This is a genomic window from Kitasatospora sp. NPDC043949 (assembly GCF_056435365.1).
On sequence record NZ_JBWKEQ010000001.1, the window covers coordinates 330966 to 387493 of the forward strand.

A 56528-nucleotide genomic window follows, 5' to 3' on the forward strand; every position below is an offset into this window, starting at 1 on the left:
AAAGAGAGGGGAAGGAAAAAAAAAAAAAACGCGGAGACCACTCCCCCCCCCCCCCCCCCCCCCCCCCCCCCCCCCCCCCCCCCCCCCCCCCCCCCCCCGCCGCCGTACCGCGTCAGCGCTGGGTGGGCAGGTCCAGCGGCTCGGGCACCTCGTTCGGGATCGCCCCGCCGAAGCGGCGGTCGCGCCTCGCGTACTGCTCGCAGGCACGCCACAGGTCGCGGCGGTCGAAGTCCGGCCAGAGCACGTCCTGGAACACGAACTCGGCGTACGCGGACTGCCAGAGCAGGAAGTTGGAGGTGCGCTGCTCGCCGCTGGGGCGCAGGAACAGGTCCACGTCCGGCATGTCCGGGTGGTACATGTACTTGGCGAGGGTCTTCTCGTTGACCTTCTTCGGGTCCAGCTTCCCGGCGGCGACGTCGGCCGCGAGGGCCGCCGCGGCGTCCGCGAGCTCGGCCCGGCCACCGTAGTTGACGCACATGTAGAGCGTGACGGCGTCGTTGTCCTTGGTCTGCTCCTCGGCGACCTGGAGCTCCTGGACGACGCTCTTCCACAGCTTCGGCATCCGGCCCGCCCAGCGGACCCGCACGCCCATCGCGTCCATCTCGTCGCGGCGGCGGTGGATGACGTCCCGGTTGAAGTTCATCAGGAACTTCACCTCGTCGGGCGAGCGCTTCCAGTTCTCGGTGGAGAACGCGTACAGCGAGATGTTCTTCACGCCGAGCTCGATCGCGCCCTTGAGGACGTCCAGCACGACCGACTCGCCGACCTTGTGGCCCTCGGTGCGGGGCAGCCCGCGCTCCTTGGCCCAGCGGCCGTTGCCGTCCATCACGATGGCGACGTGGCCGGGGACCAGCTCGCCGGGAATCTTCGGGGGCTGTGCGCCACTGGGGTGCGGGGTCGGGGGGAGGTACTCCCTCTGTTTGCCGCCGCCGAAGAGCCGTCGCGCTGCCATGTGCTCACTTCTCCACGTATCTCATCGAGCGGATGCCCCGCTCCAAATGCCACTGCAGATAGGCCGCGACCAGGCCGCTGCCCTCCCGCCAGTACCTCGGCTCGCAGGAATCGGCCGTCTGCCAGTCCCCTGACAGCAGCGCCCCGAGCAGTACCAGTGTCTCAGGGGAGGGTACGGCACATCCGGGCACTCGGCAGTCCGGGCAGAGGACCCCGCCCGCGGGAAGGGAGAAGAAACGGTTCGGCCCCTCCAGCCCGCATTTGGCGCAGTCCGTGAAGCTCGCGCCGTACCCGTTCACCGCGAGCGAGCGCAGCAGGAATGCGTCCATCACCAGGTGCGACTCGTGCAGCCCGGCCGCCAGCGTGCGCAGGGCGCCCACCAGCAGCAGGTACTGCTGGACGGCCGGTTCGCCCTCGTTCTCGGCGAACCGCTCGGCCGTCTCCAGCATCGCCGTCCCGGCGGTGTAGCGGCCGTAGTCGGTGACGATCGAACCGCCGTACGGCGCGATCGTCTCCACCTGGGTGCACAGCGGCAACCCGCGGCCGATCAGCTCACTCCCCCGGCTGAAGAACTGCACGTCCACGTGCGAGAACGGCTCCAGACGGGCGCCGAACTTGGACTTGGTCTTGCGCACCCCGCGCGCCACCGCCCGCACCTTGCCGTGGTGCCGGGTCAACAGGGTGATGATCCGATCGGCCTCGCCGAGCTTCTGCGCCCGCAGCACGACGCCGTCGTCCCGGAAAAGACTCATGGGAGCCATTCTCCCCCACGGCACGCCCCGGCCGCCGACAGCCGTGTTGCCCGCACCGAGTCCGTGGGGGAGGACCGAGCGGTGCGGGTCACGGCGGGCCCGGAGGGGGATTTCGGGCCCGTTTTGTGGGGGATCGGAGATGGCTCGGGGGTTGCGCGGCGGGCCCGGCACTGCGGAGCGGGCCCGGTACTGCGGAGGACGTCCCGTCCTGCGGAGGACGTCCGGGTTACTGCGGAGAAGGTCTAGTACGGAGCCCGGGTCGCCGCCTCCAGCAGCGCCCCGACCCGCGACTGCGGTAGATCCAGACAGCGCCCGACCGCGGCCAGCGCCTCGCGCTCCTGCGGCAGGTAGCGCCCGTCGGACAGGGCGATCGCCGCGCCCTGCAGCAGCAGCCGCTCCCGGCCCTGGTGGGCCAGGTGCGGGGCGAGCGGTTCGAGCACCGCGTGCAGTTCCACGGCCAGGCCGCCGGCCATCCCGTGGGCGTCGTAGAGTTCGCCGCCGAGCCCGGACAGCGCGGCGAGCGCGGCCAGCACCTGGGCCTCGCCGCAGTCCTCGAACCCGGCCTCGCGCACCGCCGTGCAGGCCGCCTCGCGGGCCGCGCGGTGCGCGGTGCCGCCGGCCGCGAGCAGGGCGAGCGCGATGGTGTACTGCGCGTCCCGCAGCATCGCGCCGAGCCGTACGGAGGTGGGCTGTTCCAGGCTCTCGACGCCGTAGCGACCGTGGCAGCTGGTGCACTGCACGCTGCCGATCACCGGGCCGAGCGGGGCCACCGGGGTCCCCAGCAACCGCAGCCACCGCCGACCGTGCTGCCGGCGGTAGTTGCGGTCCCCGCCACAGCCCGGACAGAAGAAGTCACCGAGAACGTCAGTCCGCCACCGCGGGCGAACACCCCACAACCTGGTCACGGCGCCACTCCCCAGACATGGCAGACGGCCTGCACAACAATGGGCAGGTCACGCGACCGGACACCGAGGCCGTCCCACCGACCCGGCTTTCCGGTGGATCGATGTTGCCATGGTTACCGGCACGTGTCAGTACCTCGAACGGCTTCCGACCCGAAAAAATGTGGCGCAGGACACAACTGGCCCCAGGCGCGGCGAAGGGCCGCCCCGGAGGACGGCCCCGCCACATCTCACTCGTACGAACTACCCGCGCTGCGCCCGGTTGACGGCGCTGATGATCGCCTTCAGCGAGGCCAGCACGGTGTTGCCGTCGATGCCGACGCCCCACAGCACCTTGCCGTCCACCGCGCACTCGACGTACGCGGCGGCCTGGGCGTCGCCGCCCTCGCTCAGCGCGTGCTCGGCGTAGTCCAGGACGCGGACGTCCAGGCCGATCCGGGCCAGCGCGTCCGTGAAGGCGGAGACCGGGCCGTTGCCGACACCGGTCAGGGTCACCGGTACCGAGTCCACCAGCGCGCCGGCGATCAGCGCGTCCCGGCCGTCCTCGGTGGTCAGGGTGCGCGAACCGCTCAGCGAGATCCGGCCCCACGGGTTGTCCGGGGTCGGCAGGTACTCGTCCTCGAAGACCCGCCAGATCTCGGCCGGGGTGACCTCGCCGCCCTCGGCGTCGGTCTTGGCCTGGATGATCCGGGAGAACTCGATCTGCATCCGGCGCGGCAGGTCCAGCTTGTGGTCGTTCTTCAGGACGTACGCCACACCGCCCTTGCCGGACTGGCTGTTGACCCGGATGACCGCCTCGTAGGTGCGGCCGACGTCCTTCGGGTCGATCGGCAGGTACGGCACGCCCCAGGTGTGCTCCCCCACCGGGACGCCCGCCGCCGCGGCGTCCGCCTCCAGGGCGTCGAAGCCCTTCTTGATGGCGTCCTGGTGCGAGCCGGAGAAGGAGGTGTACACCAGGTCGCCGGCGTACGGGTGGCGCGGGTGCACCTCCATCTGGTTGCAGTACTCGGCGGTGCGGCGCACCTCGTCGATGTCGGAGAAGTCGATCTGCGGGTCGATGCCCTGCGAGAACAGGTTCATGCCCAGGGTCACCAGGTCGACGTTGCCCGTCCGCTCGCCCTGGCCGAACAGGCAGCCCTCGATGCGGTCCGCGCCCGCCATGTAGGCCAGTTCGGCGGAGGCGACGGCGGTGCCGCGGTCGTTGTGCGGGTGCACCGACAGGCAGACGAACTCGCGGCGCGACAGGTTGCGCGACATCCACTCGAACTGGTCGGCCTGCACGTTCGGGGTGGCCCGCTCGATGGTGGCCGGCAGGTTCAGGATGATCTCGCGGCCCTCGCCCGGCTGCCAGACGTCCATGACCGCCTCGCAGACCTCCAGCGCGAAGTCCAGCTCGGTGTCCACGAAGATCTCCGGCGAGTACTGGTAGCCGAAGACGGTCTCCTCGCCCAGCAGCTTCTCGGCGTACTCCATCACCAGCCGGGTGCCGTCGGTGGCGATCGCCTTGGTCGCGGCCCGGTCGTTGCGGAACACCACCCGGCGGAACAGCGGCGCCGTCGCGTTGTACAGGTGGACCGTCGCGCGCGGGGCGCCGACCAGCGACTCGACGGTCTTCTCGATCAGCTCCTCGCGGGCCTGCGTCAGCACCGAGATGGTGACGTCCTCGGGGATCGCCCCCTCCTCGATCAGCGACCGCACGAAGGCGTGGTCGGTGGCGCCGGAGGACGGGAAGCCGACCTCGATCTCCTTGTAGCCCATCGCGACCAGCAGGTCGAACATCTTGCGCTTGCGGGCCGGGGACATCGGGTCGATCAGCGCCTGGTTGCCGTCCCGCAGGTCGGTGGAGAGCCAGCGCGGCGCCTTGGTGATCACCTTGCTCGGCCAGGTGCGGTCCGGCAGGTCGACGGTGTCGAACGGCAGGTAGCGCCCGTACCGCATGCCGGAGGGCAGCTGGCGCACGGACGCGGCGGTGATCGGGGTGGGGCGGTCGACGAAGGCGCGACCGGCGGGGATGGGCGCGGCGGAGCTCTGCTCGGTCATGGAATGACTCTCGGCTTCCTGTGATGCGTGGTGCGGGGGCGGGTCGGGGTGGTCAACACCGACTGGCCGGCAGCTGCCGCTCGCGACCCTCCGTTGGATCGCCGGATGACGCGCACAGCTCGATCCCCGCGGCGAGGGAGCCGGCCCTGTGGACTACAGGCCCTCGACGCGGCAGCTAAGAAGAAGCAGCCCGTTGCGCATGATGGCCCCAGCGTAACCCAGGGCCGCGCGCCCCCGAAGTGATCCGGGCCACCGTTCCACCCCTTGAGACACCGACCGGTCACGCCAAGAGTGGTGACAACCGGTCATCGAGGCCTCACCCTGGGCCACATGACTGCAGCAGTTCCGATCTGCGCGATCGTCCCGCCGTACGTCCTGGACCGCCTCGCCGAGGCCGGTCACGAGCCCGCCGTCCGCTCCCTCCTGCTCGACACCGCGCACCGCGCGGCCCGCCTCGCCCCTCCCCCGCCCGTCAGCACCGGCCCGACCCCCAGCCGGCTGATCGCCGACACCGCCCACAGCCAGCGGCTGCCCGGCCGGACCGTCCGCACCGAGGGCCAGGCCCCGGTCGCCGACCAGTCCGTCAACCACGCCTACGACGGCCTCGGCGACACCTTCGCCCTGTACGCCACCGTCTTCGGCCGCCGCTCGATCGACAACCGGGGGCTGCGCCTGGACGCCACCGTGCACTACGGCCAGGACTACGACAACGCCTTCTGGAACGGCCACCAGATGGTCTTCGGCGACGGCGACGGCGAGATCTTCGGCGACTTCACCGCCTGCGTCGACGTCATCGGCCACGAACTCACCCACGGCGTCACCCAGTTCACCGCCGGCCTGCAGTACCAGGACCAGCCCGGCGCGCTCAACGAGTCGGTCTCCGACGTCTTCGGCTCGCTGGTCAAGCAGCACTCGCTGGGCCAGGACGCCGCCCACGCCGACTGGCTGATCGGCGCCGGCCTGCTCGCCCCCGGCATCCAGGGCGTGGCGCTGCGCTCGATGAAGGCCCCCGGCACCGCCTACGACGACCCCCGGCTCGGCAAGGACCCGCAGCCCGCGCACATGCGGGACTACGTGGACACCACCGACGACAACGGCGGCGTGCACATCAACTCCGGCATCCCCAACCACGCGTTCTACCTGCTGGCCACCGCCCTCGGCGGCCAGGCCTGGGACCGCGCCGGGCGGATCTGGTACGACGCCCTGACCGGCGGCCGGTTGGCCGCCGACGCCGACTTCACCGCCTTCGCCCGGGCCACCGTGGCCGCCGCCAAGGCCCGCTACCCCGGCCAGTCCTCGGTGGCGGACACCGTGACGGCCTCCTGGGCGCAGGTGGGCGTCAGCCCCGGCTGAACCCCTCAGTCGGCCCCGGCCGAACCCCTCAGGCCTCGGCGGCGGCCCCGACGACGGCCCCGACCGAGGACCGGTTGAGACCGGGTTGAGCCGCGCTTAAGGTCACGGTCCGGGAAAAGACCGGCAAACTCCCTCCCCTGGTAGCACCATGGACACCATGCGTATCCAGGTGACCCGGACCGGCGGCTTCGCGGGGATCGTCCGCCATGCGGAACTCGACACCGTCGACCGCACGGACGCCCCGCACGTCCACGCGCTCGCCCGCGAGGCCGTCGCGGGCGGGCTGCGGGCGCCCTCGTACGGGGTGCCGGACGGCTTCCACTACGAGATCACCGTCGACGGCCGGACGGTCTACTGCGCCGACCCGAAGCTCACCGACTCGCAGCGCGAGCTGGTGTCGCTGGTCCTGCGCGAGGGCGCGTAGCCCCACCGGCCCCCGGACCCGCCGAAGGCCCGCCCGATCGACGGATCCGGGCGGGCCTTCGCTGGGAACCGGGGCTCAGAAGCCGAGCTTGCGCAGCTGCTTCGGGTCGCGCTGCCAGTCCTTGGCCACCTTGACGTGCAGGTCCAGGTAGACCGGCGTGCCGAGCAGCGCCTCGATGTGCTTGCGGGCGGTGGTGCCGACGTGCTTGAGCCGCGCGCCCTTGGCGCCGATGACGATCGCCTTCTGGCTCTGCCGCTCGATGTAGACGTTGGCGTGGATGTCCAGCAGCGGGCGGTCCGCCGGGCGGCCCTCGCGCGGGAGCATCTCCTCGACCACGACGGCCAGCGAGTGCGGCAGCTCGTCCCGGACGCCCTCCAGGGCGGCCTCGCGGATCAGCTCCGCGACCATGATCTGCTCGGGCTCGTCGGTGAGGTCGCCGTCCGGGTAGAGCGGCATGCCCTCCGGCAGCAGCTTGGTGATCAGGTCGCCGACCAGTTCCACCTGCTTGTCGCCGACGGCCGAGACCGGGATGATCTCGGCCCACTCGATGCCCAGTTCCTCACCGAGCTGGTGGATGGCGATCAGCTGCTCGGCGAGCCTCTTGGAGTCGACCAGGTCGGTCTTGGTGACGATGGCGACCTTGGGGGTCTTCTTGACCTCGGCGAGTTCCTTGGCGATGAACTTGTCGCCGGGGCCGAGCTTCTGGTCGGCGGGCAGGCAGAAGCCGATCACGTCGACCTCGGCCCAGGTGCTGCGGACCAGGTCGTTGAGGCGCTCGCCGAGCAGGGTGCGCGGCTTGTGCAGGCCGGGGGTGTCGACCAGGACGAGCTGGGAGTCCGGGCGGTGCACGATGCCGCGCACGGTGTGCCGGGTGGTCTGCGGGCGGTCGGAGGTGATCGCGACCTTCGTCCCCACCAGAGCGTTGGTCAGGGTCGACTTGCCCGCGTTGGGTCGGCCGACGAAGCACGCGAAGCCGGAGCGGTACGAGGAGGAAGGGGCACTCATGTGCTCCATTCTCCCTGATCACCGGAGTCGCGCTGTCCGGGCCCGCCCGCACCGCCCGATCAGCCCTTGCGGCCACCCCGCGAGACCACCGACATCACCACCAGCAGCACCAGGAAGGCGACCGAACCCCAGAGCCAGTACGGCGAGCCGGTCTCCTGCCACTTGCCCATCCCCATCACGAACAGCAGCAGCCCGGCGAAGAACGCCACCGCCCCCATGTGCCCAGCCCCCTCACCGAGTTCACTCCCCCGGTGAGACTATCGGCTCGGTTCGGGCAGGTGTTCGCCAGGCCGCCGCCATCGCCCGCCACAGCGGGCCCCAGCAGCCCTCAGCGGGCCGCGGCATCAGGCCGGCGGGCCCCAGCAGCCCTCAGCGGGCCTCGGCCGCCACCCGCAGCGTCCCGTCCACACCGGCCAGCAGCACGGGCGTCCCGGCCCCGCCGAGGTCCCGGACGGCCGCCAGGTCGGCCTCGGCCGGCTGCTCCGCCTCGCTCACCACGGCCGCCGCCTCCAGCGACTTCGCACCGCTGGCCACCGCCATCGCCACCGCCGTCTGCAGCGCGCTCAGCCGGAGCGACTCCAGCGCGACCGTCCCGGCCACGTACGTCCGGCCGGTCTCGTCACGCACCGCGGCCCCCTCGGCGACGCCGTTGCGGGCGCGGGCCGAGCGGGCCAGGGTGATGATCTTCTTGTCTTCGGGGTCGAGCTCGACGATGTCACTCATGCCGCCGAGCATAGGCGGCCCCCGCGGGCACTCAGTGGCCGACCGGGTGGGTCGGACCGGGGTTCGGATTGAGGACCTTGACGAAGGTCTTCGGCCCGGACGGCCTCGCCGTCTCGTGCTCCGCGCGCTCGCGCCAGAACGGGTTGTCGTGCGGCAGGTGGCTGCTCACCCGGCCGTACATCCCGAAGGTCGTCAGGATCACCCCGAAGATGAAGGCGAACAGCACGTTCGACATCCGGAAGTTCAGGATGTTGGCGTCCGGCCGCCCGAGCACCGCCAGGCCGTAGAAGCCGGACAGGACGAACAGCACGCCGACCACCATGTTCAGGTTGGACGCGAAGTTGCCGCCGATCACCGCCCCCGCCACCAGGATCGCGCCCGCCACGATGGACAGGATGCTCAGCGCCCCGTTGGTCGACAGCCCGGCGATCCGGTCACCGTGGGTGGCGAGGAAGCCCGGGTGATCGGCCAGCCCCAGGCACCCGAACACGATCAGGAAGATCCCCCCGAGCCCCGCCCCGATCCGCCACACCGTGGCGAGCCGGCTGTTCACGGGCAGTTCGTCTTGCAGCTTCATGGTGACCTCCACCATGGCCTGGCCGGCCTGCCGGCCACGCCGGCCTAGCTGTAGGGATGGCTCCCCTGCATGTGCGGCACCTCGTGCATGTAGAGCGAACCGCACTGCTGGCAGCAGCGCAGCCCGGTGCCCCACTCCTGCTCGGGCCGCGTCTCGGCGTCGTCGGCCAGGCTACGGCCGCAGAGCGCCGTCGCGGGGTCACCGTCGCGCACCACGTGCCAGACCTTGACCCCGCCGGTCGCACCCTGCGGGCCGTACTCCGCGCGAAGTTGATGCGTCATGCTGTCCATGGTCGCTCCGCCGGGGCGCGACCGCTACTCGCCGGGCTCCGCCCCGGCCTCCGCGGCCTTGCGGACCGGGGTCGCGACCATCGAGCCGATCCGGTTGCGGCGCCCGGCCGAGGACTCGGCGGTCAGCAGGATGCCGGTCAGCCCGGTGCCGGCGGGCTCGGGCAGCGGGATCTCGCAGGCCGAGCCGGGGATCGGCACCCGGCCGAGGTGCTTGGCCAGCAGGCCGCCGACGGTCTCGACGTCCTCGTCCTCCAGCTCGATGCCGAAGAGCTCGCCCAGGTCCTCCACCAGCAGCCGGGCGGTGATCCGGTACGAGCCGTCGCCGAGGTCCTCCACCGGCGCGATCTCCCGGTCGTACTCGTCGGTGATCTCGCCGACGATCTCCTCCAGGACGTCCTCGATGGTGACCAGGCCGGCCGTGCCGCCGTACTCGTCGATCACGATCGCCACGTGCGAGCGGCGCTGCTGCATCTCGCGCAGCAGGTCGCCGGCCGGCTTGGAGTCCGGTACGAAGACGGCCGGGCGCATCACCGCGCCGACCTCCTCGGACTCCGCCTCCCGGTTGATGTGGGTACGCCGGACCAGGTCCTTCAGGTAGACGATGCCGACCACGTCGTCCTCGCTGTCCCCGACCACGGGGATCCGCGAGAAGCCCGAGCGCAGCGCCAGGGTGAGCGCCTGCCGGACGGTCTTGTGCCGCTCGATCATCACCAGGTCGGTGCGCGGCACCATCACCTCGCGAACGATGGTGTCGCCCAGCTCGAAGACGGAGTGCACCATCCGGCGCTCCTCGTCCTCGATCAGGTCGTCCTTCTCGGCGAGGTCGACCAGCGCCCGCAGCTCGGCCTCGGAGGCGAACGGCCCCTCCCGGTAGCCCTTGCCCGGGGTCAGCGCGTTGCCGAGCAGGATCAGCAGCCGCGGGATCGGGCCGAGCACCGCGGCCAGCGGCAGCAGCACGAAGGAGGCGGCGGTCGCGGTGGTGAGCGGGTGCTGGCGCCCGATCGTGCGCGGCGAGACCCCCACCGCGACGAAGGACACCAGCACCATCACGCCGAACGCCAGCAGCACGGCCTGCCAGATCGGCTCCACGTTGCGCACGCACACCACGGTGACCAGGACGGCCGCCGCCATCTCGCTGGCCACCCGGATCAGGGTCGCCAGGTTGAGGTAGCGGATCGGGTCGGAGGCGACGGTCAGCAGCCGGGCCGAGCCGCGCCGCCCGGCCCGCACGGCCTCCTCCGCGCGGAACCGGGAGACCCGGGAGATGCCCGCCTCGGCGCACGCGGCCAGCCAGCCGAGGACGACGAGGAGCACGGCACCGAGGATGAAGCTCGTACTTTCACCACTCACAGGGGTTCGGGCTCCGCGCTCAGTGGGTGGTGGGGGCCGGGGAGAGACCACCGAGGCCCCGGCCCGCCCGCCAGTCGTCCAGGATGCGCTTCTGGAGGGCGAACATCTCCTCCTCCTCCTCGGGCTCCTCGTGGTCGTACCCGAGGACGTGCAGCACCCCGTGGACGGTGAGCAGTTGGAGCTCCTCGTCCATCGAGTGCTTGGAGGGGGCCGCCTTGCCCTGCTGCTCGGCGACCTCCGGGCAGAGCACGATGTCGCCGAGCAGGCCCTGCGGCAGTTCCTCGCCCTCCTTGCCGGGGCGAAGCTCGTCCATCGGGAAGGACATCACGTCGGTGGGGCCGGGGAGGTCCATCCACTGGATGTGCAGCTCCTCCATCGCCGCTCCGTCCACCAGGATCACGGACAGTTCGGACTGCGGGTGGATCCGCATCTTGTCCAGGGCGAAGCGGGCGACGTCGAGGATGGCTTCCTCATCGGCGTCCCAACCGGACTCGTTGGCGATGTCGATCGACATGACGGGCTGCGTACTCAGCTTTCGGTGCGATGGGACTGACGGGGTGCGCGGGAGCCGCGCCGCTGGGCCGGCTTGCGGGCGGGCGAGGAGTTCTCCTCGGCCTCCTGCTTGGCGTCCCAGCGTTCGTAGGCGTCCACGATCCGGCCGACCAGCTTGTGGCGGACCACGTCGGTGCTGGTGAGGACGGAGAAGTGGATGTCGGGCACGTCGGCCAGGATGTCCTGGACGACCTTGAGGCCGCTGCGGGTGCCGCCCGGGAGGTCGATCTGGCTGGTGTCGCCGGTGACCACCACCCGGGAGTTGAAACCGAGGCGGGTGAGGAACATCTTCATCTGCTCGGGCGAGGTGTTCTGGGCCTCGTCCAGGATGATGAAGGCGTCGTTGAGGGTGCGGCCGCGCATGTACGCCAGCGGCGCGACCTCGATGGTGCCGGCCGCCATCAGGCGCGGGATGGAGTCCGGGTCCATCATGTCGTGCAGCGCGTCGTACAGCGGGCGCAGGTACGGGTCGATCTTCTCGTAGAGGGTGCCGGGCAGGAAGCCCAGCCGCTCCCCCGCCTCGACGGCCGGGCGGGTCAGGATGATCCGGTTGACCTCCTTGGCCTGGAGGGCCTGGACGGCCTTGGCCATCGCGAGGTAGGTCTTGCCGGTGCCGGCCGGGCCGAGGCCGAAGACGATCGTGTGCTTGTCGATCGCGTCGACGTAGCGCTGCTGGTTGAGGGTCTTGGGGCGGATCGTGCGGCCCCGGTTGGACAGGATGTTCGCGGTGAACACCTGGGACGGCGCCGGGCTGTCCGGGTCCTCCGCGGCACCGCGGAGCATGGCGATGGAGCGCTCCACGGAATCCTCCGTCAAGGGCTGGCCGGTGCGCAGCACCAGCATCATCTCGGTGAAGAGCCGCTGCACGAGGGCGACCTCGGCGCGCGCTCCGGTGGCGGTCACCTCGTTGCCGCGGACGTGGATGTCGGCGGCGGGGAAGCCCTGCTCGATCACGCGCAGCAGCGAGTCCGCCGTGCCGAGCAGGGTGACCATCGGGTGCTTCTCGGGGATGACGATCCGGGCGCTGACGCGACCGTCGTCGGCCGGTTCGGGGCGCGACTGTCCGTTCGTACGGGTCTGCGATGTGTCACTCATAGGTCGGCGCTGGGCCTGCCTCATCCCATCCGTGGTGTCGTGTGCCGATCGGTCTCTCCGGGGCACCAGGGTACGCCGCGCACGTGGTCGCCGCGGCGGGCGGCGGGGCCGCACCCGACGATGCTGCGGCAGATCGGGGGGCGGCGCGAGCACTTTTCACGGGGTGCGGGCCGGGTTCACGGCTGGCGCCGGACGGGGACGGGCACCCGGGTGAGGTCGGCGGCGATCACCAGCTCGCCGTCGAAGTGCTTGCGGGCGTCGGCCAGGTGCTGGCCGAGGTCCGGGTAGCGCTGGGAGAAGTGGGTCAGCACCAGGGTGCGCACACCGGCCTCGGCGGCGGCCTTGGCGGCCTGCCCGGCGGTGAGGTGGCCGTGTTCCTCGGCGAGCCGGGCGTCGGCGTCGGCGAAGGTCGACTCGGCGACCAACAGGTCGGCGCCCTCGGCGAGTTCGTACACGCCGTCGCAGAGCCGGGTGTCCATCACGAAGGCGAAGCGCTGGCCCGGCCGGGGCTCGCTGACCTCCTCCAGGGTGACCCGCCGGCCGTCCGCCTCGATCGCCCCCTCGTGCTGGAGGCGGCCGACCGCGGGGCCGAAGACGCCCAGCGCGGCGAGGCGTTCGGGCACCAGGCGGCGGCCGTCCGGCTCGGACAGCCGGTAGCCGAAGGACTCCACGGGGTGCGACAGCCGCACGGCGTCCAGCGCGAAGCGGGCACCGGGCGCGGGCAGCGGGCCCGGCTCGTCGATCGGCCGGGGCCGCAGGACGGCCGTCTCGTGGTAGGCGGTGGCGTGCCGCAGCCGCTCGAAGTAGACCTCGCCGGAGGCCGGGAAGTAGACGTCCACCGGGTGGGGGACGCGGTCCAGGTTGATCCGCTGGATCACCCCGGCGAGGCCCAGGCAGTGGTCGCCGTGGAAGTGCGTCACGGCGATCCGGGTGATCTGGGTGGCCGAGACGCCGGCCAGCAGCATCTGCCGCTGGGTGCCCTCGCCGGGGTCGAACAGCAGGCCCTCGCCGTCCCAGCGGAGCAGGTAGCCGTTGTGGTTGCGGTGCCGGGTGGGCACCTGGCTGGCGGTGCCGAGGACGACGAGTTCGCGCTGTGACACGTAGGTCAGACCATGTTCTCGGTCATCGGCTTGCCGCCGAGCACGTGGACGTGGGCGTGGAAGATCGTCTGGCCGGCGCCGGCGCCGGTGTTGAAGATCAGCCGGTAGTCCTCGACGCCCTCATCCCTGGCCACCGCGCCCGCCTCGGCGAGGAGTTCACCGGCGATCTCCGGCTCGGCGGCGGCCAGCGCGGCGGCGTTCGGGTAGTGGACGTGCGGGATGACCAGGACGTGCAGCGGCGCCTTGGGGGCGATGTCGCGGAAGGCGAGGACGCGCTCGGTCTTGCGCACCACGGTCGCCGGGATCTCGCCCGCAACGATCTTGCAGAACAGGCAGTCGGGTTGCGGCTCGCCGGCCATCGGCTTCTCCTCGGTTCGTGTCTGGTCTGGGGCCGTACGGGCGCAGCCTAGCGGGAAGTCGGCCGGGCCGACCTCCCGTTCGGCTGCTCTCCCGCCCGCCGGGGCGGCGGGGGCGCGCCCTACGCCCAGGGCATCGGCGGGGCCGTGCGGGGCGGGGCCGCGGCGAGCGCGGCGAGGGCGATCCGGACGCCCTCGGCCAGCTGCGGGTCCTCGCCGGCGGCCCACTGGTGCGGGGCCATCGGCACCTCGACGTCCGGGTCGACGCCGTGGTTCTCCACGCCCCAGCCGTAGTTCTCCAGCCAGTACGCGTACTTGGGCTGGGTGACCAGGGTGCCGTCGACCAGGTGGTAGCGGCTGTCGATGCCGATCACCCCGCCCCAGGTGCGGGTGCCGACCACCGGGCCGATGCCGAGCGTCTGGATGACGGCGTTGACGACGTCGCCGTCCGAGCCGGAGAACTCGTTGGCGAGCGCGACGACCGGCCCGCGCGGGGCGTCGAGGGGGTAGGGCACCGGGTGGTCGGTGTCCCGGATGGCGTTCCAGCCGACGATCCGGCGGGCGAGCTTCTCGATCACCAGCTGCGAGGTGTGGCCGCCGCGGTTCTCCCGGACGTCGACGATCACGCCGTCCCTGGCCAGTTCCACGGCCAGGTCGCGGTGGATCTGGGCCCAGCCGGCCGACTGCATGTCGGGGATGTGCAGGTAGCCGAGCCGGCCGCCGGACAGCTCGCGCACCGCGGCCCGCCGCCCGGCCACCCAGTCGTGGTAGCGCAGCGGCTCCTCGTCGGCGATCGGGACGACCACCGGGTGGCGCCGGTCGGTGCCGTCCTTGCCGGCCACGGTCAGCTCGACCGGCTGCCCGGCGGTGCCGGCCAGCAGCGGGGCCGGGCCGGTGACCGGGTCCACCGGGCGGCCGTTGACGGCGAGGACCGCGTCGCCCGGGCGGATCGCGGCGCCGGGCGCGGCCAGCGGCGAGCGGGCCCGGGGATCGGAGGACTCGCCGGGCAGGATGCGGGCGATCCGCCACCGGTCGCCGTCCTTGGCGAGGTCCGCGCCGAGCAGGCCCTGGCGCCGGGCCGGCTCGGTGTACCGGCCGTACGGGATGACGTAGGCGTGCGAGGTGCCGAGTTCGCCGTGCACCTCCCAGAGCAGGTCGACCAGGTCGTCGTGCGAGCCGAGGCGTTCCACGAGCGGCCGGTAGCGGTCCAGCACGCCGGCCCAGTCGACGCCGCCGAGGTCGGGGCGCCAGAAGTTGTCGCGCATCAGGCGGCCGTTCTCGGCGTACATCTGCCGCCACTCGGCGGCCGGGTCGACGGTGACCCGCAGCCGGGCCAGGTCGACGCCCACCTCGTCGTCCTCACCACCCGCCTTGTGCTCGGCCGGGACGATCCGCAGCTCGCCCCCGTCCAGCACGGCCACCCGGGTGCCGTCCCCGCTGACCGCGAAGCCGTCCACGCCGTGCACCAGTTGCTCGACGCGGCGCTTCTTCAGGTCGAAGCGCTCCAGCACCGGCCGGGGCCGCTCGTCCTCGGGCGAGGCCGCCTCGTCGCCGAGTTCGCCGAGCAGCGGGGCGCGGGTCCACAGCACGCCGTCCTTGGCCGCCCTGAGCGCGTCGAACCGGCCGCCCTCGACCGGGAACGGGACGATCCGGTCCGCGATGCCGTCCAGGTCGACCCTGGTCACCGGCGCGGCGTCGCCGGCGGCCTCCTCGCCGTCCGCCCTCCTGCCGCGCGGCTCGTCCTCCTCCCCGCCGAGCGGGCGCCCGGCCCGCTGCGGCCCGAACGGGGACGGCGTGTCGGCGGCCAGCGTGATCAGGTACGGGCGGCAGCCGTTGGGGAACGACAGGTCGAAGACGTGCGAGTCGTAGACCGGGTCGAGGTTGCGCACCGACAGGAACGCCAGGTAGCGGCCGTCCGCGGTGAAGGCCGGCGAGGTGTCGATGAAGCGCTCCTGGGTGACCTCGCCGACCGTCCGGGCCACCAGGTCGGCCAGCACGATCTGGCGCAGCGAGTACGGGCCCAGCCGGTGCACCGGCCGCGACCAGGCCAGCCAGGCCGAGTCCGGGCTGAAGGCCAGCCCGCTGACCTCGCCGTCGGCGCTGCGGTCCAGCTCGTGCACGGTGCCGTCGGCGAGCGCGACCAGCAGGACCCGGCCGTCGTGCACGCCGAGCGCGGCCTGCTTGCCGTCCGGGGACACCGCCAGGGAGTTGACCCGGCCGATCCGCCCGGCGGCCAGCCGGCGGCGCTCGGCGCCCTGCGCGTCGGGGGCGAACTCCAGGGCGTCCTCGCCCTCGGCGTCGGACACCCACAGCACGCCCTGGGCGCCGTCCTCGCCCGGCACCACCCGGGCCAGCCGCCCGCGCACCCCCGGGGTCTCGTCCAGCACCCGGGCCGGGCCCTCGCGGTGGGTCAGCCAGTGCACGTCGCCGCGCACCACCACGGCGCCGGCCCGGCCGGTGCGGTCGGGGGCGGCGGACTCCAGCCAGTGCGCGGCGTGCACCGGGCGGGGGCGACGGCCGCTGCGCGGGCCGGCCAGCCGGATGTCGAGGCGGCGGGGCGCGGCTCCCGCCAGGTCGTCCAGCAGCCAGACGTCGCCGGCCCGGTGGAACACCGTCCGGGTGCCGTCGGTGCCGGCGTTGCGGGCGTAGAAGCCGTCCGGGTCGGTGGTGTGGCGGCGCAGGTCGGAGCCGTCCGGGAGGCTGGAGTAGAGCTCGCCGACGCCCTCGTGGTCGGAGAGGAAGGCGATCCGGTCCCCCACCCACAGCGGCGAGTCGAGCTGGCCGTCCAACTCCTCGTGGACGCGGACGAATGCGTCCCGCCCGATCCACAACTTGCCCGCCCGGCCGCCCCGGTAGCGCTTCCACCAGGCCGGCTCGCGGTTGTTGACGGTGCCCAGCAGCACGCGGTCGCCGCCCGGCTCGAAGGCGAGCCCGCCGACCGGCCCGTACGGCAGCCGCACCGACTCGCCGCCGTCCAGCGGCACGGCGTGCGCCCAGCTGCGGCGCAGGGTCGCCTCGCCGGCGGTGGTGAGGGCGATCGGGCGCCCGTCGGCCGTCCAGCCCCGCACCTCGGTCTGCTCGCTGCCCCAGTGGGTGAGCCGCCGGGACGGCCCGCCGTCCACCGGCACCACGTGCACCTCGGGCGCGCCGTCCCGGGTGGAGGTGAAGGCGATGTGCCGCCCGTCGGGGGCGAACCGGGGGTGCCGGACGGGCACGTGATCGGCCGTCAGCCGCCAGGCCCGGCCACCGTCCAGCGGGGCCAGCCAGACGTCGTCCTCGGCGACGAAGGTGACCAGGTCACCGTGCAGATGGGGGTGGCGCAGGTAGGCGCCCGCGGAGGTGCTCAGGGGTTCCGTCACGCGGTCAGCGTAGGCACGTGCGCGCACGGCGCGGGCCGGTTCGGGCAGACTCCGACCGCACGGGCGGGCCGGCTACGACCAGCGGCCGGTGCGCCCCAGCAGCAGGGCGCCGGCGGCCACCCCGGCGGTGGAGGTGCGCAGCACCGAGGGGCCCAGCCGGTACGGCCCGGCGCCCGCCTCGGCGAACGCGGCCAGCTCCTCCGGGGAGACCCCGCCCTCCGGGCCGACCACCAGCACCACGTCCCCGGCCGCGGGCAGCGCGGCCAGCGCCAGCGGCTCGGCGCCCTCCTCGTGCAGCACGGCGGCGAACGCGGCCCCGGCCAGCAGCGGCGCCAGCTGCCGGGTGGTCGCCGGCTCGCGCACCTCGGGGAAGCGCAGCCGGCGGGACTGCTTGCCGGCCTCCCGGGCGGTGGCCCGCCACTTGGCGAGTGCCTTGGCGCCCCGGTCGCCCTTCCACTGCGTGATGCAGCGCGAGGCGGCCCACGGGACGATCACGTCCACGCCGACCTCGGTCATGGTCTCCACCGCGAGCTCGCCGCGGTCGCCCTTGGGCAGCGCCTGGACGACGACGATCCGCGGCGCCGGCTCGGGCTCCCGGCGGACGGCGGCCACCGTGACGTCGATCGCGTCCTTGCCGAGCACCGCGGCGACCGTCCCGTCCACCCCGAGGCCCAGCCCGTCGGCGAGGGTCACCGCCTCGCCCGCCGCCAGCCGCCTCACCGCGGCCGCGTGCCGCCCCTCCGGCCCGTCGAGGCGCACCACGGAGCCGGGCGCGGCGGCGGCGATCCGCTCGGTCTCGACGACGAAGACGGGGGCGGTCATGCGGGGAACCTCCGGGGGGTGGGGCGGATCGGGAACGCGAAAGGGGCGCCGGGCAGAACCCGGCACCCCCGCGCGGACGGCCAGGGCCCAGTAGCGGCCCCGGCCTAGGGCCTAGCGGCCGTTGAACGCGTCCTTGAGGCGCGAGAACAGGCCCTGCTGGCCCGGCGCGAACTGGCCGGACGGCCGCTCCTCGCCGCGCAGCACCGCGAGCCGGCGCAGCAGCTCCTCCTGCTCGGGGTCGAGCTTGGTGGGCGTCTGCACCTCGACATGCACTATCAGGTCGCCCCGGCCGCCGCCGCGCAGGTGCGTGATGCCGCGGCCGTGCAGCGGGATCGACTGGCCGGACTGGGTGCCGGGCCGGATGTCGACCTCCTCCAGCCCGTCCAGGGTCTGCAGCGGCACCTGGGTGCCGAGGGACGCGGCCGTCATCGGGATGGTGACGGTGCAGTGCAGGTCGTCCCCGCGCCGCTGGAAGACGGTGTGGGTGGTCTCGGCGATCTCGACGTACAGGTCGCCGGCCGGGCCGCCGCCGGGGCCGACCTCGCCCTCGCCGGCCAGCTGGATCCGGGTGCCGTTGTCGACACCGGCCGGGATCTTGACGGTCAGGGTGCGCCGGGCGCGGACCCTGCCGTCGCCGGCGCACTCCGGGCACGGGGTCGGCACGACGGTGCCGAAGCCCTGGCACTGCGGGCAGGGACGGGAGGTCATGACCTGGCCCAGGAACGACCGGGTGACCTGGGAGACCTCGCCCCTGCCGCGACACATGTCGCAGGTCTGCGCGGAGGTGCCGGGGGCCGCGCCCTCGCCGCTGCACGTGGTGCAGGTGACGGCGGTGTCGACCTGGAGTTCCTTGGTGGTGCCGAAGGCGGCCTCCTCCAGGGTGATCTCCAGCCGGATCATGGCGTCCTGGCCGCGGCGGGTGCGCGAGCGCGGGCCGCGCTGGCCGGCCGCGGCGCCGAAGAAGGCGTCCATGATGTCGGAGAAGCCGAAGCCGGCCGCCCCCGCGCCGAAGCCGCCCGCGCCCCCGCCGCCCGGCGAGAGCGGGTCACCTCCGAGGTCGTAGACCTGGCGCTTCTGCGGGTCGGAGAGCACCTCGTAAGCGGCGTTGATCTCCTTGAACCGCTCCTGCGTCTTCGGGTCCGGGTTGACGTCCGGGTGCAGTTCGCGTGCCAGGCGCCGGAAGGCCTTCTTGATCTCGTCCTGCCCCGCATCCCGTCGGACGCCGAGTACCGCGTAGTAGTCCGTGGCCACCAAATGCTCCGCTTGTTCCGCCTGTAGTAGTGCTGCGACTGGACACCGCCGTCAGAGGTTCCGACGGCGGCCTGTGCTACGACTCGGCCAGGATCTGGCCCACGTACCGCGCCACCGCACGCACCGCCCCCATTGTGCCCGGATAGTCCATCCGGGTCGGACCGATCACACCCAGTTTGGCCACGCTCTCGTCGCCCGAACCGTAGCCGACCGACACCACCGAGGTGGAATTCAGCCCCTCGTAGGCGATCTCCCGCCCGATCCGGACCGTCATCGCGGCGTCCGCCGTCTCACCCAGGAGGCGGAGCAGGACGACCTGCTCCTCCAGGGCTTCCAGCACCGGCTGGATGGTCAGGGGGAAGTCGTGCCCGAAGCGGGTCAGGTTGGCCGTGCCGGCCAGCATGATCCGCTCCTCGTTCTGCTCGGCGAGCGCTTCGAACAGCGTCGCCAGGACCGTGCTGACGGTCGGGCGGTCCGGCGGCTCGAAACCCGCCGGGAGCTCCTCCAGGAACCCCGGCACGTCCGGCAGCCGCTGGCCGACGGCCCGCGCGTTGATCCGGGCCCGCAGGTCCGCCAGGACCGTCTCGCCGACCGGGCCCGGGCAGTCGACCATCCGCTGCTCGACCCGGCCGGTGTTGGTGATCAGGACCAGCATCACCTTGGTCGGGGCCAGCGCCACCAGCTCGATGTGCCGGACGGTGGACCGCGACAGCGAGGGGTACTGCACCACCGCGACCTGCCGGGTGAGCTGGGCGAGCAGCCGCACCGTCCGCATGACCACGTCGTCCAGGTCGACGGCGCCGTCCAGGAAGTGCCGGATCGCCCGGCGCTCGGGGGCGCTCATCGGCTTGACCTCGGCGAGCTTGTCGACGAACAGGCGGTACCCCTTGTCGGTGGGGATGCGCCCGGCGCTGGTGTGCGGCTGGTGGATGTAGCCCTCCTCCTCCAGCGCCGCCATGTCGTTGCGGACGGTCGCCGGGGAGACTCCGAGGTTGTGCCGCTCCACCAGGGCCTTGGAGCCGACCGGCTCCTCGGTGCCCACGTAGTCCTGGACGATCGCGCGGAGCACGGCGAGCTTGCGGTCGTCCAGCTGGCGAACCTCACCGGCCATGGGGCACACACCTCCGTCTTCGCACGTTGTCCGTTCGTGTCACGCATGCTGCTGCCCGCTCCGGGAGGATCCCGGCTCCGGCACCCGCTTTGGCACTCTGAACCTGCGAGTGCCAAAACCGTACCTGCCAGTGTAAGGCCCGGGCCCAACGGCAGGAACGGCCCGGCCGGAGTGATCCTGCCCGCAGTTCCCGGCGCGGGGGTGGTGCCGCGGGGCCGTCCGGGTGGCAGCATCGAAGACGACGGCGAATGGAGGAGCAAGCAATGTCGAGCTCGGGCCAGCACACCCGTTTCGCGCCCGACCGCGGTCTGACCGGCCGCATGGTCGTGACGATGTTCGTGATCGGGCTGCTGTACGTCGGTTTCACCGGTCTGCTGATCGTGCTGCTGCGCGGCGCCTGGCCACTGATCGTCCTGATCTCCGGCGGGCTGTTCGTGGCCCAGTTCTGGTTCAGCGACAAGATCACCGAACGGGCGATGGGCGCCCACCAGGTGACCCCTGAGCAGTACCCGCAACTGCACGGCACCATCGACCGGCTCTGCGCGCTGGCCGACATGCCCAAACCCCGGGTGGCGGTCGCCGACAACGACATGCCGAACGCCTTCGCCACCGGCCGCAACCCGCAGAACGCCGTGGTGTGCGTCACCACCGGCCTGCTGCGCCGGCTGGAGCCCGAGGAACTGGAGGGCGTCCTCGCCCACGAGCTGTCCCACGTCGCCCACCGGGACGTCGCGGTGATGACCATCGCCGGCTTCCTCGGCGTCCTCGCCGGGGCCATGACCCGGATCGCCATGTACGGCGGGTTCATGGGCGGCAACCGCAACAACAACGACCAGAACGCGGCCATCGTCGCCCTGATCATCCCGCTGGTGTCGATGGTCGTCTACGCCATCAGCTTCCTGCTCACCCGGCTCCTGTCCCGCTACCGGGAACTCGCCGCCGACCGCGCCGCCGCCCAGCTCACCGGCCGGCCCAGCGCCCTCGCCTCCGCGCTCACCAAGGTCACCGGCCAGATCGCCGCCATCCCCAGCAAGGACCTGCGCCAGGCGCAGCCCTACAACGCCTTCTACTTCGCCCCCGCGCTGAGCGCCCGGGAGACCGCCTCGCAGCTGTTCTCCACCCACCCGACGCTGGAGAAGCGCCTGGAGCAGCTGGCGAAGATCTCCGAGCAGCTCGGCCGCTGAGGCCCTGCCGCCCTCCCGACTCCCTCCTCCGAAAGGACCGCCGTGGGAATCCTGGACACCCTGTTCGGGCGCACCAAGCCCGTCAAGCCCGACCTCGACCAGCTGTTCGGCGTCCCGTCCGCCGCCCTCACCCTGGAGGCCGGGGCCGGGTTCACCCCCACCGGGCTCGGTTCGGTCTGCTTCGCCGCCGTCGAGGGCGCGGCCTTCGGCCAGGTCGAACAGCAGGTGCGGGCGCTGCTCGACGCCGACACCGAGCGCGGCGGCGTCCCGGTGGAGGCCTCCAAGGACGGCTACGGCTACTCCTGGCTGCTCGCCCGGCACACCCCCGAGGAACTGCCGGACCTGGTCAACGACCTGCACGCGGTCAACAGCGAGCTGGAGGCGAACGGCTTCGGACCGCAGCTGCTCTGCTCGCTGGTCGGCTTCCGCAACCCGGACGGGCAGTCGCTGGCCCTGGTCTACCTCTACAAGCGCGGCACCTTCTACCCCTTCGCCCCGATGCCCGGCGGCGGGGAGCGGCGCAACAGCCCGCTGGAGCTCCAGGTCAACGCGATGCTCGGGAACGACCTGCGGCTGGAGAAGGACCTCAGCCGCTGGTTCCCGGTCTGGGGCGCGCCGGGCCTCTGACGGTCCGTCCGTATAGTCGCTTTCATGCGCAGCCGCCAGTACGGACCCGACCTGACCCCGCCGTGGAAGAAGCAGCAACCCGCCCCGGAGGTGACCGCCGAACGGGACCTGGTGGTGGAGGAGGCCGCCACCGGCTTCTGCGGCGCGGTGGTGCGCTGCGAGAAGACCGCCGAGGGCTTCACCGTCACCCTGGAGGACCGCTTCGGCAAGCTCCGGGTGTTCCCGCTGGTGCCGCGCGGCTTCCTGCTGGAGGGCCGGACGGTCACCCTGGTGCGCCCGGCCGGCCCCGCCCCCTCCCGTACGCCGGGCCGCACCGCCTCCGGCTCGGTCGCCGTCCCCGGCGCCCGGGCCCGGGTCGCCCGCGAGTCGCGGATCTACGTCGAGGGCCGGCACGACGCCGAACTGGTCGAGCGGGTCTGGGGCGACGACCTGCGGATCGAGGGCGTGGTCGTCGAGTACCTGGAGGGCGTGGACGACCTGCCCGCGATCGTCGCCGACTTCGCCCCCGGCCCGGGCCGGCGCCTCGGCGTCCTGGTCGACCACCTGCTCCCCGGCACCAAGGAGCAGCGCATCGCCGCCCAGGTCACCGGCGACGCCGTCCTGGTCGTCGGCCACCCCTACATCGACATCTGGCAGGCCGTGAAGCCCGCCTCCGTCGGCATCGCCGGCTGGCCCGCCGTCCCGCGCGGCGAGGAGTGGAAGGAGGGCGTCTGCCGCCGCCTCGGCTGGCCGGTGAACACCCCCGCCGCCTGGAAGCGGATCCTCTCCACGGTGGACAGCTACAAGGACCTGGAGCCGGAACTGCTGGGCAAGGTCGAGGAGTTGATCGACTTCGTGACGGTTCCGGAGTGAGGCCGATCAGACGTACTGCTGAAAGTCCGTGGTGTCCAGATCGATCTCAAGCAGGCTGACGGGGACGGGCTCGCCGAACTTGCTGGTCCGCTCGGACATGTACCTCGGGAGGCCGGACCCGGGATCCCTACCCAACTCGGTCAGCAGCACGCAGACCCCCTTGATCGGGTCCACGATCAGGTACGCGGGGACGGAGCCCTCGGCGTAGAGCTCCCGCTTGGTCCGGTAATCACGATCGACACTGGTCTTCGACACCACCTCGACCACCAGGGTGACGGCGGGCGACGGCAGCAGTCGTCCGTGCTCCTGGACCGCCCCGCGTTCGAAGACGACCAGGTCGGGCTGGGGTTCGCTCGCCTGGCCGGGGATCCCCAGGTCCTGGGTCGTGAGTGGACGCCACCGACCGTACGGAAGCTGGTGCTGAATCGCCAGGACGATGAGATTGTGGACCATGTCAGGCCCCGCCATCATCACGATTTCCCCCCTGATGAGTTCGGCCTTGATGCCCTCCGGCACCTCCAGGTTCTCGAAGATCCCGGTCATCCGATCATCGATGGCGGTCATCGCACGCTCCCTCCGACGGCTGACACCCACGTTAACGAATGTCAGTCCACCAGGTCACGTACGACCGCGTCGGCGAGCAGCCGGCCCTGGAGGGTGAGGACGGCGCGGCCCTGGGCGTACGGCTCGGCGGCGAGGAGGCCGTCGGCGAGGTGGCGGGCGGCGGCGTGGCGGCCGGTGTCGGTGAGGAGGGTGAGCGGGATGCCCTCGGCGAGGCGCAGTTCCAGCAGGATGCGCTCGACCCGGCGGTCCTCCTCGGCGAGCACCTCGCGGCCCAGGGCCGGGGTGCGGCCCTCGGCGAGGGCCTGGGCGTAGGCGGCGGGGTGCTTGGCGTTCCACCAGCGGACGCCGCCGACGTGGCTGTGCGCGCCCGGGCCTGCGCCCCACCAGTCGGCGCCGGTCCAGTACAGCTCGTTGTGGCGGCAGCGGCCCTCCGGGGTGGTGGCCCAGTTGGAGACCTCGTACCAGGTGTAGCCGGCGGCGCTGAGGGCCTGTTCGGCGATGAGGTAGCGGTCGGCGTGCACGTCGTCGTCGATCATCGGCAGTTCGCCGCGCTTGACCCGGGCGGCGAGCTTGGTGCCGTCCTCGACGATCAGGGAGTACGCCGAGACGTGGTCGGGCCCGGCGCCGATGGCGGCGTCCAGGGAGGCGCGCCAGTCGTCGTCGGACTCGCCGGGGGTGCCGTAGATGAGGTCCAGGTTGACGTGGTCGAAGCCGGCGGCGCGGGCCTCGGCGACGCAGGCCTCGGGGCGGCCCGGGGTGTGGTGGCGGTCGAGCAGCTTCAGGACGTGCGGGCGGGCGCTCTGCATGCCGAAGGAGACCCGGTTGTAGCCGCCCTCGCGCAGTTCGGCCAGGTAGGCCGGGTCGACGGACTCCGGGTTGGCCTCGGTGGTGACCTCGGCGCCCTCGGCGAGCCCGAACTCCTCGCGCAGCGCGGCGAGCATCTTCACCAGGTCGCGAGCGGGCAGCAGGGTGGGGGTGCCGCCGCCGAGGAAGACGGTCTGGACCGGCAGGTCGACCTGGCCGAGGACCTGGCGGGCCAGCCGGATCTCGGCGACCACGTTGTCCGCGTAGGTCTCCTGGGAGGCGACGGCCCCGGAGGAGCGCAGCTCGGTGGCGGTGTAGGTGTTGAAGTCGCAGTAGCCGCAGCGGCTGGCGCAGTAGGGCACGTGCAGGTAGAAGCCGAACGGCCGCTGCCCGAGACCGGTGCGGGCGGATGCGGGCAGGGAACCGTCGGACGGCACCGGTTCACCGTCGGGGAGTGCGGAGGGCATGACCCCATTGTCCCGTACGGCTCACCCGAACCGGTGAGCCGTACGGGGTCGGGGCCGATCAGGCCTCGTTGGCGCCCGCGTACATCGCGGTGACGGCGTCCGCGTAGGTCCGCTCGACCACCGGGCGCTTGATCTTCAGGCTCGGGGTGAGCTCGCCGTGCTCGATGTCGAGGTCGCGTGGCAGCAGGTGGAACTTCTTGATCGTCTGCCAGCGCTGGAGGTCGGCGTTGAGCCGCTTGACGAAGCCCTCGATCAGCTGGTGCACCTGCGGGTCGGCGACCACCTCGGCGTAGGACTTGTCCTTCAGCCCGTGCGCGGCGGCCCACGGCATGATGACCGCCTCGTCCAGGCCGATCAGCGCGGTGCAGAAGTTGCGGCCGTTGCCGATCACGAGGATGTTGCTGACGAACGGGCAGACCGCCTTGAACCTGCCCTCGACCTCGCTGGGCGCGACGTACTTGCCGCCGGAGGTCTTGAACAGGTCCTTCTTGCGGTCGGTGATCCGCAGGAAGCCGTCGGGGCCGAGCTCGCCGATGTCCTCGGTGTGGAACCAGCCGTCGGCCTCCAGCACCTCGGCGGTCTTCTCGGGCAGGTCGTGGTAGCCGCGCATGACGCCGGGGCCGCGCAGCAGGATCTCGCCGTCCTCGGCGATCCGGACCTCGGTGCCGGGCAGCGGGCGGCCCACGGTGCCGATCCGGACGTCCTCCTCACGGTTGACGCAGGAGCCGGCACTGGTCTCGCTGAGGCCGTAGCCCTCCAGGATCGGCACGCCGGCGCCGAGGAAGAAGTAGCCGATCTCGGGCGCGAGCGCGGCGCTGCCGGAGACGGCGCCGCGCAGCCGGCCGCCGAAGGCCGCGCGGATCTTGGCGTAGACCAGCTTGTCGGCCAGGCCGTGCTGGAGCCTGAGGCCCAGCGGGGCGGTGCCGGCGCCGGTGGCGATCCGGCTCTCCTGGACGGCGCGGGCGTGCTCGCGGGCGACCTTGGCGGCCCACCGGAAGATCTTGTACTTGGCGCCGCCCTCGGCCCGGGCCCGGCCGGCGATGCCGTTGTAGACCTTCTCGAAGATGCGCGGCGCCGAGGCCATCACGGTCGGCCGGATGACCGGCAGGTTGTGGATGATCCGGTCGACCCGGCCGTCCACGGCCATCACGTGGCCGGTGGCGATCTGGCCGGAGATCAGCGTCTTGCCGAACACGTGCGACAGCGGCAGCCACATGAACTGGACGTCGTCGGAGCGCAGCAGTCCGCTGGCCTCCTGGGCCCGGGCCTCGTACGCCCAGCAGTCGTGCACCAGGCGCACGCCCTTGGGGCGGCCGGTGGTGCCGGAGGTGTAGATGAGGGTGGCCAGCTGTTCCTTGTCGAGCGCGGCGACGGCCTTCTCGACCGCGTCCGGGTGCTGCTCCAGGTACTCGGCGCCGCGCTGCTCCAGCTCGGCGAGGGTGAGCACCGTGAGGGCGTTCAGGCCGTCGGCCCCGGGGGTACTGGCCTGTGGGGCGTCGGTCTCGGGGGCGTCGGCCTCGGGGGCGTCGAAGAGGATGACGGTCCGCAGCTCGGGCAGCTGTCCGAGCTGGCCGACGGCCTTGGCGAGTTGGGCGGAGTTCTCCGCGAACAGCGCCCTGGAACCGGAGTTGGAGAGGATGAACGCGGTCTCATCGGCGTTGGTACTGGGATAGACGGTCGTCGTGGCGGCACCCGCGCACATGTTCCCGAGGTCGGCGATGATCCATTCGAGCCGGGTGGAGGAGGCGAGGGCCACCCGGTCCTCCGGCTGGATGCCGAGCGCCATCAGGCCGGCGGCCACCGCCTTGACCCGGGCCGCGGTCTGCGCCCAGGTGAGCGAGCGCCACTGCTCGGCGCCGGGGGCGCTGTCCGCGGCGTGCTCGTCGACCGGGGCCGGGTAGCGGTAGGCCTCGGCGTTCGGGGTGGCGGCGACCCGCTCCAGGAAGAGGTGGGCGACGGAGGCGGGACGCCCGGCGACCAAGTCGGCACTGCCGGAGTCGATCAGGGACTGCGCGGAACTCAACGAGGACCTCCGGGGGCGGGTGGCCGTCTGAGGGATGGTCTCGGCGCCCGTGGGGGGCGGCCGCCGGGCCCCCGGTCAACCCGGGCGATACCGGCGAGTAACAAGGGGGCAATCAGCAGCCTAGGGGGAAACCGGTCATTCCGTAAGAGGGCGGGGCCCGGCCGGCACACCGCCGCGCCGCCGGTGCCCGACGACGACTCCGCCCGCGCCCCGGTGAACCCGTGCAATCGGGCCCGCCGTACGGTTCGGCAAAGGACTGGGCAAACCTGCGATCCACAACTCGTGAATCGCCTGTACGAGTCCACCAAAGAACGAGAATCGGGATGCGAATCCACCCGTCGACGACAAGAGTGTGCCAGTGCTGATCAGACTTCTCAGGGCGTACCTGCGCCCGTACTCCCGACCGATCGCGCTGCTCGTGGGGCTCCAACTGGTGTCCACCCTGGCGGCGCTCTACCTGCCGACGCTCAACGCCGACATCATCGACGACGGCGTGGTCAAGGGCGACACCGGCTACATCCTGCAGGTGGGCGGGGTGATGATCGGCATCACCCTGGTCCAGGCGCTCTGCTCGATCGGCGCCGTCTACTACGGCTCCAAGACCGCCATGGCCTTCGGCCGGGACGTCCGCGCCGCCGTCTTCGACCAGGTGCAGAGCTTCTCCGCCCGCGAGGTCGGCCAGTTCGGCGCCCCCTCGTTGATCACCCGCACCACCAACGACGTCCAACAGGTCCAGATGCTGGCCCTGATGAGCTTCACGCTCATGGTGGCCGCCCCCATCATGTGCGTCGGCGGCATCATCATGGCCCTCAACCAGGACGTGCCGCTGTCCGGCCTGCTGCTCGCGGTCATCCCGCTGCTCGGCGCCGTCGTCGTCCTCCTCGTCCGCTCGCTGCGCCCCAAGTTCCGCAGCATGCAGACCCGGATCGACACGGTGAACCGGGTCCTGCGCGAGCAGATCACCGGCATCCGGGTCATCCGCGCCTTCGTCAAGGACGACCACGAGCAGGCCCGCTTCGCCAAGGCCAACGGGGACCTCACCGACACCGCCCTCCAGGTCGGCCGGCTGATGTCGTTCATGTTCCCGGCCGTGATGCTGGTCGTGAACGTCTCCAGCGTCGCCGTGCTCTGGTTCGGCGCCCACCGGATCGACAACGGCGGCATGCAGATCGGCGCGCTCACCGCCTTCCTCTCCTACCTGATGCAGATCCTCATGAGCGTCATGATGGCCACCTTCATGTTCATGATGGTGCCGCGCGCCGAGGTCTGCGCCGAGCGCATCGAGGAGGTCCTCGGCACCTCCTCCAGCGTCGTCCCGCCCGCCGCGCCGATCACCGAGGTGCTGCGCCGCGGCAACCTGGAACTGCGCGACGTCGACTTCCGCTACCCCGGCGCCGAGGCCTCGGTGCTGCGCGGCATCGCCATCACCGCCCGCCCCGGCGAGACCACCGCCGTCATCGGCTCCACCGGCAGCGGCAAGTCCACCCTGCTCGGGCTCGTGCCCCGGCTGTTCGACGCCACCTCCGGCCAGGTCCTGCTCGACGGCGTCGACGTGCGCGAACTCGCCCCCGAGGCGATCGCCGAGAGCGTCGGCCTCGTCCCGCAGAAGCCCTACCTGTTCTCCGGCACCGTCGCCAGCAACCTCCGCTACGGCCGGCCCGACGCCACCGACGAGGAACTCTGGCACGCCCTGGAGATCGCCCAGGCCAAGGACTTCGTCGCGGAACTGGCCGAAGGCCTGGACGCCCCGATCGCCCAGGGCGGCGGCAACGTCTCCGGCGGCCAGCGCCAGCGCCTGGCCATCGCCCGGGCCCTGGTCCGCCAGCCCGACGTCTACCTGTTCGACGACTCCTTCTCGGCGCTCGACTACGCCACCGACGCCAGGCTGCGCAAGGCCCTCGCCCGCGAGACCTCCGACGCCACCGTGCTGATCGTCGCCCAGCGCGTCTCCACCATCCGCGACGCCGACCGGATCATCGTCCTCGACGAAGGCGCGGTCGTCGGCACCGGCACCCACCACGAACTGATGGCCGACAACCCGACATACCGGGAGATCGTGCTCTCCCAGCTCACCGAGCAGGAGGCGGCGTGACCACCCCCGGCAAGCCCGACGCGGACACCAGGACCGCGGACACCGAGACCACGGACACCAGAACCGTGGACCCCGAGGCCGCTGACCCCGCAAAGCCCGACCCGGACACCAAGGCCGCGGACCCCGCCGACGAACTGCCCAGCGACTCGCAGGCCGCCGCCGCCCGCCGCGGCCCCGCCGGACCTGGCCGCTTCATGGGCGGCCAGGGCACCGAGAAGTCCATGGACTTCAAGGGCTCCGGCAAGCGACTGCTCGCCCTGCTGCGCCCCGAACGCAACCTGATCTCCGGCGTGCTGGCCCTCGGCGTGCTCAGCATCGGCTGCGCCGTCACCGGCCCCAAGGTCCTCGGCAACGCCACCGACCTGATCTTCGCCGGCGTCGTCGGCGCCCGCTTCGAACCCGGCACCTCCAAGGCGCAGATCGTCGAGGGGCTGCGCGCCCACGGCGAGGGCGGCGTCGCCGGCCTGCTCTCCTCGGTGGACTTCACCCCCGGCCAGGGCATGGACTTCGGCGCCATCGGCACCGTGCTGCTCTGGGTGCTGGTCATCTACCTCGCCTCCGCCCTGTTCGGCATCGTCCAGGGCCGGCTGGCCACCGCGGCGATCCAGCGGGCCGGCTACCGGCTGCGCCAGGACGTCGAGGCCAAACTCGCCCGGCTGCCGCTCAGTTACTTCGACAAGCAGCCGCGCGGCGAGGTGCTCAGCCGGGTCACCAACGACATCGACAACATCAGCCAGTCCATGCAGCAGACCATGGGACAGGTCGTCAACTCGCTGCTCACCGTGATCGGCGTGCTGGCGATGATGTTCTGGATCTCCCCGCTGCTGGCGACGATCGCCCTGATCTCGGTGCCGCTGTCGGTGGCCGTCGCCGCCAAGGTCGGCAAGCGGGCGCAGCCCCAGTTCGTCCAGCAGTGGAAGTCCACCGGCCAACTCAACGCGCACATCGAGGAGATGTACACCGGCCACACCCTGGTCAAGGTGTTCGGCCGCCAGCGCGAGTCCGCCGAGACCTTCCGCGAGCACAACGAGGCGCTGTACACCTCCAGCTTCCGGGCGCAGTTCATCTCCGGGATCATCCAGCCCGCGATGATGCTGATCGGCAACCTGCAGTACGTGCTGGTCGCGGTCGTCGGCGGCCTGCGGGTGGCCAGCGGCGCGCTGTCCATCGGCGACGTGCAGGCGTTCATCCAGTACTCGCGGCAGTTCAGCCAGCCGCTCACCCAGGTCGCCAGCATGGCCAACCTGGTGCAGTCCGGGGTCGCCTCCGCCGAGCGCGTCTTCGAGCTGCTGGACGCCCCCGAGCAGACCCCCGAACCGGCCGTGTCCGAGCGGCCCGACACCATCCACGGCCGGGTCGCCTTCCAGGACGTGTCCTTCCGCTACGACCCCGAGAAGCCGCTCATCGAGGACCTCTCGCTCAAGGTCGAACCCGGCCAGACCGTCGCCATCGTCGGCCCCACCGGCGCCGGCAAGACCACCCTGGTCAACCTCCTGATGCGGTTCTACGAGGTCAGCTCCGGGCGGATCACCCTCGACGGGGTCGACGTCTCCGCGATGTCCCGCGAGGAACTGCGCTCCGGCATCGGCATGGTGCTCCAGGACACCTGGCTGTTCGGCGGCACCATCGCCGACAACATCGCCTACGGCGCCCAGGGAGCCACCCGCGAGCAGGTCGTCGAGGCCGCCAAGGCCGCCCACGTCGACCGCTTCGTGCGCACCCTGCCGGACGGCTACGACACCGTCATCGACGACGACGGCGCCGGGGTCAGCGCGGGCGAGAAGCAGCTGATCACCATCGCCCGGGCGTTCCTCGCCCAGCCGTCGATCCTCGTCCTGGACGAGGCGACCAGCTCCGTCGACACCCGCACCGAGGTGCTGATCCAGCGGGCCATGGCCCGGCTGCGCACCGGCCGCACCAGCTTCGTGATCGCGCACCGGCTCTCCACCATCCGGGACGCCGACGTGATCCTGGTGATGGAGAACGGCTCGATCGTCGAACAGGGCTCGCACGACGAGCTGATCGCCGCGCACGGCGCCTACGCGCGGCTGTACCAGGCGCAGTTCGCGGAGGCCGTGGCCGAGGTGGACTGACCGTCGCACACCGCCGGTGCCGAGCCGGGGCGGGCCCGAACCGCCCCGGCTCCTCGTCCGTGGTGCGCTGCGGTGGCCCGCTCCGGCGGAGAGAACGAGGGTGGGGAGAACGAGGAGGGGCCCGGGCGGTTGTCCGCCCGGGCCCCTCTCACGCGCCTGTGGTTACTTCTTTTCCTTCGGCGCCTCGGCGTCGGTGGACAGCGCGGCGATGAAGGCCTCCTGCGGGACCTCCACGCGGCCGACCATCTTCATCCGCTTCTTGCCTTCCTTCTGCTTCTCCAGCAGCTTGCGCTTGCGCGAGATGTCACCGCCGTAGCACTTGGCGAGGACGTCCTTGCGGATCGCGCGGACCGTCTCACGGGCGATCACCCGGGAGCCGATGGCCGCCTGGATCGGCACCTCGAACTGCTGGCGCGGGATCAGCTTCTGCAGCTTGCCCGCCATCATCACGCCGTAGCCGTAGGCCTTGTCCTTGTGCACGATCGCGGAGAAGGCGTCCACCGCGTCGCCGTGCAGCAGGATGTCGACCTTCACCAGCTGGGCGGACTGCTCGCCGATGGGCTCGTAGTCGAGCGAGGCGTAGCCGCGGGTCTTGGACTTCAGCTGGTCGAAGAAGTCGAAGACGATCTCGGCGAGCGGCAGGGTGTAGCGCAGCTCGACCCGGTCCTCGGACAGGTAGTCCATGCCCTGGAGGTTGCCGCGGCGGGACTGGCAGAGCTCCATGATCGCGCCGACGAACTCGTTGGGCGCCAGGATGGTGCCGCGCACGACCGGCTCGTACACCTCGGCGATCTTGCCGGTCGGGAACTCGCTCGGGTTGGTGACGATGTGCTCGGTACCGTCCTCCATGATCACCCGGTAGACCACGTTCGGGGCGGTGGAGATCAGGTCGAGGTTGAACTCGCGCTCCAGGCGCTCCCGGATGATCTCCAGGTGCAGCAGGCCGAGGAAGCCGCAGCGGTAGCCGAAGCCGAGCGCGACCGAGGTCTCCGGCTCGTACACCAGCGCGGCGTCGTTCAGCCGCAGCTTGTCCAGGGCGTCGCGCAGCAGCGGGTAGTCCGAGCCGTCCAGCGGGTACAGGCCGGAGAACACCATCGGGCGCGGGTCCTTGTAGCCGCCCAGCGCCTCGGTCGCACCCTTGTGCATCGAGGTGATGGTGTCACCGACCTTGGACTGCCGGACGTCCTTCACGCCGGTGATGATGTAACCCACCTCGCCGACGCCCAGGCCGTCGGAGACCTTCGGCTCGGGCGAGATGACGCCGATCTCCAGCAGCTCGTGGGTGGCGCCGGTGGACATCATCGCGATCCGCTCGCGCTTGGTGAGCTGTCCGTCCACGACACGCACGTAGGTGACCACGCCGCGGTAGGAGTCGTACACCGAGTCGAAGATCATCGCGCGGGCCGGGGCGTCCTTGACGCCGACCGGGGCCGGGACGGTGTTGACGATGTGGTCCAGCAGGTCCTCGACGCCGAGGCCGGTCTTGGCGCTGACCTGCAGCACGTCCGAGGGGTCGCAGCCGATGATGTGCGCGATCTCCGCCGCGTACTTCTCCGGCTGGGCGGCCGGCAGGTCGATCTTGTTCAGCACCGGGACGATCGTGAGGTCGTTCTCCAGCGCCAGGTACAGGTTGGCGAGGGTCTGCGCCTCGATGCCCTGGGCCGCGTCGACCACCAGGATGGTGCCCTCGCAGGCCGCGAGGGAGCGGGACACCTCGTACGTGAAGTCCACGTGGCCGGGGGTGTCGATCATGTTGAGGATGTGCGTCGTCCCGGCATTCGGACCGGTCCTCGGCGCCCACGGGAGGCGGACCGCCTGCGACTTGATGGTGATGCCGCGCTCGCGCTCGATGTCCATGCGGTCGAGGTACTGGGCGCGCATCTGCCGCGGGTCGACGACGCCCGTGATCTGCAGCATCCGGTCTGCGAGCGTCGACTTGCCGTGGTCGATGTGGGCGATGATGCAGAAGTTGCGGATCAGCGCCGGGTCGGTACGGCTGGGCTCTGGCACATTGCTGGGGGTCGCGGGCACCTTGGTCCGATTCTCCGTTGGTCCGGGGCCGGGGGTGTCCTGGTCATCGCTGACCGGTTTTCCCGGGGACCGGACAGTCTCGTCCGATCGAAATAGTTCCTCCCATCCTCCCACGACCACGGCGCGGGCCGCCGTTCGGTCCGCCCGGACCTTCTCCGGGCCCGCGCCAGACGGCAGGATGGCACCCCGTGATCCTCGAAAGCGCCCTGCTCGACGTCCTGCCCGGCCAGGAGGACGAGTTCCTCGCCGCCTTCGCCGAGGCCCGGCCCCTGATCGCCGTCCAGCAGGGCTTCCGCTCCCTGCAACTGCGCCGCTGCCTCGACGAAGGACGCGGCTCGCGATTCCTCCTCCAGGTGGAATGGGAGACGCTCGCGGACCACACCGAGGGCTTCCGCGGCTCAGCCGAGTACCGGCGGTGGCGGGAGCTGCTGCACCGCTTCTACCGGCCGTTCCCGGAGGTCGAGCACTACGGGGAGCCGGTGCTCAGTGCGTAGACGGCCCACTACCGCGCAGGCGACCCGGCCACGGGGCCGGGCGCCCGGTTTGGGGCGGGTGGCGGGCCCCTGGTAGCGTGGGCTGCTGCACCTGGCCCCGGCATGCCCTCTCAGCTGCCCGGCGGCCGCGCGGTGCAGCCCGTTCAATCCTTTTAGACAAGACTGAGGCTCCTTCGTGGCGAACATCAAGTCCCAGATCAAGCGCAACAAGACCAACGAGAAGGCGCGCCTGCGCAACAAGGCCGTCAAGTCCTCGCTGAAGACCGCCCTGCGCAAGGCCCGCGAGGCCGCTGCCGCCGGCGAGACCGAGAAGGCCACCGTGCTGGCCCGCGCCGCCTCCAAGGCGCTGGACAAGGCCGTGAGCAAGGGCGTCATCCACGCCAACCAGGCCGCCAACAAGAAGTCGGCCATCACCAAGCGCGTCAACGCGGCCGCCCAGGCCTGACGCCCCGGGGGCCTCGGCCCCCACCGCCTCGGGACGGACCCGGCCCTCTACCCGGACCCCTGAGGCGCGAGAGACTCGCACCGCACGCGGCCTGCGTTCGCCACGCGGGTGCGGTGTACGAAGCAGTACGACAGGCGCCGTAGTCGGCCTCTCCCCAGAGGCCCGCTACGGCGCCTGTCGCGTTCCGCGGCCCGGTCGCTGTCGTCTGGCCGGTCACGCGCGTCCGGGGCTCCGGACGGCGCTGCGGGCCGATGCCTGGGAAGCCGTCCGCTCGATGGGCGCGTAGGCGGGTCGGCGGGTGAGCAGGTGGTGGCAGGCGGGTCGGCGGGTGGCCGGGCAGGCGCGGGCCGGGTCCGGCCCCGGTCCGGTGGACGGGTCCGGTCCGGTGGCCGCGCCGTCAGTACGCCGGGCGGGACCCGGCCCGGGCCGCCCGGGCGACGGCCACCACCGCGCGCTCCAGCGCGAAGGCCGGATCGTCCGAGCCGCCCTTGACGGCGGCGTCGGCCTGGGCGATCGCGGTCAGCGCGGTGGCCACCCCGTCGCCGGTCCAGCCGCGCATCTGCTGGCGCACCCGATCGACCTTCCACGGCGGCATGCCCAACTCGCGGGCCAGGTCCGCCGGACGCATGTTCCGCCCGGTGGTCGCCAGCCGCCCGATGCTGCGCACGCCGGAGGCCAGCGCGTAGGTGATACCGGTCGGCGGCTGGCCCACCGCCAGGGCCCAGCGCAGCCGCTCCAACGCCTCCGCGGCCCGGCCGGTGACCGCCAGATCGGCCACCTCGAAACCCGTCGCCTCGGCCCGGCCGCTGTAGTAGCGGGCCACCACCGTCTCGTCGATCGCACCCTCGACGTCCGAGGTCAACTGGCTGCACGCGGCCGCCAGCTCGCGCAGGTCGCTGCCGAGCGAGTCCAGCAGGGACTGGCAGGCCTCCGGCGTCGCCGAGCGGCCCAGCGTACGGAACTCACCCCGGACGAAGGCCAGCCGCTCGCTCGCCTTGGTCAGCTTCGCGCACGCCACCTCGCGACCGCCCGCCTTGCGCCCGGCGTCCAGCAGGCCCTTGCCCTTCGCCCCGCCCGCGTGCGCCAACACCATGATCACTTCTTCGGCCGGCGTCTCGATGTACGCCTTGACCTCCTTCACCGAGTCGGCGGAGAGGTCCTGCGCGGCCCGCACCACGATCACCTTGCGCTCGGCGAACAGCGACGGCGTGGTCAGCTCGGCCAGGCTGCCCGGCTGCAGGCCGCCGGGCGGCAGATCCCGCACGTCGGTGTCCGGGTCCGCCGCCTTCGCCGCCGCCACCACCTGGGCGACCGCGCGGTCCAGCAGCAGCTCCTCCTGGCCGACCGCGAGGGTCAGCGGGGCGAGCAGGTCGTCGGGTGCACTCTTCCTGGCCATCGCCTACCAGCATCCCACGGGGCGCGGACACTCCCGCCCGGGGCGACCCCGGCCCCTGGCCCCGCCCGGTCCCGCCTCTCCGGCCCGACCTACCCGACCCGACCCGCCTGACCCGACCTGCCCAACCGTGCCGATCACCCGACCTGGAGAATGGTCCGGTGACCGAGAACCACACCACCGACCTGCCGGACGTCAACGACCCGCACGCCCGGCAACTGCTCGTCCTGCCCGACCGCGACGCCGCCGAGGACGCCGCCGAGGAGCTCAGCGCCGCCCACCCCGACCTCGGCGAGCTCGACCTCGTCCGGGACGCCCTGGCCGGCGAGGACGACGCCGAGGACGCCCAGTGGCTGGTCGTCGTCGAGCCCCCGGAGGACGGCTGGACCCCGGCCCTGCTGCACGCCCTGGACGCCATCGCCGTCGAGCACGAGGGCTGGCGCGAGGAAGGCTGACACCGACGGCCGGACCCCGGCCCGGCCCGGAACCTTCGAGGGGAACGGACCCGGACGCGGCGCTGCGCCCGTTCCGGGCCGAGGAGCACGAGGCCACCTCCACCCCGCGCCGCCGGGTCCGACCACCTCGGCGTCAACCCTCGACGAGCCACACCCCCGTCGAGTGATTCACCGTCAATTCCGTGCCTCCTCACACCAAGTGCGTGTCATTCTGCGCACGTTGCTTCGGCCACGAATCCTTGAGCGTCCGAGCCGGCTGCCCGCAGGGGCTCAGCGGCTCGGTCCACGCCACCGAAGGAGTGCAGATGTCCGTATCCCGCGCCCTGTCCCGGACCCGGTCCCGCGTTCTGGCCGTGCTGAGCGCCGCCGCAGTCGCGAGCGGGCTGGCGGTCGCCGTTCCGGCGACGCCCGCCTCCGCCGACGGGTTCGTGGTCAGCGAGGCCCAGTTCAACCAGATGTTCCCGAACCGGAACTCCTTCTACACGTACGACGGCCTGGTCAATGCGCTGAGCGCCTACCCCGGGTTCGCCACCACCGGGGACGACGCGACGCGCAGGCGGGAGGCGGCCGCCTTCCTCGCCAACGTCAGCCACGAGACCGGCGGCCTGCGGTACGTCGTCGAGCAGAACACCGCCAACTACAGCCACTACTGCGACGCCTCGCAGCCCTACGGCTGTCCGGCCGGCCAGAGCGCCTACTACGGGCGCGGCCCGCTCCAGATCAGCTGGAACTTCAACTACAAGGCGGCGGGCGACGCCCTGAACATCGACCTGCTGGACAACCCCTACCAGGTGGAGCAGGACCCCGCCGTCTCCTGGAAGACCGGCCTCTGGTTCTGGGACACCCAGAACGGCGCCGGGACGATGACCCCGCACGACGCCATCGTCAACGGCAGGGGCTTCGGCGAGACCATCCGCAGCATCAACGGCGCCCTGGAATGCAACGGCCAGAACCCGGACGAGCGCAACGACCGCATCAACCTCTTCCAGAACTTCGTCGGCATCCTCGGCACCGACGTCGGCGGCGGCAACATCTCCTGCTGACCCGGCCGGCCCTGCCAACAGCTCACGCTCGACGGTCGAGCGCGACGCACCACCGTAGGTGCCCGTACTTCGGCGCGCTCCGGGCAGGGCCCGGAGCGCGCCGCGATCGTTCTCCGGGCCCCGCCCCGCCCCCCTCCCTCCTCCCCACCCCCACCCCTTTCCCTTCCCCCACCTGATGGCTGGGAGGAGAGGAGGGCGGGGTCAGCCGGGCGGGGCTCGCGGGGTGTGCGAGCCCTGCCCGGTACGGGAGTCGGGCGCTCCGTCCGCAGCGCGCGAGCGGGGCTTGCGCGCCTCGTGCGCCGTCTGCGGGTGCACGGACACCCCGAGGACGGCCGGCGAGCCGCCCGTCACCGCGATGTCGCCCACCCGATCGGTGCGCAGCACGCTCGCGCCCAGCGCGCGCAGCCGGTCCACCGTCCGCACGGACGGATGCCCGTACGCGTTTCCCTCGCCGCACGAGATCAATGCCAGCCGGGGACGCAACGCACCGGTCAAGGCCCAGTCCTGATGCGCGGATCCGTGGTGCGCCACCTTCAGGACGTCCACCCGCCCCAACCGGCCCAGCAGCGCCGACTGGGCGGGCGGTTCGAGGTCCCCGAGCAACGCCATCCGCAGTCCGCCCGCCACCGACACCACCAGCGCGACGCTCGCATTGTTCGCCCCCGGTGCCTCGGCAGCCGCCCCGGCGTCGGGCCAGACCACCTCCCAGGACAGCCCCGGCCCCACCGAGCGCCGTTCACCGCGCCCCGCGCGCAGCAGCGGGACTCCGGCACCAGCCGCCCAGCCCGCCACCCGGGCCGCCTCACCCGGTGGATCGTCCAGGGTCGTGCCCTCGATCGCTCCGACCCGGCGGCCCCGGAACACCCCCGGCACACCCTCGACGTGATCGGCGTGGAAGTGCGTCACCACCAACAACGGCACTTCCGTGACACCCAGATCCCGCAGGCACCTGTCGGCGGCGTTCGGATCCGGCCCCGCATCGACCACCACCGCACTGTCCTGTGCACCGGCCGCGAGCACCAGCATGTCCCCTTGGCCCACGTCGCACATCACCATCCGCCACCCCGGCGGCGGCCAGCCGGTCGCGATCCGGGTGAGCTGCGGTGGCCGCAGCAGCACGGCCAGCAGGACCACGAGCAGGACCCCCGCCACCAGCGCCCGCACCCACCGCCGCCGGGCGCGGACGGGCTTGCCGGACGGCGCCCGCCGTGGCAGCAGGAGCGGCATCACCCAGCAGACCGCCAGGGTGGCCAGCGCGACCGTCGCCGTCCCGAACCACCCGCCCGGCCAGGAAAGTTGGCTGCCCGGAAGTTCGGCACCGCGCCGCGCCACCAGGGCGAGCCAGCCGACCGGCACGCCGGCCGGCTCCGCGAGCAGCCGGGCCAGGTCCGGGAGGAGCGGCTGCAGCACGAGCACCCCGAAGCCGAGCAGGGTCGCCGGGGCCACCGCCAGTTCGGCCAGCAGGTTGCACGGGATCGAGACCAGGCTGACGTGCCCGGACAGCACCACCGTCACCGGCGCGCACAGGGCCTGGGCGGCGGCCGTCGCCGCCAGGGCACCCGCCAGGTGGTGCGGCCAGCGCCGGGACCGCAGCGCCTCGGCCCAGTGCGGCCCGAGGACGAGCAGCCCGGCCGTGGCGAGCACCGAGAGCAGGAATCCGAAGGAACGCGCCAGGAACGGGTCGAGCAGGACGAGCACCAGGACCGCCCCGGCGAGCGCGGGCACCGCCTGCCGGGGCCGGCCGGTGGCCAGCGCGAGCATGCCGATCAGCCCCGTCCCGGCCGCGCGCAGCACGCTGGGCTCCGGCCGGCAGACAGCGACGAAGGCCAGCGTCAGCGCCGTCCCGAGCAACGCGCTGGTGCGCAGCGAGAGCCCCAGCAACGCGGCCAGCCCGCGCCGTTCCGGGGTGCCGGCCTGCCCCGGGGCGCCCAGCAGCGCGCCGAGGACGATCGCCAGGTTGGCCCCGCTCACCGCCACCAGGTGCACCAGGTCGGTGGCCCGGAAGGCGTCCTCAAGGTCATCGGGCAGTCGCGAGGTGTCCCCCACGACCAGGCCCGGGAGCAGTCCGCGCGCGTCCGGCGGGAGCCCGTCGCTGGCCGTGCGCAGACCGGCACGCAGCCGCCCGGCGATCCGCTGCGGCAGGCTCGGCGGCGCGAGGTGCCGGGGCGGGCCGTGGACGACCAGCAGCGCCGCGCGCGAGGTGTCGTAGCCGTCTCCCGCGGGCCGCACCTCGGCCTCCACCGCCAGCCGCTCCGACGGGAGCAGCCCCTGCCAGGGCCCGGATTCCGCGCCCCGGACCATGACGGTCACCGGGGTCCGCGTCCGGGTGCTCCGCCCGTCCGGCAGGAGCGTGACCCGGTCGGCCACCGCGTCGACGGTGAGGAGGGTCTGCCCGCCGGTGGTCCCGCCCCGGGCCGTGTGGGCCTTCGGGTCCCCGGCGACGGTCAGCTCCGCCTCCACCACCCGAGCGGGCTCGCCCGGGGACCGCGGCGGGGCGTGCTCGGCCGCTCGGACGAGCTCCGGCAGCGGCCCCCGGTACAGATCGGCGGTGTGCAGCGGGGTCGCCACCGCCGCGGCGGCTCCGGTGAGCAGGACGGCGGCCAAGGTCACCGCCGCTGCGCGTCGGCGCAGGAGCGCGGGCCTGACGAGCAGCAGGACGGCCGCCGGCGCGGCGGCACCCGCCAGGCCGAAGGCGAGGACGTCGTACCCCGGCTCCAGGCCGAGGAGCGCGGCCGTCACCACCCAGGCCGAGACGGCGGGAAGCAGCAGCCGGAAGTCGGCACCGGTGGAGCGGTTCGGCAGGTTCGGTTCGGTGGTGGCGGGCACGGCGGTACCTCCCTTCGGCGGGTGGCGGCGACGGACGAAGGACGACGGACGGACGACGACAGACGGACGACGACAGACGGACGGACGGGAGAACAGGCGGGCAAGGGGACGGACGGGGAGGTCAGAGGGTCAGCAGCGGACGGAGTTCCGCGAACGTGCGCGCCCCGATGCCGCTGACCTGCCGGAGCTGGTCGAGCGTGCGGAACGAGCCGTGCGATGTGCGGTAGGCGAGGATGCGCTGGGCGAGGGTCGGGCCGACGCCGGGGAGGGCGTCGAGCTGTTCGAGGCCTGCGCGGTTGAGGCTGACGGGCGGTCTGGGCGTGCTGGCCGCCGGCGGTCCGTTGCCGGCTCCGGCGCCCGGGGCGGAGGCCTGAGCCGGCTCGCCGACCAGGATCTGTTCACCGTCCGTCAGCACCCGGGCCAGGTTGAGGCTTCGGGTGTCCGTCTCCGGCAGCGGACCACCCGCCGCCCGCAGGGCGTCGGCCACCCGCGAGCCGCCGGGCAGGGTGTGCAGGCCTGCGAGGTGCACCCGCCCGCCGATGTCGACCACGACGACCGCCCCGCCCCCGGCGCCGACGGGATCGGCCGCCGAGACCGAGGCCGGGCCCGGGCCCGAGGCCGGAGCCGGCACGGACGCGGATGTCGCCCCCGGTGAATCCGGTGAATCCGGTGAGACCGGTGAGACCGGGGCGGAGGCCAACGCCGGCACGGCCACCGCCTGCGGTCTGGCCAGCCAGAAGTGCTGCACGGCGTAGCCGACCGCGAACAGCAGCAGGACGGCCAACCCGGCCACCGCCCGCCGGTCGAGTGCCATCGCCGAGCCGAATCGAAGACCCGACCCGGCCCCCGGCTCCGGCGGATCCACGTCACCGCCCGCCCTGACCGAATCCAACGGCACAGGTGGCACAGGCGGCGCAGGCCCCGCCGGCGGAGGCCGTTCCCCCGCCCCGGACGGAACCGCGCCCGAAGGCTGCCCGGTCGACGCGAGCGCGCCCACCGCGGCACCGAAGCCCACCGGCCCGCCAGCCCCGACCCCTGCCCCTGCCCCGACCCCTGCCCTTGCCCCACCGCCCACGGCGCTGCTGCCGCCGGTCGGCAGCAGCGCCGCCATCCGCAGCCGGACGGTCTCGTTGATCTCGTGGCGCTTCGCCGCGCCCAGGCCCATGGTCGTCATGCCGAGGACGGTAGGAGTCCTCGGCAGAGCGCGCAGAAATTACCGAACCCCTGTGGATAACTCAGGGGTTGTGGACAAAACAGATCACTCACACGAGTGATCGGTGCCGCGAAAAGTTGACCAGAGCCCGCGACGCGGCGCGACCGGCCCGCTCAGCGCGGCGCGACGACCACCGCGAGCAGCCCCGGCCCGACGTGCGCGCCGATCACCGCCCCCACCTCGCCCACGTACAGCTCCCGCAGCCCCGGCACCCGGGCCCGCAGCCGCTCCGCGAGCGGCTCCGCCCGTTCCTCGGCCGCCAGGTGGTGCACGGTGATGTCGACCTCCCCGCCCCCCGACCGCTCGACCGCGATCTCCTCCAAGCGCGCGATCGCCCGCGACGCGGTGCGCACCTTCTCCAGCGGTTCGATCCGCCCCCCGTCCAGGTGCAGCAGCGGCTTGACCGCCAGCGCCGACCCGAGCAGCGCCCGCGCCGCCCCGATCCGGCCGCCCCTGCGCAGGTGCTCCAGGGTGTCGACGTAGAAGAACCCGCTGGTCACGGCCGCCCGCCGGGTGGCGGCCTCGGCCGCCTCCGCCAGGTCCCGCCCGTCCGCGATCGCCTCGGCCGCCGCCAGCACCGCGTATCCGAGGGCCATGCCGACCAGCCGGCTGTCCACCACCCGCACGGGTACCGGCACCTCGGAGGCCGCCAGCCGGGCGGCCTCCACCGTGCCGGACAGCTCGCCGGAGATGTGCACCGAGACGATGCCCTTCGCCCCGGCCTCGGCGGCGGCCCGATAGGCGGCGGCGAAGGCCTCGGGGTTCGGTCGGGAGGTCGTCACCCGCTGCTTGTCGCGCAGCGCCTCGGCGACGTCCTTGGGGGAGATCTCAACGCCTTCGCACAGGACCGCGTCACCGACCGCGACGCTCAGCGGGACCACCGTGATCCCGTACCGGTCGAGGGTCTCCTGCGGCAGGTAGGCCGTGGAGTCGGTGACAAGTGCGAGGTCAGAGGGCATGAGGCGGAGATTACTCCCCGTTCGTCCGGGAGGACAGCGCCCGGGTGCGAACCCCGAAGGGCCCCGAGGGCGCCGCCGGAACAAGCACGCGGCACCCGCCGAAACACGGCCGCAGCACCCGACGCGGGGTGCTCAGCCCGCCGTGGGCCCCGCCGACGGCTTCCGCAGCCGCTGGGCCAGTTTGGCCAGCGGGTCGGCGAGCCCGAGCAGTTCCTCCGCGCTCGGGCGCCCCTTCCCGTCCGTCAGCCCGGCCCGCGCAGCACCGCCGGAGGCCGCCCCTGAACGCGTACCCGCAGACGCGGACGCGGAGCCAGCGGAGCCAGCGGAACCAGCGCCAGCAGCGGAGCCAGCGGCGGCAGCAGAGCCTGCGGAACCGGCGCCGGCAGCGGAGCCACCGGAGGAGGACGCGGACGACGACTCCCCCGAGGTGTCCCAGTGCCGCAGCGCCCCCGCCTCGCTCTCGCACTCCTGGCTGAGCCGGCTCAGCTCGTCGTCCGCGAACCGGTGCATCCGGTCCTGCGCGGCCCAGCGCATGGTCTCCGCGGAGTGGGTGATCCGTTCGGCGCGCTCGCGCAGCTCCGGCAGCTTGGCCGCGATCCGCGCGGTGTCCGGCTCCCGCTCCAGCATCCGCAGTTCGCCGTCGAGTTCGGCGGCGTGCGTGTCGAGCCTGCCGAGCAGGGCGAGGGACTCGCCGAGCTGGCCGTCCTGGGGGAGGCCGCTCTCCAGCACCTGCCGGGTGCCGTCGAGCGAGGTGCGCAGGCCGAGCCGGACGGCGGCGATCTGGCCGGGCGGTCCGACCTTGGTGAAGGTCTTCGCCTTGAGGGTCGCGTTCTCCACGGCGCGCCGGGCATTGGCCTCGTGCCGCCCGATCTTCGTGGCTACGGCCTTCGCCGCCTTGACCGTGCCGACCACGGCCAGGACGAACGCCGCGATCCCGAAGAGCAGGACCAGGCCGATCATCACGCCGAACGCGTCCATCGCGAGCCACCTTCCGCCACCGTTTCGGCCCCCACCGGACCCAACGCGGGCCGTACTGCCGAGGGTTCCACGGTAGCCGCCGGATCGGGCCCGGAGCGGACGGAACGGGCCCGGGCGGCGGAGATCAGGGACAGATCGGGGATCTCCCCGAGGGTTCGCGGGTCCTCCCGGGGCTCCGGGCACGAGCAAGGGCGGGCGTCCCGAAGGACACCCGCCCCAGCAGCCTCAGCCGACCGACTACCAGTCGACCGACCTGAGCCTCGGCCTCTCAGCCTCAGCCGGTAACGATGTTCACCAGCTTCGGCGCCCGCGCGATCACCTTGCGCACCGGCGCCTCGCCGATCGCCGCGACGACGGCCGGGTCGGCCAGCGCCAGCGCCTCCAGCTCGGCGTCCGAGATCGTCGGCGCGACCTCCAGCCGGGCCTTCACCTTGCCCTTGAGCTGCACCACGCAGGTCACCGTCTCGTCCACCACGTACGCCGGGTCGGCGACCGGGTAGTCGGCGTGCGCCAGCGACTCGCCGTGGCCCAGCCGGCGCCACAGCTCCTCGGCGATGTGCGGGGCCAGCGGTGCGACGACCAGGACCAGCTGCTCGGCCACGGCGCGCGGCGTGGAGCCGCGCTTGACCAGGTAGTTGTTCAGCTCGATCGCCTTGGCGACGGCCGTGTTGAACCGCAGCCCGGCCATGTCGCCGCGGATGCCGTCGATCGCCTTGTGCAGGGCACGCAGCGTCGCCTCGTCCGGCTCCTCCTCGGTGACGACCAGGTCACCGGTGGCCTCCGAGACGACGTTGCGCCACAGCCGCTGCAGGAAGCGGTACGAGCCGACGACGGCGCGGGTGTCCCAGGGGCGGGAGACGTCCAGCGGGCCCATGGACATCTCGTACAGGCGCAGCGTGTCGGCGCCGTACTCGTCGGCGATGTCGTCGGGCGCGACGGCGTTCTTCAGGGACTTGCCCATCTTGCCGGCCTCGCGCTTGACGGCCTCGCCCTGCCAGAAGTACTGGCCGTCGCGCTCCTCGACCTCGGCGGCGGGCACCGGGAAGCCGCGCTCGTCGCGGTAGACGTCGGCGGTGATCATGCCCTGGTTGAACAGCTTGTGGAACGGCTCGACGGACGAGACGTGGCCCAGGTCGTGCAGCACCTTGTGCCAGAAGCGCGCGTACAGCAGGTGCAGCACGGCGTGCTCGGCACCGCCGACGTACAGGTCGGCGCCGCCGGCCGGCTTGGTGGCCGTGGGGCCCAGCCAGTACTTCTCGTTGGCCGGGTCGACGACCGCCGAGGAGTTCGACGGGTCGACGTAGCGCAGCTCGTACCAGCACGAACCCGCCCAGTTGGGCATGGTGTTGGTCTCGCGCCGGTACGTGCGGACGCCGTCGCCCAGGTCCAGTTCGACGTTGACCCAGGCCTCGTTGCGCGACAGCGGGGTCTTCGGCGAGGAGGTGGCGTCGTACGGGTCGTAGGTGTGCGGCGAGTAGTCCTCGACCTCGGGGACCTCGACCGGCAGCATCGACTCGGGCAGGGCGTGCATGACGCCGTCCTCGTCGTAGACGATCGGGAAGGGCTCGCCCCAGTACCGCTGGCGGCTGAACAGCCAGTCCCGCAGGCGGTAGTTGACGGTGCCCTCGCCGATGCCGCGCTCGGCCAGCCAGGCGGTGACGGCGGCCTTGGCGTCGACGACGCTCAGCCCGTCCAGCGTCAGCCCGTCCCGGGAGGAGTTGACGATGACGGAGTCGTAGGTGTCGAAGGCGTCGTCCCAGGCGGCCGGGTCCTCGCCGCGCCCGTCGGTGGGCTGGACGACGCAGCGCATCGGCAGCGCGAAGGCGCGGGCGAAGGCGAAGTCGCGGTGGTCGTGGGCGGGGACGGCCATGATGGCGCCGGTGCCGTAGCCCATCAGCACGTAGTCGGCGATGAACACCGGGACGGACGCGCCGCTGACCGGGTTCACGGCGTAGGCGCCGGTGAAGACGCCGGTCTTGACCTTGGCCTCGACCTGCCGCTCGACGTCCGACTTGGCGGCGGCGGTGGCCCGGTAGGCGGCGACGGCCTCGGCGGGGGTGGCGGCGCCGCCGGTCCACTCGGCGGGCACGTCCACGGGCCAGGCGGCCGGGACGATCGAGTCGACCAGGCCGTGCTCGGGGGCCAGCACCATGTAGGTGGCGCCGAACAGGGTGTCGGGCCGGGTGGTGAAGACGGTGATCTTCTCATCGGAACCGACGGCGAAGTCGACCCGGGCGCCCTCGGAGCGACCGATCCAGTTGCGCTGCTGCAGCTTGATGGCCTCGGGCCAGTCCAGCAGGTCCAGGTCGGAGATCAGGCGGTCGGAGTACGCGGTGATGCGCATCATCCACTGGCGCAGGTTGGACTTGAACACCGGGAAGTTGCCGCGCTCGGAGCGGCCGTCCGCGGTGACCTCCTCGTTGGCCAGGACGGTGCCCAGGCCGGGGCACCAGTTGACCGGCACCTCCTTGGAGTACGCCAGCCGGTACTCGCCCAGCAGTTCGTCGCGCTCGGCGGCGGACAGGTCGGCCCACGGGCGCCCGTCCGGGGTCGGCTTCGCGCCGGACTCGAACCGGGCGATCAGCTCGGCGATCGGCCGGGCCCCGCCGGCCTGCTCGTCGTACCAGGAGTTGAAGATCTGCAGGAAGATCCACTGGGTCCAGCGGTAGTACTCCGGGTCGATCGTGGAGATCGAGCGGCGCGGGTCGTGGCCCAGGCCCAGCCGGCGCAGCTGCTGGCGCATGTTGGCGATGTTGGCCTCGGTGGAGACCCGCGGGTGGGTGCCGGTCTGCACCGCGTACTGCTCGGCGGGCAGGCCGAACGCGTCGTAGCCCAGCGTGTGCAGCACGTTGTGGCCGGTCATCCGCTGGTAGCGGGCGTAGACGTCGGTGGCGATGTAGCCCAGCGGGTGGCCGACGTGCAGGCCCGCGCCCGAGGGGTACGGGAACATGTCCATGATGAAGCTGTGCGGCTTCGCGGCGACGTCACCGGCCTCCGGGTCGGCCAGCGCACCGGCGGGGTTGGGGGCGTTGAAGGTGCCCTCCTTCTCCCAGAGGTCCTGCCAGCGGGACTCGATCTCCGCCGCCAGCGCGGCGCTGTACCGGAACGGCTCGGTCGCGGTCTCGGCCGTGCCGGACGCAGGGGTCGTCTCGCTCATGGTCCTTCAAGCTCCATCGATGTCAGTTGGCGAACCGCGCACACGGCCGGCCCGTGAACGGGGGCGGAAAACAAAAAATCCCCTCGCAGGAGGGGACGCCACGCCGACTCCGGCACCGCCCGAGGGCGTAACCGGTCCTGGTCAGCGCGGCCGGCTAAGGAGCAGGCGCACGGTTCGCATGGGCTCAGGGTACCGCAAGCAGATCAGCGCGCTCCCGGGTATCCACCGGGGCCCGACGGCCCCGGGCCCGCCCCCGCACGGGCCTCACCGCCCCGCCGACGCCGCCGCCCGCGTCGCCGCGTCGAAGTCGCGCAGCGCCCGCGCCAGCCGCTCGGACTGCATGCCCGCCGCGAGCGCCCGGGCGAGCGACGCGGTGCGGGCGGCCTCCCGCTGGTCGCCGAGGCGCCGGTGGGTCTCGGCGAGGCGGACCATCAGCAGCGCCTTGGACCGCCCGCGGCCGGCCCCCAGCCCGGCGACGGCCTCGGCGAGCAGCGCCTTGGCCATCCGGTGCTGGCCGAGTGCCAGCCGCCCCTCCCCCACCATCCCGGCGAGTTCGGCGCGGGCCGCCTCCGTGCCGGGCACGCCGTCGAGTTCGGCGAAGGCCCGGGCGGCGGCGGCCTCGGCCTGCTCGGCCTCGCCCCGGCGGCCGTGCGCGCGGGCGATCCGGCCGAGTTGCCGGGCCCGGCCGGCGGGGCTCAGTACGGAGCCGTGCCGGGCCAGGGCCGTGTTGAGCGCGGCGACGGCGTCCAGGCCGCGTCCGCCGGCGCCCTGGGTGGCGAGCACCACCAGGCCGCCGAGCACGGCGACGCCGAGCCGGGCGTCGCCGCTGACGTGGGCGGCCCGCAGGGCGGCGACGAAGGCGCGCTGGGCGGCCGCGTCGTGGCCGAGGTCGTACGCGGCCCAGCCGGCCAGCCGGGCGAGCCGGCTGGCCGTGCCGTACAGCTCGCGGCCGACCCGTTCGTCGTAGGCGCCGAGTTCCAGCAGCTTGGCCAGCATGGCGAGTTCGGCCCGGGTGGGGCCGAGGACGAGTCCGCCGCCGCAGGAGCGTTCGAGCCGCTGCTTGCTGCGGTAGGACAGGCCGAGGTCGCCGACGAGGCCGGGGTCGATGCGCAGCGCCCCTTCGCCGCCCCCGACGGGCGGGGGCGGGGAGGCGAGCCGTTCGGCGGCCTGGTCGAGGTCGGCGCCGCGGAAGAGGTCGGTGAGGCGGACGGGCCCGGCGTCGGTGGCGGCCTCGCGCAGCGCGGTCTGGGCGGTGTCGGCGGTCCACGGGTCGGTGAGCAGCCGGGGCGAGAGGATCTTGGCGCCGCGGTGGCCGCCCATCCGGCCCCAGAGCTGTTCGTAGGTGACGGCGATGCCGAGGGTGCGGCTGAGCACTTCGCAGACGGTCTGGTCGTGCGGGCTGCGAGGCACCATGCCGCGGTCGCGCCACTTGTAGGGGGCGGTGGAGCTGATGGCCAGGCCTGGCGGCAGGGCGAGGCTCACCTCGCGGGCGAGCCGTTCCGGACTCCAGCCGAGCTGGTGCAGTATCCGGGCCAGTTCCTCGTTCCGCCTTCTCTCCAGATCGGCCATGGAACGACGGTAGCGGTCTTTCCCGCCGTTCCGCCGGTGGCATGCGCAGAACGCCGAAGGGCCGCCCCCCATTTCGGGAGGCGGCCCTCGACTGCTGTGGAGCTACGGGGAATTGAACCCCGGACCTCTTGCATGCCATGCAAGCGCTCTACCAACTGAGCTACAGCCCCTTGACCTGCGATGTCACCGGGGGCTTTCGACCGTTTCCGTCCGGTTTCCCTCGGCGACATCGACTACTTTACACGGTCCCGGGGGTGCTCCACGAATCCGTTCCCGGGGGCCCGCGTTCCCACTCCCTCAGGCCCGCGCTCGCCCTCCCCGGAGCCCGCGCTCCCCCACCCCGGGCCCCGCACTGCCGCCCCCACTCCAAGCCCCGCACTGCCGCCCGCGCCCCGCCTCGGAGGCGGCCCGGCAACGCGAGAGGCCGCCACCCGGTGGGTGACGGCCCCTCAACTGCTGTGGAGCTACGGGGAATTGAACCCCGGACCTCTTGCATGCCATGCAAGCGCTCTACCAACTGAGCTACAGCCCCGCGACACGGGTGCTCCTGATCGAACAGGAGCGCTGGTGCGGAGTGGAGCTATGGGGAATTGAACCCCAGACCTCTTGCATGCCATGCAAGCGCTCTACCAACTGAGCTATAGCCCCGCAGTCGTCGGATCTCCCGCTTCCCTTCCGGGCCGCGTTCCTTCCCTGCGAACGAGGAAAACTCTAGCTGGTCAGGCCCGGAACTGCGAAATCCGCCCCCGCGGAGCCCCTGCAAGCCCCCTGCGAAGCCCCTGCACGCCCCTGGCGAGCCCCCGGCAAGCCCCGGCAAGCCCCTGCGAGCCCGCAACCCAGCCCCGCCCCACCCCACCCCGCGACGCGCCCGTCGCTCAGGTGTCGTCGCCGATGACCGGCTGCGGGAGCGTGCCCGCGTTGTGCTCCAGCAGGCGCCAGCCGCGCGCGCCCTGCCCGAGCACCGACCAGCAGCAGTTGGACAGCCCGCCGAAGCACTCCCACTGGACCGGATCCAGGTCCAGCAGCCGCCCGAGCATGGTGCGGATGGTGCCGCCGTGGCTGACCACCACCAGCGTCCCGTCCTCCGGCAGCTTGTCGACGGCCTCCAGCACGACCGGCACCGAGCGGTCGGCGACCTCGGTGGCCAGTTCGCCGCCGCCGCGCCGCACCGGCTCGCCGGCCGCCCAGGCCGCGTACTCCTCCGGGAAGCGGTCGCGGATCTCGGCGTTGGTCAGGCCCTGCCAGGAGCCCGCGTAGGTCTCCCGCAGGCCCTCGTGGTGCTGCACGTCGAGGCCGGTGACCTTGGCCAGTTCCTCGGCCGTGCGCTTGGCCCGGGTGAGGTCGGAGGAGATCAGCAGGTCGGGGCGCAGGCCGGAGAGCAGCCGGGCCGCCCGCTGGGCCTGGAGGACGCCCTGACCGGTCAGTTCGATGTCCGTGGTGCCCTGGAAGCGGGACTCCAGGTTCCACGAGGTCTGGCCGTGGCGCCAGAAGACGACGCGCGGCCCCCGCCCGTCCCGGCTCAGTGCAGGTCCTCGGGCTTGCCGAAGTCGTCGGCCGGGGCGACGACGTTGCCGGCCTCGTCGGTGTGGGCGTCGGGCCGGTTGCGCGTGGCCAGGGCGTCCTCGGGCAGCGGCAGCTCGGGGCAGTCCTTCCAGAGGCGGTCCAGCGAGTAGAAGGAGCGCTCCTCGGAGTGCTGGACGTGCACGACGATGTCCAGGTAGTCGAGCAGGATCCAGCGGCCGTCGCGCTCGCCCTCGCGGCGCACCGGCTTGATGTCCAGCTGCTCGCGCAGCTGGTCCTCGATCTCCTCGGCGATCGACCGGACCTGGCGGTCGTTGTTGGCGGAGGCGATCAGGAAGGCGTCGGTGATCGACAGCACCTCGCTGACGTCGAAGGCGATGATGTTGTGCGCGAGCTTGTCGGCCGCCGCCTGCGCGGCGACGGTGATGAGCTGCTGGCTGTGGTCGGTGACGGTCACGGTGTTCTTCCGGCTCGGCGGCTTGGGGGCGACCCCCGGCTCCTGGCCGGGGGTCGCCTTCCAGGATCTCACGCCGCCCGGGCGGCCCCGGAACGCTTTTCCGGGGCCGCCCGGGCCGGAGGCCGCGGCCTACTGGCTCTTCGGCGGCTGGTAGTCCTTGCCGAGCACGACCACCAGGTCCGCGTTCTGGGCGTCGCCGACCTTCTTCACCGCCGTGTCCGGCAGTCCGAGGCTGATCGCCAGCGACTTCGCCGCGGCCTGCCGGGCGTCGTCGGTGTAGCGGATCTCACTGGCGGCCTGCACGGCGGTCTTGGAGCCGCCGGGCAGGAAGGTCAGGCCGGAGTTCACGATCTGGACCTGTGCGGCGGCCGCCGCCTGGTCGTTGCCGGTGGCGTCCTGGAGCGAGACCCGGGCGGGGGCGTCGGCGGAGGCCGCGGACTTCACGGTGCCGCCGAGCACGTCCTTGACCTGCTTGCCGGCGGTGGCGTCGTCCAGGCCGCCGTCCGGTTTGACGGTCAGCGCGGTGGTGCCGAGGTGGCCGTCCTTCGCCTGCTGGGCGAGCTGGGCGAGCACCCCGGCGAGGGCGTCCTCGGGCAGCGAGGGGTCGAGCACCGCGTTCATCCGGTGCACGTCGTCCTTGGCGTCCTTGAACTCGGTGGGCATGGCGCGCACCACCGCGTCCATCACCTGTCCGAACCGGGCCAGTTGGGCGTCCCGGTTCTCGCCGGACGCCTGGAGGGTGGCGTAGGCGACCGCGGCCTTCCCGTTCAGCAGGGTGTTCTTGCCGGCCGCGGACAGCAGCTTGCCGTCCGGCTTTCCGCCCTCGTGGGTCTCCGCGTTGGTGTCCACCCGGACGCCGCCGAGCTGGGAGACCAGCATCTCCAGGTAGGGGGTGTCCAGCCGCCAGGTGCCCGCGACCGGGGCGCCGAGCACGGTGGACAGGCCGTCGCGGGTCGCGGAGGCGCCGATGCTGTCCATGGCCTGGCCGACGGTGGTGACCGGCGGGTCGCCGGGGCCGGGCAGCCGCAGGGTGTCGGGCAGCAGGAGCACGGTGCCCTTCTTCCCGGTGGAGTCGTTGACCAGCAGCGCGCTGGAGACCTTGCCCTGGAGGTCGCGCAGGTGGACCACGTTGACCTGGCGCGGACCGGCCGCGTTCGCCGCGGTCTGCTTGTCGCCGGTGAACCAGAGGTAGCCGCCGGTGCCGGCCGCCGCGAGCGCCACCACCACGCCGAGGCCGATCAGCCGGTTGCGCAGCCGGCGGCGGCGCTCGGCGCGCACCTCGCTGCGGGACTCGGCGAACTTCAGCCAGTCGATGACGTCCTCGGACTCCTCCCCCTCCTCGTCGACGAAGGTGAACTCGTCCGTGGGGTAGTCGTCCTTGGCGGCCTTGCCGCCGGACTTCCCGGCCCGGGCCCCGCCGACCAGTTCGGACGGCGGCTCGGGCTTGGCGCCCGCCGCCTCGGCGGCGGGCCGGGGCACGCGCGGGCGCGGCGGCGCGGGGGCGACGGGCGCGGGCGCGACGACGGCTTCGGGCTCGACCGCCGCCTGTGCACCCGCCGCAGGCGCGGCCGGGTAGGCCTGCTGCTGGTAGCCGCCCCCGGCCTCCGGCCCGGACGACCCCCATCCGCCGTACGCCGGGTCCTGGTAGCCGTAGCCCCCCTGCTGCTGGTACGCCTGCACGGGCTGCCCGTACTGGTCGTACTGCTGGTCGTACTGCTGCGGGGGCTGCTGGTGCGCCTGGTAGGGCTGCTGCTCCTGGTAGCCGCCGTACGGGTCCGCCGCGTACACCGGCTGCCCGTACTGGTCGTACTGCTGCTGGTCGTACTGCTGCTGCGGAGGTTGTTCAGGCTGCTGCTGGTAACCCTGGTACTGCTGGTACTGCCCGGTCGACCAGTCCTCCGGCTGCTGCTGGTGCCGCTGGCCTCCGCCGCTTCGCTCGGTCACGCCCGCTCCTGGTCAGGTCCGGTGCGGCGCGTAGAGCGCCCGCTTGTCGATGTAGCGGACCACGCCGTCCGGGACGAGGTACCAGACCGGTTCGCCCTTGGCGACCCGGTTGCGGCAGTCCGTGGAGGAGATGGCCAGCGCGGGGACCTCGACCAGGGAGACCCCGCCCACCGGGAGCCCGGCGTCCGACAGGGTGTGTCCCGGGCGGGTGCACCCGATGAAGTGCGCGAGCGAGAAGAGCTCGTCGGAGTCGCGCCAGGAGAGGATCTGGGCGAGCGCGTCGGCGCCGGTGATGAAGAAGAGGTCGGCGTCCGGGTGCTGGGAGCGCAGGTCGCGCAGGGTGTCGACGGTGTACGTCGGCCCCTCGCGGTCGATGTCGATCCGGCTGACCGAGAACTGCGGGTTCTCGGCGGTGGCGATGACCGTCATCAGGTAGCGGTCCTCGGCCGGGGTGACGTGGCGATCGCTCTTCTGCCACGGCTGCCCGGTCGGCACGAAGATCACCTCGTCCAGGTGGAACGCGCTCGCCACCTCGCTGGCGGCGACCAGGTGGCCGTGGTGGATCGGGTCGAAGGTGCCGCCCATCACCCCGAGGCGCTTCTTCACCGGTTCCGGTCCGCCGGGATTCCCGGCCTGCTCTCCCATGCCGCCACACCTTACGCGACGCCCGTTACGGTGCGGGAACGCCCGGGTGGGGGTTGTCCGAAGACGCGTGAGGGAGCGGCCGGCCGGTACGCCGGACGCTCCCCGAGCGGCCCCGGGAGGCGGCTCAGCGGTCCCGGTTGAAGCGGGTGGTCACGAAGAGCAGGAGCGCCAGGATGAACAGTGCGGCGCCACCCGTCAGGTACGGGTTCAGGCTCTCGTGGTTGCCCCCCTCGCTCTCGGCGAGCAGGTTCAGGACGGGGAGTGCGGCGGCAGTGTTCATGGTCGGCGGGACCTTCTCGGCTCGGGTGAACGGACCAGGGGTTCTTCCGGGCCGGTGAAGGCCCACCTGTCATCGTACGGGGGCTTACCCGACAACCGCTCGGCGGCCCACCGCCGCTGACCGGGCGTGAGCCTGAACCGGGGCGGCGGTGCTCAGTTGCCGCGGAAGGCCCGCGCCATGATCCAGACCAGCAGGCCGACGCCGACGAACGACGCCACCACGATGATCCGCAGGAACAGGCCCGGGCCGGCCTCGTTGGAGATGGGCGCGGCCAGGCTGACAAGCGCGTCGGTGGACATCTGCGGGGCTCCTCGAACTGCTCGGTACCGGGGCCGGGGCCGGTCTCGGTTCTCCAGGGCATTCAGGGTAGACCGGCCTCACACCGGCGGCGCCCACCGGCCCCTGCGGCGTGGCCCGGCCCGCGCGTACGCTGGCCGCGGGGACGAGTACGCAACCGCGGACGTTGCAAGGACAGTCGTTGCAGGCGTAGACCAGCGGGGGCCGGCCGCCGGGCCGGGGCCGCCGTCGACCAGGAGGTACTCAGACCATGACCGACCCGACCGCGAAGACCCCGAGCCGGCGCCGTCAGCGCTTCCCCGACATCTCCACCCGCGCCTGGGAGCACCCCGCGGACCGTTCCGCCCTGGTCGCCCTGCGCAAGCTCACCGGCTTCGACGACGTCCTGAGGAAGCTCGCCGGGCTGGTGTCCGAGCGCTCGATCCGGCTGATGTTCCTGGCCACCGCCGTGAAGACCTCCGAGCGCCAGTTCCCCGAGCTGTACGACATGGTGCGCGACGCCGCCTGCGTGCTCGACCTGGAGCAGGTCCCGGACCTGTACGTCACCCAGGACCCGACGGTCAACGCGTACTGCATCGGCATCGACACCCCGATCATCGTGATCACCAGCGGCCTGATCGAGCTGCTCGACGAGGAGGAGCTGCGCTCGGTCATCGGCCACGAGGTCGGCCACGCGATGTCCGGCCACGCGGTCTACCGGACGATGCTGATGATCCTCACCAACATCGCCACCCGGGTCGCCTGGGTGCCGCTCGGCAACCTGGCGATCATGGCGATCGTCACCGCGCTCAAGGAGTGGTTCCGCAAGGCGGAGCTGTCCAGCGACCGGGCCGGCCTGCTCGCCGGGCAGGACGTCCAGGCGTCCATGCGCGCCCTGATGAAACTGGCCGGCGGGCACAACCTGGCCGAACTGAACGTCGACGCCTTCCTGGAGCAGGCCGAGGAGTACGACAAGGCCGGCGACCTGCGCGACGGCGTGCTCAAGCTGCTCCAACTGCTGCCGCAGAGCCACCCGTTCGCGGTGGTACGGGTCGCCCAGCTGAAGAAGTGGGCGGAGAGCGACGAGTACCGCTCGATCCTGGCCGGCGCCTACCCGCGTCGCACGGACGACCCGGACACCTCGGTCGGCGAGCAGTGGAAGGCCGCCGCCGACCACTACACGACCTCGGTGAAGGAGAGCAAGGACCCGCTGATGGGCCTGATCCGCGACGTGGCCGGCGGCGCCGCGACCGTCGGCGGCAAGCTCCGCGACACCTTCGCCGACACGTTCACCGGCGGCTCCCGCGGCGGCTCCGCCACCCGCGAGGACGGCCGCACCGACCGGGGCGAGCGCACCGACGGCTGACCCGCCGCACCCGCGCCGACGGCCGGTGCGCCCCCGCCCGGGGTCACCGGCCGTCGGCCTGCCGGGGCCTACCCCGGCTGCCAGTGGTACACCGCCACCCCCGCCCCGTCCGCCACCCGCCGGTACCCGCCGCCGTCGACCAGGCCGGCCAGGAACCGCCGCTGCTCCGCCACCGGCACCGGGAAGGCGTCCGGCTCCTCCAGCACCGCCACCCACTCCGCCACCGGCCGCCCCCAGCCGCCCGGCCCGCCCACCCCGCCCGGCGGCGTCAGGTACGGGAACAGCGACACCGCGCAGCGCCCGGTCAGCTGCGGCGCCAGGCGGTTGGCGGCGGCCACCCGGGCGCCGTCCGGGACGACCGCCAGCACCCGGCGCACCTGCGCCGCCCGCCCGTCGCCCCGCCGGGCCTCCCCCGACAGCACGCCCGCCACCGGGCCGGTCGCGGTCAGCGCCACCGTGACGGCGAGCATCCCCGCCGCCACCGGCAGCCCCCGGCCCAGCCGGCCCAGCCGGGGCAGCCGGGGCAACAGCAGGCCCACCCCGTGCAGCCCCGCCGTGCACAGCAGCGGCACCAGCACCGCGTCGTAGTGCTGCCCGGTGCGCCAGAACGCCGGATTGACCACCCAGAACCGGGCCGCCAGCAGCACGCCCGCCAGCAGCACCAGCGGCGAGCGCAGCGCCAGCAGCAGCGTCGGCGCCAGCAGCAGCAGGACGGTCAGCGCCTTGACCTCCGGGAACAGCAGCCGGACCACCGGGTTCCCGCCGTCGAACTCCCCCATGTGCGCGTACGTGTACTCGCCGCCCGGGTTCACCGCCGGGATCACCACCAGGGTGACCAGCAGCCCGGCCGCCACCGCCACCAGCACGGTGACCGCCCCCAGCCGGCGCCGCCCGCGCCACCACACGTAGCCGCCGACCGCCGCGACCAGCAGCGCCTGGTCCTCCTTGACCAGCAGCAGCGGCAGCGCCCACGCCACCGCCGGGCCGTACCGCTCCCGGGCCAGCGCCACCACCGCGGCCGCCGCGAGCGGCACCGCGAAGGCCACCTCGTGGAAGTCGAACGCCACCGCACTCTGCAACCCCGCCGACAGCCCGTACGCGACCCCGGCGACCGCCCCGCCCGCCGGCCCCAGCACCCGCACCGCGTACGCCGTCACCGGCACCGCGGACAGCGCCACCAGCACCGCCTGCGCCACCAGCAGCGTGCCGGGGCCCGGCCAGAGCCGGTAGAACGGCGCCAGCACCGCCAGCACCGGGCTGAAGTGGTCGCCCAGGAGGTTGAAGCCCGTACCCTTCAGCGCGACCACCGGTGCTTCGAGCCGGGAGTAGGCGCGCACCGCCTCCTCGAAGATGCCCAAGTCGAAACCCGAACTCTCCAACCGGGCGTGCCGGGTGAGCGAGACCGCCGCGTACAGCGGGGCGAACAGGGCGGCCACCGACCACGGCAGCACACGTCGGAAATCCATGGTCCGGACGCTAGGAATTCCGCACTGAAGGGAAACTGAGGAAAGCTGAGGAAAACTTCAGTTCGGATATCCCGGGCAAGCCGGTCATGGCCGTTGCGGGAAAACTGAATTCCACCAAGGATGGGCGTCATGCGGCTACTGATCGTCGAGGACGAGGAGCGGCTCGCGCAGTCCCTGAGACAGGGACTGGCGGCCGAGGGATACGCGGTCGACCTGGCGGCCGACGGCGTCCAGGGGCTCGAACTCGCCCTCGTCGAGCCATATTCGGTGATCGTGCTCGATCTGATGCTGCCCGGCCTCAACGGCTTCAAGGTCTGCCGCGAACTGCGCGGCGCCGGGAATTCCGTACCGATTCTGATGCTCACCGCGAAGAACGGCGAGTACGACGAGGCCGAGGCGCTGGACTGCGGCGCCGACGACTTCCTCAGCAAACCGTTCTCCTACGTCGTGCTCACCGCCCGGCTGCGCGCCCTGCTGCGCCGCGGCGCCGTCGCCCGCCCACCGGTGCTCGCGGTCGGCGCGCTGCGGATCGACCCGGCGGCCCGCCGCTGCACCGCCGCCGACCGACAGGTCCGGCTCACCACCAAGGAGTTCGCCGTGCTGGAGTGCCTGGCCCACCGACCCGGCGAGGTGATCCCCAAGGGCGGCATCCTGGACACCGTCTGGGACGCCGCCTTCCGGGGCGACGTGAACATCGTCGAGGTCTACATCGCGGCCCTGCGGCGGAAACTGGACGTGCCCGGCATCGGCTGCCGGATCGAGACGGTGCGCGGCGCCGGATACCGGCTGGTGCCCGATGCGCGCTGACCGCCTCCGCCCGCTGCTGCGCCCCTGGCACCGCTCCTCGCTCCGCATCCGCGCCGCCCTCGGCGCGGCCCTCGCCTCGGTGCTGGCCTTCTCGGTGGCCAGCCTCTGGGTCGGCGGCGCGGTCCACGACCAGTGGACGGCCGTCACCGAGAAGCAGGCCGAGCGCAGCATCCAACTCGTCACCCACGACATACCCGGCGGTTCACAGACCTGGGTCGAATCCCTGCAGGAGTCCTTCGTCCTGGTCCTGGCGGACGGACGGCTGGCGTTCCCGGTCCGCCCCTGGGACGCCGGCCGCGTCTGGAACGACACCCGCACGAACGCCTCCTGGGTCCAGGCCAGCACCCTGCTGGAGGAGTACGCCGGTCTGCCGGTCGAACCCTTCGCCAAGATGCCGTCCTACCCCCAGAACGCCACACCGGGCCGCACCGACCGGATCCGGATCCACCTGCCCGTCCACACCCGGCTGTGGCACCCGCCGCGG

General features: G+C 72.6%; 50 protein-coding genes and 3 tRNA genes (1 of these 53 only partly in view). 14 read left to right on the forward strand and 39 right to left on the reverse strand.

Annotated features, from left to right (window positions below):
* Nucleotides 1-112 precede the first annotated feature (112 nt).
* From AC07AL_RS01650 to leuA, 4 genes are all read right to left on the reverse strand, one after another.
* The gene (locus AC07AL_RS01650; protein WP_363369948.1) at nt 113-952 is read right to left on the reverse strand and encodes an isoprenyl transferase; all 840 of its coding nucleotides are present in this window, start codon (nt 950-952) and stop codon (nt 113-115) included.
* Nucleotides 953-956: 4 nt separating this feature from the next.
* Nucleotides 957-1703: a DNA repair protein RecO gene (recO, locus tag AC07AL_RS01655; RefSeq protein ID WP_063347510.1), complete on the reverse strand. Its 747-nt coding sequence runs from the start codon at nt 1701-1703 to the stop codon at nt 957-959.
* A gap of 242 nt (nt 1704-1945) precedes the next feature.
* Nucleotides 1946-2488, reverse strand: a complete 543-nt coding sequence (locus AC07AL_RS01660; RefSeq protein ID WP_350878207.1) for a TerB family tellurite resistance protein — start codon at nt 2486-2488, stop codon at nt 1946-1948.
* A 360-nt stretch (nt 2489-2848) separates the two neighbouring features.
* Nucleotides 2849-4645, reverse strand: a complete 1797-nt coding sequence (leuA, locus tag AC07AL_RS01665) for a 2-isopropylmalate synthase (RefSeq protein WP_350878208.1) — start codon at nt 4643-4645, stop codon at nt 2849-2851.
* Between the two features lie 330 nt (nt 4646-4975).
* Here leuA and AC07AL_RS01670 point away from each other — a divergent pair, with 330 nt between their 5' ends.
* Both AC07AL_RS01670 and AC07AL_RS01675 read left to right on the forward strand, forming a co-directional pair.
* Complete coding sequence (locus tag AC07AL_RS01670; RefSeq protein WP_478316472.1) at nt 4976-5998, forward strand: M4 family metallopeptidase; 1023 nt, start codon at nt 4976-4978, stop codon at nt 5996-5998.
* A 157-nt stretch (nt 5999-6155) separates the two neighbouring features.
* Nucleotides 6156-6422 carry a protealysin inhibitor emfourin gene (locus AC07AL_RS01675; RefSeq protein ID WP_063351090.1) on the forward strand — a complete coding sequence of 89 codons (267 nt, stop codon included), beginning with the start codon at nt 6156-6158 and terminating at the stop codon, nt 6420-6422.
* A gap of 75 nt (nt 6423-6497) precedes the next feature.
* On the opposite strand, the gene era is transcribed toward AC07AL_RS01675, so the two are convergent.
* From era to hrcA, 14 genes are all read right to left on the reverse strand, one after another.
* Nucleotides 6498-7427: a GTPase Era gene (gene era, locus AC07AL_RS01680; protein WP_363588241.1), complete on the reverse strand. Its 930-nt coding sequence runs from the start codon at nt 7425-7427 to the stop codon at nt 6498-6500.
* A gap of 59 nt (nt 7428-7486) precedes the next feature.
* Nucleotides 7487-7645, reverse strand: coding sequence for a hypothetical protein (locus AC07AL_RS01685; protein WP_159398424.1), 159 nt, complete (start codon nt 7643-7645; stop codon nt 7487-7489).
* 151 nt (nt 7646-7796) lie between these two features.
* Nucleotides 7797-8150: a hypothetical protein gene (locus tag AC07AL_RS01690; protein WP_063351091.1), complete on the reverse strand. Its 354-nt coding sequence runs from the start codon at nt 8148-8150 to the stop codon at nt 7797-7799.
* A gap of 31 nt (nt 8151-8181) precedes the next feature.
* Nucleotides 8182-8727 (reverse strand): DUF4383 domain-containing protein, encoded by a 546-nt coding sequence (locus tag AC07AL_RS01695; protein WP_363588245.1) that lies wholly within the window; start codon nt 8725-8727, stop codon nt 8182-8184.
* 44 nt (nt 8728-8771) lie between these two features.
* Nucleotides 8772-9008, reverse strand: coding sequence for a hypothetical protein (locus tag AC07AL_RS01700; protein ID WP_063351092.1), 237 nt, complete (start codon nt 9006-9008; stop codon nt 8772-8774).
* Between the two features lie 33 nt (nt 9009-9041).
* On the reverse strand, nt 9042-10367 hold the full coding sequence (locus tag AC07AL_RS01705; RefSeq protein ID WP_063347516.1) for a hemolysin family protein: 1326 nt from the start codon (nt 10365-10367) through the stop codon (nt 9042-9044).
* A gap of 19 nt (nt 10368-10386) precedes the next feature.
* A complete protein-coding gene (gene ybeY / locus AC07AL_RS01710) occupies nt 10387-10881 on the reverse strand; it encodes an rRNA maturation RNase YbeY (RefSeq protein ID WP_063347517.1) in 495 nt (164 codons plus the stop codon).
* 14 nt (nt 10882-10895) lie between these two features.
* On the reverse strand, nt 10896-12014 hold the full coding sequence (locus AC07AL_RS01715) for a PhoH family protein (RefSeq protein WP_400805391.1): 1119 nt from the start codon (nt 12012-12014) through the stop codon (nt 10896-10898).
* Between the two features lie 176 nt (nt 12015-12190).
* Complete coding sequence (locus tag AC07AL_RS01720; RefSeq protein ID WP_363588246.1) at nt 12191-13114, reverse strand: ribonuclease Z; 924 nt, start codon at nt 13112-13114, stop codon at nt 12191-12193.
* Between the two features lie 5 nt (nt 13115-13119).
* Nucleotides 13120-13473, reverse strand: a complete 354-nt coding sequence (locus tag AC07AL_RS01725) for a histidine triad nucleotide-binding protein (protein WP_350878214.1) — start codon at nt 13471-13473, stop codon at nt 13120-13122.
* Nucleotides 13474-13592: 119 nt separating this feature from the next.
* Nucleotides 13593-16829, reverse strand: coding sequence for a S41 family peptidase (locus tag AC07AL_RS01730; protein WP_478316474.1), 3237 nt, complete (start codon nt 16827-16829; stop codon nt 13593-13595).
* Nucleotides 16830-16901: 72 nt separating this feature from the next.
* Nucleotides 16902-17651, reverse strand: a complete 750-nt coding sequence (locus tag AC07AL_RS01735) for a 16S rRNA (uracil(1498)-N(3))-methyltransferase (RefSeq protein ID WP_363588252.1) — start codon at nt 17649-17651, stop codon at nt 16902-16904.
* A 111-nt stretch (nt 17652-17762) separates the two neighbouring features.
* A complete protein-coding gene (gene dnaJ, locus AC07AL_RS01740; RefSeq protein ID WP_350878218.1) occupies nt 17763-18902 on the reverse strand; it encodes a molecular chaperone DnaJ in 1140 nt (379 codons plus the stop codon).
* 76 nt (nt 18903-18978) lie between these two features.
* Entirely contained in the window at nt 18979-20013 is a 1035-nt protein-coding gene (gene hrcA / locus AC07AL_RS01745; protein WP_063347523.1) for a heat-inducible transcriptional repressor HrcA, read from the reverse strand.
* A gap of 263 nt (nt 20014-20276) precedes the next feature.
* Between hrcA and htpX the strand changes: the two genes are divergently transcribed.
* Genes htpX through AC07AL_RS01760 form a run of 3 tightly spaced genes read left to right on the forward strand, consistent with a single transcriptional unit; the run spans nt 20277 to nt 22676 of the window.
* Nucleotides 20277-21197, forward strand: coding sequence for a zinc metalloprotease HtpX (htpX, locus tag AC07AL_RS01750; protein ID WP_363588254.1), 921 nt, complete (start codon nt 20277-20279; stop codon nt 21195-21197).
* 42 nt (nt 21198-21239) lie between these two features.
* Nucleotides 21240-21824 (forward strand): PspA-associated protein PspAB, encoded by a 585-nt coding sequence (pspAB, locus tag AC07AL_RS01755; RefSeq protein ID WP_363588256.1) that lies wholly within the window; start codon nt 21240-21242, stop codon nt 21822-21824.
* Nucleotides 21825-21848: 24 nt separating this feature from the next.
* Nucleotides 21849-22676, forward strand: coding sequence for a DUF3097 domain-containing protein (locus AC07AL_RS01760; RefSeq protein WP_363629209.1), 828 nt, complete (start codon nt 21849-21851; stop codon nt 22674-22676).
* Nucleotides 22677-22682: 6 nt separating this feature from the next.
* Here the strand turns inward: AC07AL_RS01760 and AC07AL_RS01765 are convergent, their stop codons facing one another.
* From AC07AL_RS01765 to AC07AL_RS01775, 3 genes are read right to left on the reverse strand one after another with little or no spacing between them, the layout of a single operon-like run.
* On the reverse strand, nt 22683-23240 hold the full coding sequence (locus AC07AL_RS01765) for a Uma2 family endonuclease (protein WP_363588260.1): 558 nt from the start codon (nt 23238-23240) through the stop codon (nt 22683-22685).
* A 41-nt stretch (nt 23241-23281) separates the two neighbouring features.
* On the reverse strand, nt 23282-24511 hold the full coding sequence (gene hemW, locus AC07AL_RS01770) for a radical SAM family heme chaperone HemW (RefSeq protein ID WP_363588262.1): 1230 nt from the start codon (nt 24509-24511) through the stop codon (nt 23282-23284).
* Between the two features lie 58 nt (nt 24512-24569).
* A complete protein-coding gene (locus AC07AL_RS01775) occupies nt 24570-26534 on the reverse strand; it encodes an AMP-dependent synthetase/ligase (RefSeq protein WP_400805382.1) in 1965 nt (654 codons plus the stop codon).
* Nucleotides 26535-26892: 358 nt separating this feature from the next.
* On the opposite strand from AC07AL_RS01775, the gene AC07AL_RS01780 reads away from it, so the two are divergent.
* Both AC07AL_RS01780 and AC07AL_RS01785 read left to right on the forward strand, forming a co-directional pair.
* Entirely contained in the window at nt 26893-28626 is a 1734-nt protein-coding gene (locus tag AC07AL_RS01780) for an ABC transporter ATP-binding protein (RefSeq protein ID WP_363588266.1), read from the forward strand.
* Between the two features lie 194 nt (nt 28627-28820).
* Complete coding sequence (locus tag AC07AL_RS01785) at nt 28821-30719, forward strand: ABC transporter ATP-binding protein (protein ID WP_363588280.1); 1899 nt, start codon at nt 28821-28823, stop codon at nt 30717-30719.
* Between the two features lie 162 nt (nt 30720-30881).
* Here the strand turns inward: AC07AL_RS01785 and lepA are convergent, their stop codons facing one another.
* Complete coding sequence (gene lepA / locus AC07AL_RS01790) at nt 30882-32750, reverse strand: translation elongation factor 4 (RefSeq protein ID WP_400985155.1); 1869 nt, start codon at nt 32748-32750, stop codon at nt 30882-30884.
* 188 nt (nt 32751-32938) lie between these two features.
* On the opposite strand from lepA, the gene AC07AL_RS01795 reads away from it, so the two are divergent.
* Together AC07AL_RS01795 and rpsT are read left to right on the forward strand one after the other, a co-directional pair.
* Complete coding sequence (locus AC07AL_RS01795) at nt 32939-33244, forward strand: antibiotic biosynthesis monooxygenase family protein (protein WP_363588270.1); 306 nt, start codon at nt 32939-32941, stop codon at nt 33242-33244.
* Between the two features lie 175 nt (nt 33245-33419).
* Nucleotides 33420-33689 (forward strand): 30S ribosomal protein S20, encoded by a 270-nt coding sequence (gene rpsT / locus AC07AL_RS01800; RefSeq protein ID WP_270147017.1) that lies wholly within the window; start codon nt 33420-33422, stop codon nt 33687-33689.
* 397 nt (nt 33690-34086) lie between these two features.
* On the opposite strand, the gene holA is transcribed toward rpsT, so the two are convergent.
* Nucleotides 34087-35085, reverse strand: coding sequence for a DNA polymerase III subunit delta (holA, locus tag AC07AL_RS01805; RefSeq protein WP_400805379.1), 999 nt, complete (start codon nt 35083-35085; stop codon nt 34087-34089).
* A 158-nt stretch (nt 35086-35243) separates the two neighbouring features.
* Here holA and AC07AL_RS01810 point away from each other — a divergent pair, with 158 nt between their 5' ends.
* Complete coding sequence (locus AC07AL_RS01810; RefSeq protein WP_363588274.1) at nt 35244-35537, forward strand: hypothetical protein; 294 nt, start codon at nt 35244-35246, stop codon at nt 35535-35537.
* Between the two features lie 305 nt (nt 35538-35842).
* A complete protein-coding gene (locus AC07AL_RS01815; RefSeq protein WP_363588276.1) occupies nt 35843-36580 on the forward strand; it encodes a chitinase in 738 nt (245 codons plus the stop codon).
* Nucleotides 36581-36781: 201 nt separating this feature from the next.
* Here the strand turns inward: AC07AL_RS01815 and AC07AL_RS01820 are convergent, their stop codons facing one another.
* From AC07AL_RS01820 to AC07AL_RS01890, 15 genes are all read right to left on the reverse strand, one after another.
* A complete protein-coding gene (locus AC07AL_RS01820) occupies nt 36782-39406 on the reverse strand; it encodes a ComEC/Rec2 family competence protein (RefSeq protein ID WP_478316480.1) in 2625 nt (874 codons plus the stop codon).
* A gap of 121 nt (nt 39407-39527) precedes the next feature.
* Complete coding sequence (locus AC07AL_RS01825) at nt 39528-40220, reverse strand: ComEA family DNA-binding protein (protein WP_478316482.1); 693 nt, start codon at nt 40218-40220, stop codon at nt 39528-39530.
* Between the two features lie 512 nt (nt 40221-40732).
* Nucleotides 40733-41578, reverse strand: a complete 846-nt coding sequence (locus tag AC07AL_RS01830; protein ID WP_400805371.1) for a DegV family protein — start codon at nt 41576-41578, stop codon at nt 40733-40735.
* Between the two features lie 132 nt (nt 41579-41710).
* Complete coding sequence (locus AC07AL_RS01835; RefSeq protein ID WP_478316484.1) at nt 41711-42556, reverse strand: hypothetical protein; 846 nt, start codon at nt 42554-42556, stop codon at nt 41711-41713.
* A 274-nt stretch (nt 42557-42830) separates the two neighbouring features.
* Nucleotides 42831-45713 (reverse strand): leucine--tRNA ligase, encoded by a 2883-nt coding sequence (leuS, locus tag AC07AL_RS01840; protein ID WP_363629200.1) that lies wholly within the window; start codon nt 45711-45713, stop codon nt 42831-42833.
* A gap of 264 nt (nt 45714-45977) precedes the next feature.
* On the reverse strand, nt 45978-47282 hold the full coding sequence (locus tag AC07AL_RS01845) for an NsdA family TPR-like regulatory protein (protein WP_350878238.1): 1305 nt from the start codon (nt 47280-47282) through the stop codon (nt 45978-45980).
* A 97-nt stretch (nt 47283-47379) separates the two neighbouring features.
* A tRNA-Ala gene (locus AC07AL_RS01850) sits at nt 47380-47452 on the reverse strand.
* A gap of 289 nt (nt 47453-47741) precedes the next feature.
* A tRNA-Ala gene (locus AC07AL_RS01855) sits at nt 47742-47814 on the reverse strand.
* Nucleotides 47815-47857: 43 nt separating this feature from the next.
* Nucleotides 47858-47930: transfer RNA gene (locus AC07AL_RS01860), tRNA-Ala, on the reverse strand.
* 227 nt (nt 47931-48157) lie between these two features.
* A complete protein-coding gene (locus AC07AL_RS01865; RefSeq protein WP_350878282.1) occupies nt 48158-48805 on the reverse strand; it encodes a histidine phosphatase family protein in 648 nt (215 codons plus the stop codon).
* Complete coding sequence (gene rsfS / locus AC07AL_RS01870; RefSeq protein ID WP_063347541.1) at nt 48802-49260, reverse strand: ribosome silencing factor; 459 nt, start codon at nt 49258-49260, stop codon at nt 48802-48804. The genes AC07AL_RS01865 and rsfS overlap by 4 nt, the downstream gene beginning before the upstream one ends.
* Before the next feature lie 129 nt (nt 49261-49389).
* Nucleotides 49390-51204 (reverse strand): LCP family protein, encoded by a 1815-nt coding sequence (locus tag AC07AL_RS01875; RefSeq protein WP_400805367.1) that lies wholly within the window; start codon nt 51202-51204, stop codon nt 49390-49392.
* A gap of 12 nt (nt 51205-51216) precedes the next feature.
* Nucleotides 51217-51849 carry a nicotinate-nucleotide adenylyltransferase gene (nadD, locus tag AC07AL_RS01880; protein ID WP_363586407.1) on the reverse strand — a complete coding sequence of 211 codons (633 nt, stop codon included), beginning with the start codon at nt 51847-51849 and terminating at the stop codon, nt 51217-51219.
* A gap of 124 nt (nt 51850-51973) precedes the next feature.
* Nucleotides 51974-52129, reverse strand: coding sequence for a hypothetical protein (locus tag AC07AL_RS01885; protein ID WP_167745857.1), 156 nt, complete (start codon nt 52127-52129; stop codon nt 51974-51976).
* A gap of 152 nt (nt 52130-52281) precedes the next feature.
* Nucleotides 52282-52428, reverse strand: a complete 147-nt coding sequence (locus AC07AL_RS01890) for a hypothetical protein (RefSeq protein ID WP_159398425.1) — start codon at nt 52426-52428, stop codon at nt 52282-52284.
* Nucleotides 52429-52676: 248 nt separating this feature from the next.
* On the opposite strand from AC07AL_RS01890, the gene AC07AL_RS01895 reads away from it, so the two are divergent.
* Entirely contained in the window at nt 52677-53771 is a 1095-nt protein-coding gene (locus tag AC07AL_RS01895) for a M48 family metallopeptidase (RefSeq protein WP_400985150.1), read from the forward strand.
* A gap of 68 nt (nt 53772-53839) precedes the next feature.
* On the opposite strand, the gene AC07AL_RS01900 is transcribed toward AC07AL_RS01895, so the two are convergent.
* On the reverse strand, nt 53840-55237 hold the full coding sequence (locus AC07AL_RS01900; protein ID WP_400805364.1) for a DUF2079 domain-containing protein: 1398 nt from the start codon (nt 55235-55237) through the stop codon (nt 53840-53842).
* A 129-nt stretch (nt 55238-55366) separates the two neighbouring features.
* Here AC07AL_RS01900 and AC07AL_RS01905 point away from each other — a divergent pair, with 129 nt between their 5' ends.
* Nucleotides 55367-56044: a response regulator transcription factor gene (locus tag AC07AL_RS01905; protein WP_363586409.1), complete on the forward strand. Its 678-nt coding sequence runs from the start codon at nt 55367-55369 to the stop codon at nt 56042-56044.
* On the forward strand, nt 56034-56528 hold the 5' portion of the coding sequence (locus AC07AL_RS01910) for a sensor histidine kinase (RefSeq protein WP_400985148.1). The gene runs 1092 nt beyond the window's last position; the window shows 495 of its 1587 coding nt (coding positions 1-495); its start codon is at nt 56034-56036; its stop codon lies off the right edge, out of view. The genes AC07AL_RS01905 and AC07AL_RS01910 overlap by 11 nt, the downstream gene beginning before the upstream one ends.

What these genes read in the sequence shown, in the direction of transcription:
- AC07AL_RS01670 (WP_478316472.1), top strand. Translation starts at nt 4,976, where the DNA reads ATGACTGCAGCAGTTCCGATCTGCGCGATCGTCCCGCCGTACGTCCTG.
- leuS (WP_363629200.1), bottom strand. Translation starts at nt 45,713, where the DNA reads ATGAGCGAGACGACCCCTGCGTCCGGCACGGCCGAGACCGCGACCGAG.
- AC07AL_RS01835 (WP_478316484.1), bottom strand. Translation starts at nt 42,556, where the DNA reads ATGGACGCGTTCGGCGTGATGATCGGCCTGGTCCTGCTCTTCGGGATC.
- AC07AL_RS01885 (WP_167745857.1), bottom strand. Translation starts at nt 52,129, where the DNA reads ATGAACACTGCCGCCGCACTCCCCGTCCTGAACCTGCTCGCCGAGAGC.
- AC07AL_RS01830 (WP_400805371.1), bottom strand. Translation starts at nt 41,578, where the DNA reads ATGCCCTCTGACCTCGCACTTGTCACCGACTCCACGGCCTACCTGCCG.
- htpX (WP_363588254.1), top strand. Translation starts at nt 20,277, where the DNA reads ATGTCGAGCTCGGGCCAGCACACCCGTTTCGCGCCCGACCGCGGTCTG.
- AC07AL_RS01675 (WP_063351090.1), top strand. Translation starts at nt 6,156, where the DNA reads ATGCGTATCCAGGTGACCCGGACCGGCGGCTTCGCGGGGATCGTCCGC.
- AC07AL_RS01895 (WP_400985150.1), top strand. Translation starts at nt 52,677, where the DNA reads ATGACCGACCCGACCGCGAAGACCCCGAGCCGGCGCCGTCAGCGCTTC.
- era (WP_363588241.1), bottom strand. Translation starts at nt 7,427, where the DNA reads ATGAGTGCCCCTTCCTCCTCGTACCGCTCCGGCTTCGCGTGCTTCGTC.
- AC07AL_RS01765 (WP_363588260.1), bottom strand. Translation starts at nt 23,240, where the DNA reads ATGACCGCCATCGATGATCGGATGACCGGGATCTTCGAGAACCTGGAG.
- AC07AL_RS01825 (WP_478316482.1), bottom strand. Translation starts at nt 40,220, where the DNA reads ATGGCACTCGACCGGCGGGCGGTGGCCGGGTTGGCCGTCCTGCTGCTG.
- AC07AL_RS01690 (WP_063351091.1), bottom strand. Translation starts at nt 8,150, where the DNA reads ATGAGTGACATCGTCGAGCTCGACCCCGAAGACAAGAAGATCATCACC.
- holA (WP_400805379.1), bottom strand. Translation starts at nt 35,085, where the DNA reads ATGGCCAGGAAGAGTGCACCCGACGACCTGCTCGCCCCGCTGACCCTC.
- hrcA (WP_063347523.1), bottom strand. Translation starts at nt 20,013, where the DNA reads ATGGCCGGTGAGGTTCGCCAGCTGGACGACCGCAAGCTCGCCGTGCTC.
- AC07AL_RS01905 (WP_363586409.1), top strand. Translation starts at nt 55,367, where the DNA reads ATGCGGCTACTGATCGTCGAGGACGAGGAGCGGCTCGCGCAGTCCCTG.
- AC07AL_RS01785 (WP_363588280.1), top strand. Translation starts at nt 28,821, where the DNA reads ATGGGCGGCCAGGGCACCGAGAAGTCCATGGACTTCAAGGGCTCCGGC.
- AC07AL_RS01760 (WP_363629209.1), top strand. Translation starts at nt 21,849, where the DNA reads ATGCGCAGCCGCCAGTACGGACCCGACCTGACCCCGCCGTGGAAGAAG.
- hemW (WP_363588262.1), bottom strand. Translation starts at nt 24,511, where the DNA reads ATGCCCTCCGCACTCCCCGACGGTGAACCGGTGCCGTCCGACGGTTCC.
- AC07AL_RS01725 (WP_350878214.1), bottom strand. Translation starts at nt 13,473, where the DNA reads ATGGCCGGCGAGCCGCAACCCGACTGCCTGTTCTGCAAGATCGTTGCG.
- AC07AL_RS01700 (WP_063351092.1), bottom strand. Translation starts at nt 9,008, where the DNA reads ATGACGCATCAACTTCGCGCGGAGTACGGCCCGCAGGGTGCGACCGGC.
- AC07AL_RS01890 (WP_159398425.1), bottom strand. Translation starts at nt 52,428, where the DNA reads ATGTCCACCGACGCGCTTGTCAGCCTGGCCGCGCCCATCTCCAACGAG.
- nadD (WP_363586407.1), bottom strand. Translation starts at nt 51,849, where the DNA reads ATGGGAGAGCAGGCCGGGAATCCCGGCGGACCGGAACCGGTGAAGAAG.
- leuA (WP_350878208.1), bottom strand. Translation starts at nt 4,645, where the DNA reads ATGACCGAGCAGAGCTCCGCCGCGCCCATCCCCGCCGGTCGCGCCTTC.
- recO (WP_063347510.1), bottom strand. Translation starts at nt 1,703, where the DNA reads ATGAGTCTTTTCCGGGACGACGGCGTCGTGCTGCGGGCGCAGAAGCTC.
- AC07AL_RS01845 (WP_350878238.1), bottom strand. Translation starts at nt 47,282, where the DNA reads ATGGCCGATCTGGAGAGAAGGCGGAACGAGGAACTGGCCCGGATACTG.
- ybeY (WP_063347517.1), bottom strand. Translation starts at nt 10,881, where the DNA reads ATGTCGATCGACATCGCCAACGAGTCCGGTTGGGACGCCGATGAGGAA.
- AC07AL_RS01650 (WP_363369948.1), bottom strand. Translation starts at nt 952, where the DNA reads ATGGCAGCGCGACGGCTCTTCGGCGGCGGCAAACAGAGGGAGTACCTC.
- AC07AL_RS01715 (WP_400805391.1), bottom strand. Translation starts at nt 12,014, where the DNA reads ATGAGTGACACATCGCAGACCCGTACGAACGGACAGTCGCGCCCCGAA.
- AC07AL_RS01695 (WP_363588245.1), bottom strand. Translation starts at nt 8,727, where the DNA reads ATGAAGCTGCAAGACGAACTGCCCGTGAACAGCCGGCTCGCCACGGTG.
- AC07AL_RS01685 (WP_159398424.1), bottom strand. Translation starts at nt 7,645, where the DNA reads ATGGGGGCGGTGGCGTTCTTCGCCGGGCTGCTGCTGTTCGTGATGGGG.
- AC07AL_RS01815 (WP_363588276.1), top strand. Translation starts at nt 35,843, where the DNA reads ATGTCCGTATCCCGCGCCCTGTCCCGGACCCGGTCCCGCGTTCTGGCC.
- AC07AL_RS01735 (WP_363588252.1), bottom strand. Translation starts at nt 17,651, where the DNA reads ATGACCGCCCCCGTCTTCGTCGTCGAGACCGAGCGGATCGCCGCCGCC.
- AC07AL_RS01900 (WP_400805364.1), bottom strand. Translation starts at nt 55,237, where the DNA reads ATGGATTTCCGACGTGTGCTGCCGTGGTCGGTGGCCGCCCTGTTCGCC.